Origin of the sequence: Alcanivorax xiamenensis (assembly GCF_009846745.1) — a bacterium.
In the GTDB taxonomy this organism is placed as follows: domain Bacteria; phylum Pseudomonadota; class Gammaproteobacteria; order Pseudomonadales; family Alcanivoracaceae; genus Alloalcanivorax; species Alloalcanivorax xiamenensis.
This window is the reverse complement of record NZ_AQPF01000031.1, coordinates 1-44046: the sequence shown is the minus strand read 5'-3', so window position 1 is coordinate 44046 and position 44046 is coordinate 1. Positions and strand designations below refer to the sequence as shown.

38 protein-coding genes and 1 pseudogene are annotated in these 44046 nt (G+C 62.4%); 19 read left to right on the top strand and 20 right to left on the bottom strand.

Features of this window, described 5'->3' with window-relative positions:
* Both A6D6_RS15690 and A6D6_RS15685 read right to left on the bottom strand, forming a co-directional pair.
* Nucleotides 1–386: helix-turn-helix domain-containing protein (locus tag A6D6_RS15690; RefSeq protein ID WP_236564126.1), on the bottom strand; the 386-nt coding region annotated here is incomplete at its 3' end.
* Between the two features lie 88 nt (nt 387–474).
* Entirely contained in the window at nt 475–828 is a 354-nt protein-coding gene (locus tag A6D6_RS15685) for a helix-turn-helix domain-containing protein (protein ID WP_159661213.1), read from the bottom strand.
* 390 nt (nt 829–1218) lie between these two features.
* On the opposite strand from A6D6_RS15685, the gene A6D6_RS15680 reads away from it, so the two are divergent.
* Complete coding sequence (locus A6D6_RS15680) at nt 1219–2496, top strand: site-specific DNA-methyltransferase (RefSeq protein WP_159661212.1); 1278 nt, start codon at nt 1219–1221, stop codon at nt 2494–2496.
* A gap of 3 nt (nt 2497–2499) precedes the next feature.
* Here the strand turns inward: A6D6_RS15680 and A6D6_RS15675 are convergent, their stop codons facing one another.
* Both A6D6_RS15675 and A6D6_RS15670 read right to left on the bottom strand, forming a co-directional pair.
* Nucleotides 2500–3180 carry a hypothetical protein gene (locus tag A6D6_RS15675; protein ID WP_159661211.1) on the bottom strand — a complete coding sequence of 227 codons (681 nt, stop codon included), beginning with the start codon at nt 3178–3180 and terminating at the stop codon, nt 2500–2502.
* A gap of 399 nt (nt 3181–3579) precedes the next feature.
* A complete protein-coding gene (locus A6D6_RS15670) occupies nt 3580–4098 on the bottom strand; it encodes a DUF6231 family protein (protein ID WP_133492230.1) in 519 nt (172 codons plus the stop codon).
* Nucleotides 4099–4233: 135 nt separating this feature from the next.
* Between A6D6_RS15670 and hemP the strand changes: the two genes are divergently transcribed.
* The gene (gene hemP / locus A6D6_RS15665; RefSeq protein WP_014992841.1) at nt 4234–4416 is read left to right on the top strand and encodes a hemin uptake protein HemP; all 183 of its coding nucleotides are present in this window, start codon (nt 4234–4236) and stop codon (nt 4414–4416) included.
* A gap of 125 nt (nt 4417–4541) precedes the next feature.
* A complete protein-coding gene (locus A6D6_RS15660) occupies nt 4542–5699 on the top strand; it encodes a ChuX/HutX family heme-like substrate-binding protein (protein ID WP_236564125.1) in 1158 nt (385 codons plus the stop codon).
* Here A6D6_RS15660 and A6D6_RS15655 read toward each other — a convergent pair.
* Nucleotides 5696–7609, bottom strand: coding sequence for an ATP-binding cassette domain-containing protein (locus A6D6_RS15655; protein WP_133492229.1), 1914 nt, complete (start codon nt 7607–7609; stop codon nt 5696–5698). The genes A6D6_RS15660 and A6D6_RS15655 overlap by 4 nt on opposite strands.
* 357 nt (nt 7610–7966) lie before the next feature.
* On the opposite strand from A6D6_RS15655, the gene A6D6_RS22095 reads away from it, so the two are divergent.
* Together A6D6_RS22095 and A6D6_RS15645 are read left to right on the top strand one after the other, a co-directional pair.
* Nucleotides 7967–8437 (top strand): TIGR02444 family protein, encoded by a 471-nt coding sequence (locus A6D6_RS22095; protein ID WP_159661210.1) that lies wholly within the window; start codon nt 7967–7969, stop codon nt 8435–8437.
* Entirely contained in the window at nt 8434–8757 is a 324-nt protein-coding gene (locus A6D6_RS15645) for a YnfA family protein (protein ID WP_159661209.1), read from the top strand. The genes A6D6_RS22095 and A6D6_RS15645 overlap by 4 nt, the downstream gene beginning before the upstream one ends.
* Nucleotides 8758–8930: 173 nt before the next feature.
* On the opposite strand, the gene A6D6_RS22220 is transcribed toward A6D6_RS15645, so the two are convergent.
* From A6D6_RS22220 to A6D6_RS15620, 6 genes and pseudogenes are all read right to left on the bottom strand, one after another.
* Nucleotides 8931–9311, bottom strand: a complete 381-nt coding sequence (locus tag A6D6_RS22220; protein ID WP_439647240.1) for an AtuA-related protein — start codon at nt 9309–9311, stop codon at nt 8931–8933.
* A 110-nt stretch (nt 9312–9421) separates the two neighbouring features.
* Nucleotides 9422–10648: pseudogene (locus A6D6_RS15640) on the bottom strand (acyclic terpene utilization AtuA family protein); the annotation flags it as partial.
* 79 nt (nt 10649–10727) lie between these two features.
* A complete protein-coding gene (locus A6D6_RS15635; RefSeq protein ID WP_133492225.1) occupies nt 10728–11876 on the bottom strand; it encodes an acyl-CoA dehydrogenase family protein in 1149 nt (382 codons plus the stop codon).
* A gap of 42 nt (nt 11877–11918) precedes the next feature.
* Nucleotides 11919–13484, bottom strand: coding sequence for an acyl-CoA synthetase (locus tag A6D6_RS15630; protein WP_201303809.1), 1566 nt, complete (start codon nt 13482–13484; stop codon nt 11919–11921).
* Nucleotides 13485–13743: 259 nt separating this feature from the next.
* Nucleotides 13744–14889 carry a C4-dicarboxylate TRAP transporter substrate-binding protein gene (locus tag A6D6_RS15625; protein ID WP_133492224.1) on the bottom strand — a complete coding sequence of 382 codons (1146 nt, stop codon included), beginning with the start codon at nt 14887–14889 and terminating at the stop codon, nt 13744–13746.
* Nucleotides 14890–14943: 54 nt separating this feature from the next.
* Entirely contained in the window at nt 14944–16098 is a 1155-nt protein-coding gene (locus A6D6_RS15620; RefSeq protein WP_133492223.1) for an acyl-CoA dehydrogenase family protein, read from the bottom strand.
* 544 nt (nt 16099–16642) lie between these two features.
* On the opposite strand from A6D6_RS15620, the gene A6D6_RS15615 reads away from it, so the two are divergent.
* The 9 genes from A6D6_RS15615 to bamJ all read left to right on the top strand — a co-directional run bounded on the left by A6D6_RS15615 (nt 16643) and on the right by bamJ (nt 29066).
* The gene (locus tag A6D6_RS15615; RefSeq protein WP_159661207.1) at nt 16643–17428 is read left to right on the top strand and encodes a helix-turn-helix domain-containing protein; all 786 of its coding nucleotides are present in this window, start codon (nt 16643–16645) and stop codon (nt 17426–17428) included.
* Nucleotides 17429–17450: 22 nt separating this feature from the next.
* A complete protein-coding gene (locus A6D6_RS15610; protein WP_159661206.1) occupies nt 17451–18986 on the top strand; it encodes a class I adenylate-forming enzyme family protein in 1536 nt (511 codons plus the stop codon).
* Nucleotides 18987–19110: 124 nt separating this feature from the next.
* The gene (locus tag A6D6_RS15605; RefSeq protein WP_159661205.1) at nt 19111–19998 is read left to right on the top strand and encodes a hypothetical protein; all 888 of its coding nucleotides are present in this window, start codon (nt 19111–19113) and stop codon (nt 19996–19998) included.
* An 87-nt stretch (nt 19999–20085) separates the two neighbouring features.
* Nucleotides 20086–21366: an adenosylmethionine--8-amino-7-oxononanoate transaminase gene (gene bioA / locus A6D6_RS15600; protein WP_133492219.1), complete on the top strand. Its 1281-nt coding sequence runs from the start codon at nt 20086–20088 to the stop codon at nt 21364–21366.
* Between the two features lie 322 nt (nt 21367–21688).
* Nucleotides 21689–23311 (top strand): acyl-CoA carboxylase subunit beta, encoded by a 1623-nt coding sequence (locus tag A6D6_RS15595; RefSeq protein ID WP_133492218.1) that lies wholly within the window; start codon nt 21689–21691, stop codon nt 23309–23311.
* Nucleotides 23312–23327: 16 nt separating this feature from the next.
* A complete protein-coding gene (locus A6D6_RS15590) occupies nt 23328–25313 on the top strand; it encodes an acetyl/propionyl/methylcrotonyl-CoA carboxylase subunit alpha (protein WP_133492217.1) in 1986 nt (661 codons plus the stop codon).
* Nucleotides 25310–26089, top strand: coding sequence for an enoyl-CoA hydratase/isomerase family protein (locus A6D6_RS15585; RefSeq protein WP_133492216.1), 780 nt, complete (start codon nt 25310–25312; stop codon nt 26087–26089). Before A6D6_RS15590 ends, A6D6_RS15585 begins: the two co-directional genes overlap by 4 nt.
* A gap of 47 nt (nt 26090–26136) precedes the next feature.
* The gene (locus A6D6_RS15580) at nt 26137–27738 is read left to right on the top strand and encodes an AMP-binding protein (protein WP_159661204.1); all 1602 of its coding nucleotides are present in this window, start codon (nt 26137–26139) and stop codon (nt 27736–27738) included.
* 560 nt (nt 27739–28298) lie between these two features.
* Nucleotides 28299–29066, top strand: coding sequence for a BamJ family beta-barrel-assembly machinery protein (gene bamJ, locus A6D6_RS15575; RefSeq protein ID WP_133492214.1), 768 nt, complete (start codon nt 28299–28301; stop codon nt 29064–29066).
* A gap of 46 nt (nt 29067–29112) precedes the next feature.
* Here the strand turns inward: bamJ and rsd are convergent, their stop codons facing one another.
* The 7 genes from rsd to A6D6_RS15540 all read right to left on the bottom strand — a co-directional run bounded on the left by rsd (nt 29113) and on the right by A6D6_RS15540 (nt 36497).
* Nucleotides 29113–29604 (bottom strand): sigma D regulator, encoded by a 492-nt coding sequence (rsd, locus tag A6D6_RS15570; protein ID WP_014992861.1) that lies wholly within the window; start codon nt 29602–29604, stop codon nt 29113–29115.
* Nucleotides 29605–29914: 310 nt separating this feature from the next.
* The gene (locus tag A6D6_RS15565; RefSeq protein ID WP_159661203.1) at nt 29915–30676 is read right to left on the bottom strand and encodes an LrgB family protein; all 762 of its coding nucleotides are present in this window, start codon (nt 30674–30676) and stop codon (nt 29915–29917) included.
* A complete protein-coding gene (locus A6D6_RS15560) occupies nt 30669–31040 on the bottom strand; it encodes a CidA/LrgA family protein (RefSeq protein WP_159661202.1) in 372 nt (123 codons plus the stop codon). Before A6D6_RS15560 ends, A6D6_RS15565 begins: the two co-directional genes overlap by 8 nt.
* A 203-nt stretch (nt 31041–31243) precedes the next feature.
* A complete protein-coding gene (locus tag A6D6_RS15555; protein WP_133492211.1) occupies nt 31244–31747 on the bottom strand; it encodes a disulfide bond formation protein B in 504 nt (167 codons plus the stop codon).
* 220 nt (nt 31748–31967) lie between these two features.
* The gene (gene gshA, locus A6D6_RS15550) at nt 31968–33536 is read right to left on the bottom strand and encodes a glutamate--cysteine ligase (RefSeq protein ID WP_133492210.1); all 1569 of its coding nucleotides are present in this window, start codon (nt 33534–33536) and stop codon (nt 31968–31970) included.
* A 117-nt stretch (nt 33537–33653) separates the two neighbouring features.
* Nucleotides 33654–35996, bottom strand: a complete 2343-nt coding sequence (locus tag A6D6_RS15545; protein WP_159661201.1) for a Tex family protein — start codon at nt 35994–35996, stop codon at nt 33654–33656.
* Nucleotides 35997–36134: 138 nt separating this feature from the next.
* Nucleotides 36135–36497, bottom strand: a complete 363-nt coding sequence (locus A6D6_RS15540; protein WP_133492207.1) for a response regulator — start codon at nt 36495–36497, stop codon at nt 36135–36137.
* 234 nt (nt 36498–36731) lie between these two features.
* On the opposite strand from A6D6_RS15540, the gene ompR reads away from it, so the two are divergent.
* On the top strand, nt 36732–37442 hold the full coding sequence (gene ompR / locus A6D6_RS15535) for an osmolarity response regulator transcription factor OmpR (RefSeq protein WP_022996843.1): 711 nt from the start codon (nt 36732–36734) through the stop codon (nt 37440–37442).
* Nucleotides 37443–37736: 294 nt separating this feature from the next.
* Nucleotides 37737–39056 (top strand): ATP-binding protein, encoded by a 1320-nt coding sequence (locus A6D6_RS15530; RefSeq protein WP_133492206.1) that lies wholly within the window; start codon nt 37737–37739, stop codon nt 39054–39056.
* A 227-nt stretch (nt 39057–39283) separates the two neighbouring features.
* On the opposite strand, the gene A6D6_RS15525 is transcribed toward A6D6_RS15530, so the two are convergent.
* A complete protein-coding gene (locus A6D6_RS15525; protein ID WP_133492205.1) occupies nt 39284–40471 on the bottom strand; it encodes an MFS transporter in 1188 nt (395 codons plus the stop codon).
* Nucleotides 40472–40555: 84 nt separating this feature from the next.
* On the opposite strand from A6D6_RS15525, the gene A6D6_RS15520 reads away from it, so the two are divergent.
* Nucleotides 40556–40744 carry a hypothetical protein gene (locus tag A6D6_RS15520; RefSeq protein ID WP_159661200.1) on the top strand — a complete coding sequence of 63 codons (189 nt, stop codon included), beginning with the start codon at nt 40556–40558 and terminating at the stop codon, nt 40742–40744.
* The gene (locus A6D6_RS15515) at nt 40723–41211 is read left to right on the top strand and encodes a YcxB family protein (RefSeq protein ID WP_133492204.1); all 489 of its coding nucleotides are present in this window, start codon (nt 40723–40725) and stop codon (nt 41209–41211) included. Before A6D6_RS15520 ends, A6D6_RS15515 begins: the two co-directional genes overlap by 22 nt.
* A gap of 19 nt (nt 41212–41230) precedes the next feature.
* Here the strand turns inward: A6D6_RS15515 and A6D6_RS15510 are convergent, their stop codons facing one another.
* Nucleotides 41231–42190 carry a hypothetical protein gene (locus A6D6_RS15510; protein ID WP_133492202.1) on the bottom strand — a complete coding sequence of 320 codons (960 nt, stop codon included), beginning with the start codon at nt 42188–42190 and terminating at the stop codon, nt 41231–41233.
* 116 nt (nt 42191–42306) lie between these two features.
* Here A6D6_RS15510 and ilvD point away from each other — a divergent pair, with 116 nt between their 5' ends.
* Nucleotides 42307–43983 carry a dihydroxy-acid dehydratase gene (ilvD, locus tag A6D6_RS15505; RefSeq protein ID WP_159661199.1) on the top strand — a complete coding sequence of 559 codons (1677 nt, stop codon included), beginning with the start codon at nt 42307–42309 and terminating at the stop codon, nt 43981–43983.
* Nucleotides 43984–44046: the final 63 nt, after the last annotated feature.

The following is a 44046-nucleotide window of genomic DNA, read 5'->3' as shown; positions in this document are numbered from 1 at the left end:
CGGCGGGCCGACACTGAATACCGGGCCATTGCCTGAGCCACTTCCACCAATTGAGCGCGGCCGGCGGGATTCATTTCGCTGACTACCGACAGTAGTTCCCGGGTAGGTTTGTCGAAAGCGGCGGCCGGGTCGCTCAAGGCGCGTCCTTCCAGTTCTTGAAAGAAATCCGCCAGCGTCATTTCCAAGGCATCACAAAGCCGCCCCAGCCGTTGTACCGTGAGCTCCTGCTTGTTGCGCTCGATGCGGGACAAATTGCCCGCGTCGGTGTCCGCCCGGAACGCCACGTCCTCGAGAGTTTCGTTGCGGCTTAGCCGCCGCCTTTTCAAGATGCCGCCGATGTCCGTGTCCATGGAATAAGTGTCGGTAAGCGCTCTTTTGCCCGCCATGGTCTATTTGCAAAAACGCAAAAGAGCGCATTTGCAATTACGCAATAATAGGAAAGATGCTCTTGCCATTGCGCAAGGTGCAACATGCTCAGGCCAGCCGGCCGCTTTTGACGATGGTTTCGGTGACTTCCAGAATCAGGCGGCGCCGGGTCGGCGGGACCGTGTTGAGCGTCTTCAGCAACCGGCGGGTTTCCTTGTCGAAAGCCGCGGCGGGATCACTGAGCCGATTACCGCCGGCACGCTTCTCCAGCTCCGCGAAGAACTCGGAAAGGCTGATTTCCAGGGCTTCGCACAATTTGATCAGGCGATTGACGGAAAGGTCCTGACGGTTGCGTTCGATACGGGACAAATTGCCCGGGTCGGTGTCCGCGCGAAACGCCACCTCTTCCAGAGTTTCTTTGCGGCGCTCACGCCGTTCCTTGAGTAAGGCCCCGATATCCATGATGAAAGTTTCATAGGTCGTCGTTCGGGGCGCAATGACATAATTGCAACATCGCAAAGAGCGACATTTGCAGTTGAGCAAAGTGAGGTATGTCACATTTGTTGAATTGCAAGGCGATGACTTACGGGTCGCTCTAATTTATTTCCATATTGCGTTTATGCAAACCAAAATGCTCTGCCTCGTGCTACGGTAACTCCACGGAGGGCCGTGGAAAAAATCGGTATTTAAAGAGCGAAGCGGGCATTTATGGATATGGATGGGGCTGCTGTTCTCGATTTTTGTTATAGACCTTCCGCCAAGAATGATTTTGCAAATTCGCAAACAGGGTTTTCCCTTAACGACCCCCGTGACAATGGCGGTTTCGGCCTGTACTGGCCGGGCAAGGAAGCCATGCTTGCCGAGTTGACCCGGGTGCCCCGTGGCCACCTGGAACGCCTTGGGAGGCCGCCGCTGGCCACCGGGGCGGCCCCTCACCGTATCATCGAGGGCGACAACCTGGCGGTGCTGCATCATCTTCAGCCGGAACTGCGCGGCCAGGTGAAAATGATCTACATCGACCCGCCCTATAATACCGGCCGGGGGTTTCTGTATCCGGACAATTATCGCCATTCCGTGGCCACTTATCTGGCGGTGGCCGGTGACGCCGGCGAAAACGGTGACAGTGGCCGCCTGCATGCCCGCTGGCTGAACATGATGTACCCGCGTTTGCTGCTGGCGCGGGAGCTGTTGCGCGATGACGGGGTATTGTTCGTCAGCATCGACGATCATGAAGTGCATACTCTGCGTCTGATTCTTGACGAGATCTTCGGCCCGGACAATTTCGTCGCCACTTTTCCCTGGCAGTCGCGCACCTCACGGCAAAACGACACCGACCTCAGTGTGCAGCATGAATACGTGTTGGCCTACGCCCGGGTGCGGCGCCGTCAGCAGCGCCGTCTGACCGCTGGCAATCAGGATATCTGGGATCGTTTGCCGGGGTTCGCTGTGCGTCCCGGCCCGTTGATCGATGACCGTTACAGCAATCCGGATGATGACCCGCGCGGCCCCTGGAAGCTGGATCCCTTCGACGCGCCCAACCGTCGCCCGGGGCTGACCTACGCGATCACCAACCCGAACACGGGTGAGACCTTCTGGCCGCCCGAGGGGCGTTGTTGGCGCACTGGCGAGGAACGCTTCAATGAACTGAATGGACAGGGGCGCATCCTGTTCGGACGACGTGGACGCGGGCGGCCGCAATTGAAAGTGTTTCTGCGCGAGAAGGCACCTTTCGGCGAGGTCCCCGTGACCTGGCTGGATGGGCACCGGTACGGTACCGCCCGCTCAGGGACCCAGGAGTTGCAGGCGTTGTTCGGCGGTCAGGCGCCGTTCTCCTATCCCAAGCCCACCCGCTTGATTCGCTTTTTGCTGGAGATCGCCACCGGCCCCAGGGACCTGGTGCTGGATTTCTTTGCCGGCAGCGGCACCACCGGGCAGGCGGTATTGGAATTGAACCGGGATCAGCGCAGCCGGCGCCGCTTTGTCCTGGTGCAGGGCAGCGAACCCACGGGTGACGAGCGTTGGCCCACCATCGCCGAACTGACCCGCGAGCGGGTTCGGCGAGTATTGAAACGGGAGGCCCTGGTGAACCAGGGATTCCGGGCCCTGCGCTGGGTGCCGCGGGGCCGCTGACGGTCAGTTCTGTTCGGTGCCGGGATCGTTCAGGAGCCAGAATCGGAATACCACCACGTTGATCAGGGTGGTGATCAGGGAAGCCAGAACGTTGACCACCAGACCAACCCCGGCGTTCTCACCCAGCAGGCTGGTGAACAGAGTATTGGTCAGGCCGATCAGGCCGAACATGATCAGCCCGGTGAGGGCGATGGCGGCCAGCAGTTGCCACTGGCACGGGCCACTGTACTGAAAAGCACCGCGCAAGGCGGCGATCGGTGACTGCCGGTGGAGTACGACCCGGAAAGGGGCGAAGCACAGGCGGGTATAAACCCAAAGTGCCGGGAAGAACAGCAGCATCCAGCCAAGGGTGACGCCGATACCGATCAGAAAATAGGTCAGCAGCAGCGCCGGGTACAGCATCAGCGCGGGCAGAGTGCAAGCGATCACACCCTGGGCGCGGCCCTGATGTATCGACGCCAGCTGCATGATCAGCGCGCCTTCCGCCAGCGGCCGGATCAGCAGCATGACCAGGCCCACGCTCAGATTGATGCCGGTCAGTTGATCCCCGTCGAACATCAGAAGCGGGCCCATCGCCCACTGCGCGGCTTCACCGAGCAAGGCGAAAGGGGCACTGATCAGAAACAGGGCGGCAAGGTGGCGTCGCCAGAAATAAAGGGCTTCCTTGAGGCGTTCGAAGATCATTGGTCTGCATGTCTGGACGGGTCGCGCGTCACCTTACTTGAGGCGCGCGGTCTTGGCTAGGCCAGGAATCAATCGCGGCTCATGAGCCACTGGTGTCCCATGGTTTTGGGGCGACCCGCTTACACGCAACACGCTTACACGCTTTGAAAGCACCCTTTGGGGCGCCCTCAAGGGCGTCCAAACGGTGCTCTAAGCACCGTTGTGTGACCCGGGCTCCCCTCTGTAGGGCGCATGGCTTCGTAGAGGGAGATGCCGGATCAAGTCCGGCATGACGGGGTTCTTCTGAATTCACGTTCCCAAGGCCGGCAAGCGGGCCTTGGGTTTGGCGTGCCGGCGTGTTGCGTGTCAGCGTGCCAGCGAATTGTGGGACAGCAAGGGTCCGTGGACCGCGATGTTACCTCACCACCAATACTTGCCCCAGTTCTCCGGATTGGCCCAGAAGCGCGGATTATTCCAGGCGCGTTTGAAATTGTACGAATCGAGATCGTAGCTGTAGAGCAGCAGTTCCCTCTGATCCTGCGCGAAGTGACCTTCCTCCCGGCAACCCAGAGCGAGGAAGCCGTTGTTGGGCCAGCGCAGTTTCTCCGGTGCCAGGTGCGGTTGGTAGACCGCCACCAGGGAGTCCGTGTGCAGGTTGCGCAGCAGGCCGATCAAGGATTCGCCGTCGCGTTGGCTCATGTACTCCAGTTGATCGGCGACGATCGCCATGTCCACCCGGTCGATGTGCTCCAGGGCATCGAACGGGTTTTGCTCCTCTATGCGGATCAACTCACAGCCATGGTCATCGCACCAGTGCTCGGCGACGGGAACCGGGTTGAGGCTGACGGTAAGCAGGCGGCGGGGTTGGTGGCTGTCGAGGATGGCAGCCAGTTTTTCTTGCGGCGTACGAATGGCGGAAGCGGCTATCGATGTCATCATGATTTTGAGTGTAACCAGGATCGAACGGCGCGGCGAGATGATCAGGGTCGGATTTCTTGTAAACAAAGGTTGACGGCACCGCCGACCTGTGATGATAATCATTCTCAGTTAAGGATGAGCGAACAGGAGCCCGCCATGTCGCAATGGAAGAAACCGGTGACGATCGCCACTCGCAGTGGCCGACGCATCGCCGTACAGGAAGACAGCGTCGCCAGCCGTGCCTTGCTCAACGCCGATGGCAAACTCTGGATCGAGCACGGCGGCGAGCGTTACCTGTTACGGCGCACCGCCAACGACCGCTTGATTCTGACCAAGTAGCCTGGTTCCGACCAACCAGAATGCCGGCCACGCTCGTGGCCCCGACAGTTCTCCCTGACTGTGGAAAGCCAGCCGCCGCCAGCTGCCCACACCCTAATTTCTTCGCGTACCTTGGAGGTAGGATCGTGACGGTAATGGCCATAGGCGGCACTGCCCAGTCGGCGACCCTGCGACATTGTCGCGCCGCCCTGGGTGATCGCGTACTGAGGCTCCAGGAAGAGCCCATGGCGATTCTCAAAGGACTCTATCGGCTCGGTTCCCTGGTGGTAACCACTTTTGCCAGCGGCGGCCGGGTCTCCCAATCAATACGCTATCCGGCTCTGACCGGCTCCAGCCCCGGGCTGGACTGCCGGGGTGAGCAGTGCCGCATGCGTCAGGAATTGGACGTTCGCCAATGGCGCTCGGTGCTGGCGATATTGGCACCGGTGGCGGATCTGCCGGCACGCAGCCTGCTGTTTTTCGATGACTACGGCGAACCGGTACAGCAAATGGCGGTTGCGCCGGAAAGCGGTGGCCTGGCCTTCGAGGAACTGGTCTGTGCCATGCTGCATCCGGATCAACAGCAACTGGGCTATCCGCTCGCCGTGCGGGCGACGCACCGCCCGGCGGGCTCGCTTATGGATTGGGAGCGACGCTGGTCGCAAAGCGACGAGGACGCGTTCGAGGAATTACTGCGCCAGGTGGGGGATCGCCGGCAGGTGTTGTATCAGGCGGTGCGGGACAAATTTGCCTGTCCGATACGTAGCGAGACGGTGCCGTCAGTGTTGTCTCTTGCCGCCGACCGCGCCATGCCGCTGACGGTGTGCACCGGTAATCGGGGGGTCAAATTGTGTTTGAGCGCGCCTTGGTCGCCGCCACGTTGGCAGCAGGGGCAATGTCATCTGGCCCATAACGGCACCCTGATCAGTCTCGATATGGGGCGAGTGGCGTCGATATGGCGTCTGCGCCGTCCGGGACCTGGCCGTGTGCTGACCGCGCTGGAAGCGCTCGATTCGGAGGGGCGCTGGCTGTGGACCCTGTCCTCCGGAGGGAATGAGGATGCCTGGTTGGCCCTGCTCGGTGAAGCCCTGATACAGGAAGGCCGCGGCCTCCCACGGAGTGTGCTCCGAAGCCGCCGTGGGAAGCTTGCTTGCAAGCGAATCTTTTTAGGGGAGAGCCCATTCGCTTGCAAGCAAGCTTCCCACAGCGGCTTCGTTGTTTCTTTCGTGGGCAGTTGCCTTGGCAGCGAATCGGTATGTAAGCCGGCGGTTCCAGAGCGCTCCCCAGTCACTGTTCCTTGTTAACTATTCACTGCCTTTTCCGCCTCTTCCAAGGCTTCCATCGCCTCCAGCAGCGCCATTTCCTGTTGTTCCTTGTCGTTACGCAGTTGTCCCTGGCGGGTGAGCAGATCGGCCAGCTCCTGCTTGCGCGTGCTGTCGGTGTACAGGCCCTCGTCGCCCAGCAGCATCTCCACCCCGGCTAACTCCCGGCCGGCCAACTCCAGACGCTGCTCGCATTTCTCCACGGTTTTCTTCAATGGCCGTAGCTGCTCGCGGCGGCGGGCCGCGTCCTGGCGACGCTGTTTGGCGTCATCGCGCAGCGGTGCGCGGCTCTCGTCCGCTTTCGCTTCCGCCTGCTGCTCGCGGCGGGTCTGCTGCAGCCAGCGCGCATAGTCGTCCAGGTCGCCATCGAAGGGGCGCACACCGCCGTCCGCCACCAGTAGAAATTCGTCCACGGTGGTTTCCAGCAGATGGCGGTCGTGGGAAACCAGGACCACGGCGCCGGCGAAATCCTGCAGCGCCATGGTCAGCGCTTCGCGCATGTCCAGATCCAGGTGGTTGGCCGGCTCATCGAGCAACAACAGCGAAGGTTGCTGCTGCACGATCAGTGACAGCGCCAGGCGCGCCTTCTCGCCGCCGGAAAAGCGGCCGATCGGGGCGAACACGTCGTCGCCATGAAAGCCGAAGCCACCCAGCTCATTGCGAATCTGCTGCTCGCTCCATTGCGGGTACTCCCGGTTGAGTAACTGGTAGGGGGTGTCCTTGGCGTCGAGACGATCCACCTGCTGCTGGTGGAAGTAGCCGATCACCAGATCCGGGCCGTGCAGGAGATGTCCGCCGATGGCCGGCAGTTCGCCCACCAGGGTGCGGATCAGGGTGGACTTGCCGGCGCCGTTCTGACCGAGCAGACCAAGCCGGGATTCCGGGCGCAGATTCAGGGTGACGTTGGTGAGCACCGGCTGGCCGTGGTAGCCGCAGCCGACCCCTTCCAGGTCGATCATCGGATCCGGCAGCCGCTTGGGCGTGTGGAATGAAAAACGGAACGCGGAATCCACATGGGCCGGAGCGATGCGCTCCAGTTTCTCCAGCGCTTTTACCCGGCTCTGTGCCTGCTTGGCCTTGGACGCCTTGGCCTTGAACCGGTCCACGAACTTCTGCAAATGAGCGATCTGGGTTTGCTGCTTCTCATACAGCTTCTGCTGTTGCGAGAGTTGCTCCGCCCGTTGCCGTTCGAAGTCCGAATAGGTGCCGGTATAGCGTTTGAGCCGCCCCTGGTCGATATGCAGGATCTCGTCGACGGTGGCGTCGAGAAACGCGCGGTCGTGGGAAATCACCATCAAGGCGCCGGGCTGCTGAACCAGCCACTGCTGCAACCAGAGGATGGCGTCCAGATCCAAATGGTTGGTGGGCTCATCCAGCAGTACCAGATCGGCGTTGGCGAGCAGCACCTGGGCCAGATTCAGACGCATGCGCCAGCCACCGGAGAAAGCGCTGACCGGCTGTTGCTGTTGCGCTTCGTTGAAGCCGAGACCGGCCAACAGGGTGGCGGCGCGGGCCGGTTGTTCCCAGGCACGCAGGGTGTCCAGGCGGGCATGGGCGTGGGCCATGGCGTCGCTGTCGTCGTTATCCTGGGCCCGGGCCAGTTCCCGTTCTGCCGCGCGCAGTTCCTGATGACCGTCCAGAACGTAGTCGATGGCCGGCTGCGGCAGAGCCGGGACCTCCTGGGCCATCATCGCCAGGCGCCAGTCGGCGGGGCGGAATAATTGCCCGGCATCGGTATCCAGCTCGCCACTGATCAACTTGAACAGGGAGCTCTTGCCGCTGCCGTTCTTGCCCACCAATCCGACTCTCTGACCCTGATGCAGAGTGAAGTTGGCGTCTTCCAGCAGCAGACTAGCGCCACGGCGCAGGTTGATGTGTTCCAGGGACAACATGGTATAAGAGCCTGTGTATGATCTTTACGCCACCGCGTTGCCGCAGGAAAAGACGCCAGGCAAGGCGTGGGCTGAAGGCCTTGGCGGGCCAAGGGCAAAGACCACAACGCAGCATGGCGTCTTTTCCTGCGCAACCCGAAGGGCCGGGCTCACTTTCTTCAGGTGAAGAGTCCGCCAGGCCGCGATTACGCTTGTTTATGTGGAAGGACCACACCGCACAATCGGAATCACGACCTGACAAAAAAATGAGCTCCGGCGCGGCGGCCTAAAGATCATACACAGGCTCTTGACTCAACGATAATGGGGTGGAAACCGGCGCAGTGTAGGGTATGGCCGCGCGCAACTGAAGGACTGCCGATGAGCGAAGACACGCTTTGGACTTTCGCGCTGCGTTTGTGGCGACGAGCGGATGTGGAACGCCAGTGCCTGCGCCTGCAGGATGAGTATCAGGTACCGGTGGCGGCGGTGCTGGCGGCACTGTGGCTGAGCCGCCGCCCCAGCCCGGCGGACGCGGCTCTGGGCCGGCGCTTGCTGGCGCGGGCGGAGACCATGGAGAAGGATTATCTGCGGCCGCTGCGGGAGGTACGGCGCCGGGCCGCCGCCGAGAGTTGGGCGTGGGAACTGAAACGGCAGATCCAGGAAGCGGAACTGGAGGCGGAGCGTCTGCTATTGAACCAGTTGGCGGATCTGACCCAGGGGGCGCCGCCGACGGACCAACCGGTATCGATGTTGTCCTGGCTGCTGATGGTGGCGCCGGAAGCCGGTGTTTGCCAGGGGCTGCAGGCCACCCTGGAAGCGTTGTGCGAGGCGGTCGAGGCGTCGCCGTGACACCGGTGCTGTATTTACTGGCGGCGTTGGCGGAAATCGCCGGGTGTTTCTCGTTCTGGGCCTGGTGGCGGCTGGACCGTTCGGTGCTCTGGCTGGTGCCGGGGATGCTCAGTCTGGCCGCGTTTGCCTGGTTGCTGAGTTTGGTGGAGGCGGACTACGCCGGACGGGCCTACGCCGCCTATGGCGGTGTCTATATCGTGACGTCGTTGCTATGGCTGTGGGTGGTGGAGCAGCGCGCGCCGGATCGCTGGGATCTGATCGGTGGCGGTGTGTGTCTGGCCGGCGCCGGCATCATTCTGCTGGGCCCGCGGCCGGCCTGAGGCGGTTTCCCACGACGGTGTCGTGGCTCCCTGTGGGAAGCTGGCCCGCCAGCAAATCCGGCGTAAGTTTGATCCCGGGACCTTTTCCCTGCCAAGGCCGTCTCACACAGCGGCTTCGTGGCGCTTTCCGTGGGAGGCGGCGTTGGCGGCGAATGGCGTGCCGGCACGGCCTCTCAGCTGTCGGGCAGCAGCCCTTCGGGCACCGGGATGTCCATATCCAGCAGTACCTGGGCATAGGTCTTGGCCTGGGCATCCAGGTGCAGGGAGGCGACGCCGCCACCGTCCAGCGCGTGACGCAACAGAAAGTTCATGGCGTGGCTGCCGGGCAGATCGAAGCGCTCCACCTTGCCTTTGACGGTATGGGAGAAACATTCGGCGACCCGCTCTTCGGTGAGCGCGGCGCGCAATGCCGGCAGATACTCCGGTCGCCGGGCGATGACGCCGATATTGGCGTGGTCGCCTTTATCACCACTACGCGCCACGGCCAAGCGGTACAGGGGGACCTTGATCCCGCTATCTTCCAGTGCCGGCGCCGGATCGGACCGGCTGGCCATCGGCCGCCCGCCGCCGCCGCCAATGCCAGCGGTACCGGTTCTCCGTCCACCGCCACCCGCACCGGCACCCGCTCCTTGTCGATCAGAAACGAGAACAACCGCACGATAGGCGTGGGGCGTGGCCGGCCGGGGCTTAAGCCGGTGATGCCTGGCGCCATGGACAGGCCGGCGCCGACGAATTCCTTGGAGAACAGCTCCACCCCTTCCCGGCGTGGATGGTGCACGCCCAGGCGCAGTACCACTTCCCGCACCCGCCGGGCACTGTCGCTGGCATGATCGCCGTAGCTGCTTTCCGCGCCAACCAGTTGCAGCGCGGTTTTACTGAAGTCGCCGAGGTTCGACTGTTCCAGCAGGCGCCGGACTTTCTTCAGCACCGCCTCTCCTTGGCGGCGGGCCTTGGTGGCGGCGTCGCGTCCGGCGATCACGAAGGTGCCGACGCAACCAAAGCCGTCGGCGTAGGTGGCGCTGACTTTGTAGGTGTCGGTGGGGGCATGACCCCGGGCGCCTTCGATACGGACCCGGTCCGGGCCGTCCTGTTCCAGGGTTACCTGGCGGAAATCCGCGATCACGTCCGGCAGCATATAGGCGCCGGGGTCGCCGATTTCATAGAGCATTTGCTCGCCGGCGGTGAACGGGGTGACGGCACCGCCGGTGTCGCGGGGTTTGGTCAGCACGAAAGCCCCGTTGGCGGAGACCTCGGCGATGGGGAAGCCGGTGTCGTCCCAGCTGTCCACGGTATCCGGCCAGTCACTATAGTTGCCACCGGTGGCCTGGGCGCCGCACTCGATCACATGACCCACCAGGGCGCCGGCGGCGAGCCGGTCATACTGGTCCGGCTGCCAGCCGAATTCATGGATCAGCGGGCCCACCGCCAGAGCGCTGTCCACGCAGCGCCCGGTGAGCACGATGTCGGCGCCGGCGTCGAGGGCGGCGGCAACCGGGAAGGCGCCCAGGTAAGCGTTCATGCTCATCAGCTTGGCGGGCAGGGAAGCGCCGGTGTCCAGTTCGGTGGGGCCCAGGGCACGCACCGCCTCGGCCTGAGGGAGCAGGTTGTCGCCTTCCACGGTGCCGATGCGCAGAGTGAGGCCGGCATCGGCGGCCACCTTCTCCAGAGCCTGCCGGCAAGCGGTCAGGTTCACGCCGCCGGCGTTGGCGATGACCTTGATGCCCTGGCGATGGATCTCCGGCAGCAGAGGCGCCATGACCCGTTCAATGAAATCGGTGGCGTAGCCCAGGGCGGGATCGCGGGACTGGGCCTTGGCCAGGATCGACATGGTGATTTCCGCCAGATAGTCGAAGATCAGGTAGTCCACTTGTCCCTGGCGAATCAGTTGCATGGGGCCAATGGCGGTGTCGCCCCAGTAGCCGGAAGCGCCGCCGATGCGGATTGTTTTGCTCATAGTCTTTTGCTCATCACTACAGTCCCATTTGCCTTACCGCGAGGTCGCGCATGATTTCCTCGGCGCCGCCGCCGATGGCGTTGACGCGGACCTCCCGGTAGATTCGTTCCGATTTGCAGCCGCGCAGATAACCGGCGCCGCCGAGGGTTTGCACCGCTTCGCGGGCGCAGTGTTCCATCGTCTGGGTGGCCTGATTTTTCAGCAGGCAGACGTCCGCCACCGGGTTCTGACCGTTCTGCACCCGCCAGGTCAGTTGTTCCAGATAGGCCTGGGTGGCGTTGATGCGCATGGCCATGTCCGCCACCTTGTGACGAATCACCTGGTGTTCCATCAAGGCCTTGCCGAAAGTTTTCCTCTGCTGGCCATACTCAATCATTTCCTCCAGACAAACCCTCGCGTAGGCGGTGCAGGCGGCGGCCATGAACAGCCGTTCGCTGTTGAAATTCCGCATGATCAGTTTGGAACCCTGGTTCTCCTCGCCGAGAAGGTTTTCCACCGGTACCCGGCAGTTATCGAAATACAGAGTGGCGGTGTCGGAACACCACCAGCCCATTTTTTTCTCCAGCTGAGTGCGTGTGAATCCGGGGGTGTCGCGCTCGATGGCGAGTAGGGAAATACCCTTGTGGCCGGGTTCGCCAGTGCGCACCGCCACGGTATAAATGTCGGCGCGCATCCCCGAGGTAATGAAGGTCTTGCTGCCGTTGACGACATAGTGATCGCCGTCGCGGCGAGCGGTGGTGGTCAGTGCCGCCACGTCCGAACCGCCGCCGGGTTCGGTAATCGCCAGCGCGCTGATCTTGTCGCCGCGGATCACCGCCGGTACCCATTTGTCCTTTAATGCCGGAAGGCCGGCGCGGATGATCGGCGGCAGGCCTATGTGGTGGCTCATGAGGCTGGCGTGCAGGCCGCCGACGCCGGCCCGGGCCAGTTCCTGCGCGTTGATCAGCATGTAGAACAAGTCCAGATCCAGACCGCCGTACTGCTCCGGATAGCCCGCCGCGAACAGTCCGACCCCGGCGGCTTTGCGGTACAACTCGCGTGGAAAGGTGCCTTCCTCGTCCCATTGCGCCGCGTGGGGTTCCAGTTCCTTGCCGACGAAGGCGCGCAGCGTGTCGCGGTAGGCTTCGTGCTCCTCGGTATAGAACGGACTGCTGACTGTGTTCATCGTTTACTCCAGGCTAGGGACGGCGCGAGGCGGTGTCCAGGATCAGGCGCCGGTGAACCGGTCGCGCAGGGTGCGTTTAAGTATTTTTCCAGTGGCGTTGCGGGGCAGCTCGTCCACCAGAGCCAGGTGTTTGGGAATCTTGAAGCGGCCCAGTTTGCCGTCGCAGAACTCACGCAGGGATTCCAGGGTCGGTGTCTGGTCGCCCCTGGGTACCACCACCGCCATCGGCACTTCGCCCCATTTGTCGTCGGGGACGCCGATCACCGCCACTTCCAGCACCTGCTGATGTTTGTAGAGCACCTGTTCCACTTCGGTGGGATAGACATTCTCGCCGCCGGAAATCAGCATGTCCTTCTTCCGGTCGACGATGTAATAGAAGCCTTCCTCGTCACGGCGGGCCAGATCACCGGAATGGACCCAGCCGTTACGGCAGGCCTCCTCGGTGGCGTCCGGCCGTCCCCAATAGCCCAGGAACATGGTCGGGCCACGCAGTACCAGCTCGCCCACCTCGCCGGTCGCCACGTCCTCGTCGTTTTCATCGACGATGCGCATCTGCACGTACACCAGGGGCTTGCCCACTGACCCGTTCTTGCGCACCGCGTCGGCGCTGCCAAGGATGCAGGCGCCGGCACAGGTTTCGGTCATGCCGAACCCTTCCTGGAACGCCAGACCGCGCTTCTGAAAGAATTCGATCACCGGTATCGGGCAGGGCGCGCCCCCGGAAAGCAGGCTGCGCAAGGAGGAGAGATCGTAATCGTCAATGTGGGGAAACTGACTCAGCGCCTGCCACATGGCGGGCAACAGAAACAGTTCCGTGATGTGTTCCTCTTGCACCGTGGCCAGAGTGTGTCGCGGATCGAACTGGGCGTGCAGCACCACCTGGGCACCAATGTTGAAAGCCGGCAGGGTATGTACGGCAAGCCCGCCGATATGAAACAGCGGAGCGATGGTGAGAATCACGCTGTCACGGCTGATCGCCGCGTCGCTGGCGATCATGTCGGCGGTGAGCCAGGTCGGGTTGCCGTGGCTGAGCAGGGCGCCCTTGGGTTTTCCGGTGGTGCCGGAGGTATACATCATCATCAACGGATCATTCTGACTCAGGGGTACCTCGGGTTCGGTGGCGGGCGCCGCTTCGAGCAGGGTGTCATAGCGGTGATCGCCCGGCTCCGCCTCGCCTTCTGTGGCTATGGCGTGACGCAGAGCGGTGTTCCGGCGAATCGGCCGGAACAGGTCCGCCAGGGCCGGCTGATAGAGCAACACGGTGGCGCTGGCGTCGCCGAGGATGAAACCGATTTCCTCGGCGCTGAGGCGATAGTTCAGGGGGAGAGCGATGGCGCCCAGCTTGGCACAGGCAAAAAAACTCTCGATGAAGTGGTTGCCGTTGAGCATCAGCAAGGCGACTCGATCGCCCTTGCCGACGCCGAGACCGGTGAGGGCATTGGCGAGGCGATTTATGCGCTGGTTCAGCACTGAATAGGTCAGGCGCAGATCACCGAATACCAGTGCCATGCGCTGCGGATCCTGGGTGGCGTGATGGGTTATCCAGTCGCCAATCCCACCCAGATAATGCACATCCTGGTGGGTTGATAAGGAGGAGGGCTGGGTCACCTTGGTGTCTCCTGAGCGAGTGTTGTTATCGGTATGGGACGGCGCCCGGGAAGGCGCCTTTGTAGAGAGGAACGCTAGCAACGGCCGCCGGGCCGGTCTTGTGTTAACTGGCTGGCCCTTGAGGGGGGGGCTTTCCGCACTGCGGGGAATGGGCTCATGGAGCGAAAAGATTCGCGAGCAAGCTCGCTCCCACAGCGGCTTCGTAGTGCTTACTATGGAAGCGAACTTGCCAGCGAATGACGTATAAGTGGGCTCCCCGCTAAAGCCCGTAACGGTCGACATCGACCTTGGAGTTCACCTCCCGCCAGTACAGGTCGGCAAGGGCCTCCGCGCTATCGATATCGGCGGTGAGCTTAAGCCATTTCTCCACCAGTGGCCGCATGACTTCAATCTTGTCCGCCGTGTCACGGACGTTATGTTTTTGTTGATAATACTGAGCGATATTCTTGGCATCCTCGCGAATGAAATCGCGGGAGGCGGCGACCAGTTCCGGGCTGGCATCGTGCTGTCTGGCGCCCTTCTCCATGGCGGTTTTCAGATCCCGCTCACCATAGTCCCGGTAGAGCACGGCGGCGGTGGCGGACATGACCGTGCCGGCATGCAGCAACGCCTTGCGCTGATCGGCATCGAGGCCTTGCCAGACGTCGCGGTTGACGTTGCTGGGGCCGGAGCCGCCGAACACACCACCGGGCACCGCCATGGTGATGTCGCTGACCGCGTCCATCAGTCCCAGGCCGCTCAGTTCCGCCGCGGATTGAATGGTGCAGTCCACCACGCCCTGATTCAGCGCCTCGAAAATCTCATTACCGGGCAGGGACACGGGAGAGGCCTCGAAATGCTTGGCCCAACGTGCCCATTGTGCGCCCCCGGCGCGCAGACGCTTGCCTTTAAGATCGGCGACGGTGGTGACTGGCGTGGTGCAAAGAAGACCGTATTGAGGGCTGGCGCCGCCACCGGTAAAGACCTGGTTTTGCTGCTTCAACTCCGCCACGCAGTCGCCGCAGTGCAGCATTATGTACTCGCTCATGGCGCCGGCGTAGGCCAGGCCTTCGTTTCCGGTGGGGTCATTCAGCGCCAGCAGCATGGACAGTTCCGCCGCCATGTTGATGTTGGGGTATTCGGCCGGAAAGTAGGGGGTCAGCAGGTAGCCTACGTCGGCGATGCCCTGCTTGAGCCCACCGCTCATCTCGGCCAGGTTGAGCAGCGATAGCTCGTAGATTTTTACTTCCAGATCGCCGCCGGAATAGTCCGCCACCGCCTTGGCGTAGGCCTTGGCGGCATCCACGTTGGCGGAAGCGGAAGGGAAGCCCACCGCTAAGCGCAGGGACTCGGCCTGGGCCGTTGTTGGCAGCGCGGTGACGCCGGCCAGCACGGCGCCGGTCAGAAGCGTGGTCAATCGTTTCATCTTATTCTCCTTATCGGTTGGCTGTCCGGTGATCCCGGTGGCCATTGTCGAGCCTTAGCGTTTGCCCGGCAGGGTGCCCATGAATTTGGCGATGATGCCGAGCATCACTTCGTCGGCACCGCCGCCGATGGAGGTCAGGCGGGTATCCCGGTACATGCGTGTAATCGGTGTCTCGTTCATGAAGCCCATGCCGCCGTAATATTGAAGACAGCTGTCGGCGACCTCGCGGCACAGACGGCCGGTTTTCAGCTTCGCCATGGACGCCAGGTAGGTGACGTCCGTGCCGTTGATCATTTCTTCCACCGCGCGATACACCAGTGAACGCAACGCCTCGATTTCCGTCTGCAATTCCGCCAGCCGGAAATGCACCACCTGGTTGTCCAGCAGGGACTTGCCGAAGGCCTGGCGTTCACGGGTATAGTCGATGACGTTTTGCACCGCGATATCCATGTAACGCAGATTGCAGGCCGCTCCCCACAGTCGCTCTTCCTGGAACTGCTGCATCTGGTAAATGAAGCCCATGCCTTCTTCGCCAATACGATGGCGTTGCGGCACACGCACATCCTCGAACCAGATTTCGGCGGTGTCGGAAGCACGCATGCCGAGTTTGTCGAGCTTACGGGCGATGGTGACGCCTTTGCTTTTCAGTGGCAGAACGATCAGGGATTTGTTTTTGTGTGCCGGGCCGTCGCCGGTGTTGGCCAGCAGGCACATAAAGTCCGCCTGGGTGCCGTTGGTAATCCACATCTTGCCGCCGTTGATGACGTAGTCGTCGCCATCCTTGCGGGCATGGGTGCGGATGGACGCGACGTCGGAACCGGCGCCGGGTTCGGATACACCGATACAGGCCACGTACTCGCCGGCGATGGCCGGCGCGAGAAATTCCTCACGCAGAGCGTCGGAACCCTGTTTGGCCAGAGCGGGGGTGGCCATGTCGGTTTGCACGCCCACCGCCATTGGAATGGAACCGCCGTTCACCTCACCCATGGCTTCGCAGAAGGCCAGGTTGTAGCTCCAGTCCAGGCCCATGCCGCCAAACTGCTCCGGTTTGGCGATGCCGAGAAAGCCCTTTTCTCCCATTTTTCTGAACAGCTCATGGGCGGGAAAAATACCGTCCTTTTCCCATTCATCCACGTAGGGGTTGATCTGTGTGGCGACAAATTTCTTGACCGATTCCGACAGCGCCCGGTGCTCGTTGGTGAACAGCATTTTAAAACCTCCTGTTGTTTGGATTCACGGCACGGCTGCCGATGTGACGTTGCCCCGGAGGGGGACGACATGATGGTATGGCTATAAAAAAGGCGGGAATCAAGCGCGAAAAAAGCGAAAAACAAAAAAAGAGAAATAAAAATAGGATTAGCCAGTTGGCACAAGTCCAGGGTTTCGACAGTGACTAAGCTGAAGGTTTGCAACGTATCGGAGAGCCCCAGGGCAAGGGGGTGGAAGCCCCGTGGGGGCAGTGTGTACGAGTGTGATCGTGAGGTAATGCCACCTTTCGAAGCGAAGCTCGGGAGGCCGTTGCATTGGGTCAATTGTTTGGTTTAAGTTCAAACACGCCTTCATGGCTCGGGATTATATTTTTGGCCGACGGGTTTTGATCTTTTTTGCCAATCGGTCGTGTGGGAATAAGGGTGGACCCTTTTTCTTATATTCCTCGCAGGCCTGTGTGGATACGGGCCCTGCGGTGACGTTGTCACCGGAGGAGGCAATGATGACAACAACGACAAGTTCCCGTCGGCGCCGCGGACGGGTCATGCTGCTTGGGCCTGAGCGGGTCTGCTATTTGGGCCTGCTGGGGCGCCCGCGTCTGCGCAGCTTTGGTTCGCTGACCGTCTACTGTGGTCCGGACCAGCCATTCCGCATCAGTTTCGATGGTCGCAATTGGCGGCAAACCGCGGTGGCGGTGGTGCCCCCTTACCAGCCGCATTGGGTGGAAACCGGTGAGCGGCTGCTCGGTTCGGTGATGGTGGAACCGGAAACCGTGAACATGGGCAAACTGCCGCCCCTGCTGCGGAGCGAGGGTGGCGGTGATCGCGATGAGCTGCTGCAGACGCTCAGACGTGGCTTTGCCCGTATCCAGGCCCTGGCGGAAGATGGGACCGATCCCCGCGTGGAGGTGGACCCCCTGTTTCTCGGGCAGACGTTGCCGCGCCGTGAGCTGGATCCGCGGGTAGCGAGAGTGTTGGCCTATCTGAGAGACGACCCCTCCCGTCATTGTCCGGCGGAAGAAGCCGCGCTGCTCAGCGGGCTGTCGTTTTCCCGTTTTCTCCACCTGTTCAAGGAGGATCTGGGGGTTACCTATCGCAAGTTCCGCGCCTGGAAACGTGCCCGCAGCCTGCTCTATCACGTTAATCGCCGCGATACCCTCACCGATATCGCCCTGGACGTGGGCTATCCGGATTCCACCCACTTCAGCCATTCCATCCGGCAGTTCTATGGTCTGACCCCCAAGGACATCCTGGTCGGGTCACGCAAACTGGCAATCCTGCTGCAGAGCCGGGTCGGCGCGCCGGACGCCTTGGTCAACGCCGGCCCATGAACACCACCATGGAGACCTGATCATGAGCGTCAGACGTATTCCCGACCAGCTCGACCTGGCTGCCCAAGAGCACGCCCAACGGACCGGATGGATCGATAACGGCGTTCGCTATTCTTTCGACGACGCACAAACCATCAGCGCTAGTCTGGCTGGCGGCCTGCGGGAATTGGGCCTGCGTCGTGGTGATCGTATTGGGGTGATCGCCCCCAATCGTGTGGATTGGTTGTGGTTGTTTTTCGCCTGTGCCCGTTTGGGGGTGGCGGTGGTGGGATTGTCGGTGCGTTACCGCGATGCGGAGCTGCGCTATATGGTCAAGGACAGCGGCATAAGAGCGGTATTCACCGTGGCGGATCATGACAAGTGCGATTTTCTCGCCCTGTTCGATCGGCTCGCACCGGAGACTCCGACCCTGGAGCAGGTGGTGGATCTGGATGGAGAGCGCTTTCAGCAACTGCTGCGAGCGGAGCCGGCGGCCCTGGATCCGGAATTGAGCGCCGACGACCTCGCTATGGTGATCTATACCTCCGGCACCACGGGCCGCCCCAAAGGTACGGCGCTGACCCATGCCAGCATGCTCGCTTCCGCCGCTGCCCAGGCAGCGCATACCCGCATCTCCCCGGAGGATCACACCCAACTGGCGCTGCCGTTCAATCATGTGGGAGGGATCACCTGCGGCATTCTGACCAGCCTGCTTGGTGGGGCGACCTGTGAGCTGGTGGCGGATTTCAAAGCGGATCAGGTGTTGGCGATGATGGCCGAACATCCCCCTACCTTGCTGCAGGGTGTCCCCACCATGCTGACGTTGCTGTTGATGAACCCGGCGCTGGAGCAGGTGGACCTGTCGCGGGTGCGGATGGTCATCACAGGGGGCAGCAATGTGGACGATACCCTGCTGGCACGCTTGCAGGAGGTGGTGCCGAGGGCCACGCTGATGAATCTGTACGGCTTGTCGGAGACGTCCGGAGCCATCGTCATGACGCCTTGGAAATGCGATGACGATAGCTTGAAACGCTGTATCGGCCAGCCGTTGGCCGATGCCGGCTTGCGAGTGGTGGACGAAACGGGCGCCGACCTGCCCGTCGGCGAGGTCGGTGAGCTGTTGTTTCGTGGCGTGGGCGTGGTGCCGGGATACATTGGCGCCGCCGATAGCGGCGGTGCCTTCGATGAGGAAGGTTGGCTGCACACCGGCGATCTCGGTGAGCGCGATGACAAGGGCATGATTACCTTGCGTGGCCGCAAGAAGGACATGTTTATTCAGGGCGGCTTCAATGTCTATCCCGCCGAGGTGGAGAATCACATTGCCCGTCTGGAGCAGGTGATGATGGTGGCCGGTATCGGTGTGCCTGACGCGGTGCTTGGTGAAATCGGTTGCTACTACATCGTCTCGCGCCCCGGCACCGATCTGGACGAGGCCGCGGTGCTGGCGCATTGCCGGGCGTTGGCGGATTATAAAATTCCCCGTCGCCTGGTTTTTCGTGACAGCCTGCCGTTGACACCGGCGGGGAAGATTCAGAAGGCATTGCTGAGGAAAGAGGCGGAGGGAATCCCGGACGGTTGATCCCGATATCCCGTCATTCACAAAAGTTCACCTTAATGTCCGACAAAGCGTCCCCGCCAGCGTTCCGACCCGTTTAAAATACGTTTCTTTTCTCATCGATCGGATTGCCGGCGGAGCGCGAAAAGTGAATACCCGAGGACGAAGCGTCATCGCCCTGCTGATGTTGTTGCTGACGGCGGTGTCGGTGGCGCAGCCACGGATACAGGTGCGGGAATGGGATACCCGGGAGCGGCTTTACCGTGGGGAGTTGGGCGATATGCCGCTGACCCTGATGCTGCGCGTGCATGAGTTTTCCCCCGGCCACCGCGATATTTATTCCCTCAGCGGAGCTTACCGTCGTGGCGATTCCCGTGCCTGGGTGCCCCTGGTGGGACTGCGTGACACCGATGGCTGGGCGCTTTATCGCTTTGACAACCCGACGCCGGGGCGGGAGCTGCTGGACTTCGCCTACGAAGGCAGCCGCTTCTGGGACAGTATTGCCTACTACCGCGCGCTGACCGGCTGGACCGAACGGTTCGAGATCAATCACGAAGGTACGGGGATCTGGCGCGATGAGGAGGGCACTGCCGCTTTGCGTCTGTACAACCCTGATTTGTCGGTCTACCGGCGCTACTCGTTCCTGCATCTGCAAGACGGTGAGCGGGAGAGAGAACTGGACCTGACCGCGTTCGATATGCCGGCGGCGGGTAACGAGGTCCTGGAATGGCGCGAGGATGGGCAGGGTCTGGTGGTGCTGCTGGGTTACCAGCATCCATCCCGTCCCTATGCGTTGGGCATGTGCGGCGCCGGTGATGAGAGCGGTCTGGTGCGACTGCGGTTGGATACGCAATGGCGGTTGCTGGACTGGCGCACGCTGACGCTGGACAGCTGTCTGAAGAATCAGATCTCCGAGCGCACGGTCACCCGGGACGGGGACTATCACTACCGGGTGCAGGACAGCGACGGCCGCTGGCACGCCTGGCTACTGGATCAGGAAACCCTGGATTGGAAGCCGGTGGACGACGACGCTTGAGCATTGGCGCCGGTCTTGGCATGGTGCTCGGGCTTTCCCCATAAACCGCTGTCCCCGTAACAGCCGTCCTCTTAAACAGGTAGTCCCATGGCCTCCATCGACCTCGATTTCGACCGCGACCATCTCTGGCACCCCTACACCTCCACCTCCCGGCCCCTGCCGGTGTACCCGGTGCGCGCCGCCGAGGGCGTCCACCTGGAGCTGGAAGACGGGCGCCGGCTGGTGGATGGCATGTCGTCCTGGTGGGCGGCCATCCATGGCTATAACCACCCACGCCTGAATCAGGCCCTGCGCGACCAGGCCGAGCGCATGGCTCACGTGATGTTCGGCGGCATCACCCACGAACCGGCGGTGGAGCTGGGCAAGCGGCTGGTGGCCCTGACCCCTGCTGAACTGACCAAGGTATTCCTGGCGGACAGCGGTTCGGTGTCGGTGGAAGTGGCGATCAAGATGGCGCTGCAGTACTGGATGAGCCAGGGCAAGACCGGCAAACACCGATTGCTGGCGCTGCGCAACGGCTATCACGGTGACACCTTTGGCGCCATGGCGGTGTGCGATCCGGTCAACGGCATGCATGATCTGTTCAGCGGTATTCTGCCGCGCCACTACTTCGCCGAGGCGCCCTCGGTGCGGTTCGACGGCGTTTGGGACGATAGCGCTCTGGACTCCGTGCGCGCGCAATTGGAGCAGCACGCGGACGAGATCGCCGCGCTGATACTGGAGCCGGTGGTGCAGGGGGCCGGTGGCATGCGGCTGTACCACCCGGAATTCCTGAAAGGCTGCCGCCGTCTGTGCGACCAGCACGGCGTGCTGTTGATTTTCGACGAGATCGCCACCGGCTTCGGCCGCAGCGGCAAACTGTTCGCCCTGGAACACGCCGATGTGGTGCCGGATATCCTCTGCCTCGGCAAGGCCATCACCGGGGGTTACATGACCCTCGCCGCCACGCTCTGCAATGATCGCGTGGCCGCCGGCATTTGCGACGGCCAGGCCGGCGTCCTGATGCATGGGCCCACTTTCATGGGCAACCCGCTCGCCTGCGCGGTGGCCAACGCCAGTATCGACCTGCTGCTGGAAAGCCCCTGGCAGCAGCGGGTGCAGGCCATCGAAATGCAGCTACGGACTGAACTGACACCCTGCCTGGAATCCGACAAGGTAGCGGATGTGCGCGTGCTCGGCGCCATCGGCGTGGTGGAACTCAAGCAGCCTTGCGACGTGGGCCAGGTGCAGAAACAACTGGTCGAACTGGGCGTCTGGATCAGGCCGTTCGGCAAACTGCTTTACATCATGCCCCCGTTCATCATCGAGCCGGAGCAACTGAGACAACTGACTCACGCCATGAGGGTGGTAAGTCAATTAGAGAGTTGACAATTGACAGTGGATAGTTGATTGCGCAAAGAGCAAACCTCCTGATCTTTGGCCACTGTGGGAAGCTTGCTTGCAAGCGAATATTGCATACCCTTGAACGAATCCTATTCGCTTGCAAGCAAGCTTCCCACAGCAGTTAAGGTTCCCCAGTTTTTTCTTTTCGTTTTTTCTTTTCGCTGTCAACTATCCACGGTCAACTTTCCTTCCCCCCATAGCTATTTTTCGCAAGACCCGCCGCTTTGCCACTGCGTAGGCTACCAGAACTGTTTTAACACCAAGGCGCCGGTGAGCTCCGGTGCCGACAGACTGGGAAGCCCTTTTCATGGCAGTACTCGAAACCCAAGTGTCCTCCGCGGACGCCACTTTCCGGGAAAACCGGGCCGGTATGGAGGCGCTGCTGACGCGTTTGCGCTCGGTGGAGCAAAGGACCCGGGACAAGTCCGCCGCCGCCAAGGGGCGCTTTGAAAAGCGCGGCCAATTGCTGCCGCGTGAGCGTGTGGCGCTGGTGCTGGACCCCGGCGCCCCTTTTCTGGAGCTGGCTACCCTGGCCGGTTACGGCATGGACAACGCGGATCCGGAGAAAACCATCCCCGGCGGCGGCAATATCGCCGGCATTGGTTATGTCCGCGGCGTGCGCTGCATGATCCTCGCCACCGATTCCGGCATCGACGCCGGTGCCGCCCAGCCCATGGGGCTGGACAAGGTACTGCGGGTGCAGGAGTTGGCACTGGAAAACAAGCTGCCCTACGTGCAACTGGTGGAAAGCGCCGGCGCCAACCTGCTCAAGTACCGGGTCGAGGAGTTCATTCTGGGTGGCTCCTCGTTCCGTAACCTGGCGCGTCTGTCCGCCGCCGGTCTGCCGGTGGTCACCGTTACGCACGGTTCCTCCACCGCCGGCGGCGCCTACCAGACCGGGCTGTCGGATTACATCATCATGGTGCGCGGCCGCTCCAAGGCCTTCCTGGCCGGTCCGCCTCTGCTGAAAGCGGCCACCGGTGAAGAAGCCACCGATGAGGAACTGGGCGGCGCCGAGATGCACACCACCTTGTCGGGCCTGGGTGATTATCTCGCCGAGGATGATCGCGATGCCCTGCGTCTGGTACGTGACATCATGGGCAAGCTGGATTGGAACCGGGATATCCCGGCGGCTGCCGCCGAAACGGCACCGCCGCCCCGGTACGATCGCGAGGAGCTGCTCGGCATCATGCCCATGGATCACAAAAGACCGGTGGACATGAAGGAAGTGATCGCGCGCATCGTCGACGACTCCGACTTCCTCGAGTTCGGCGCCAACTATGGCTCCGCCACCGTTTGCGGGCAGGCGCGCATCGAAGGCATGGCGTTGGGCATCATCACCAATAACGGGCCGATCGATCCCGCCGGGGCGACCAAGGCTACCCATTTCATTCAGGCCTGTTGCCAGTCGCGCACGCCGATCCTGTATCTGAACAACACCACCGGCTTCATCGTCGGCAAGGACTATGAACAGGCCGGCATCATTAAACACGGTTCCAAGATGATTCAGGCGGTGACCAACGCCACCGTGCCGCAGATCACTTTGTACTGCGGCGCGTCCTTTGGCGCCGGCAATTACGGCATGTGCGGCCGGGGCTTTCATCCGCGTTTCTGTTTCTCCTGGCCCAACGCCAAGACCGCGGTAATGGGCGGTGAACAGGCCGCCCGCACCATGAGTATCGTCACCGAATCGGCGGCCAAACGCCGTGGCCAGGAAGTGGATCGCGCCGCCCTGGAGGATCTGGAGGGGCGCATTATCGAGACCTTTGAAAAGCAAATGGACGTATTCGCCACCAGCGGCCGCCTGCTGGACGATGGTGTCATCGACCCGCGCGATACCCGCGGCGTGATCGCCTATGTGCTATCCATCTGCCGCGAGGCGGAGCTGCGGCAAACCCAGCCGATGCAGTTCTCCGTGGCCCGTCCCTGATTCGAGCGGTAACGATATGAGTAAAGCGACCCCTTTCAGCAAGATACTGATCGCCAACCGTGGCGAAATTGCCCTGCGCATTCAGCGCAGCGCCCGGGAACTGGGTTACCGCACGGTGGCGGTTTATTCCAGCGCCGACCGCGATGCCCGCCACGCCCTGGAGGCGGATCAGGCGGTTTGTATCGGCGAGGCATTGCCGGCGCAGTCCTATCTGAATATCGACAACATCATCGACGCGGCCAAACGTGCCGGAGCCGACGCGGTGCACCCGGGCTATGGCTTTCTGGCGGAGAATCCGGCGCTGGCGAGAGCGTGCGCCGACGCCGGGCTGGTGTTCATCGGCCCCTCCGCCGAGGCCATCGAGGCCATGGGCCACAAGGCCCGTGCCAAGCTGCTGATGGAGCAGGCCGGCGTGCCTTGCGTGCCCGGCTATCAAGGCCAGGATCAAAGCGAGCAACGGCTGCACCGGGAGGCGGATGAGATCGGTTACCCGGTGATGATCAAAGCTACCGCTGGTGGCGGCGGGCGCGGCATGCGTCTGGTGGAAAGCACTGACACCTTCCTGGAGGCGTTGGCCAGCGCCCGTTCGGAGGCGCAAAGCGCTTTTGGTGATCCGGAAGTGATTCTGGAGAAAGCCATCGTCGAACCGCGTCACGTGGAGATTCAGGTGATGGCGGACCGTTACGGCAAGGCGCTGCATTTCGGTGAGCGGGATTGTTCGGTACAGCGCCGTCACCAGAAGGTGGTGGAAGAAGCGCCCTCTCCGGCCGTGGATCAGGCTCTGCGTGAGCAGATGGGTGAGACCGCCGTGAAAGCGGTGCGGGCCATCGGCTATGAAGGCGCCGGTACCTTGGAGTTCCTGTTGGATAGCGAGGGACGGTTCTACTTCATGGAGATGAACACGCGCCTGCAGGTGGAACACCCGGTCACCGAGGCGATCACCGGCGTGGATCTGGTGGCTCTGCAATTGCGAGTGGCCGCCGGGGAACCTCTGGCCCCGGAACAGGATGACATCCGCTTCCGCGGACATGCCATCGAAGTGCGTCTCTGCGCGGAAAGTCCGCGCCAGGGCTTCATGCCGCAGAGCGGCACCCTGGTGCGCTGGCGCGCGCCGCGAACCCTGCGGGTGGACAGTGCGTTGCAGGATGGCGCCGAGGTGCCGCCGTTCTATGACTCGATGGTGGCCAAGTTGATTGCCTGGGGCGAGAACCGGGACGAGGCCCGCCGCCGTCTGGCCACGGGGCTGGAAGAACTGGTGGCGCTGGGGGTGGAAACCAACCAGGGCTTTCTGGCGCGTTGCCTGCGCGATCCGGTGTTCGCCGCTGGTGAGGCCACCACCGCGTTCGTGGAGCAGCGCCAGGGCGACTTGTTGCGCGAGGACGAGGAGCACGGACAGCAACTGCGGGCGCTGGCCGCCGCTTTGTTGTATCTCACTGATAGCGGGGCCGGCAACACCCGGGCTGTTTTGTCTTCCCGATTGCCGCTTATCGTCCGCTATCAACTGCGTGATGAAGACGGCGCCGCTACCCTGACCCGTTTGCAGTCGGATCGTTTGCAGGTGGTCATCGACGACGTCGTCACGGCATTCGGGCTGCTCGGTTTCACCGCTGAAGGAGTGCGGCTGGAACGCGACGGCGTGGTGGAGACGGTAGCGCTGGAGCGTCGTGGAGACGTGTTGTACTTCCTCCATGACGGCGAAGGCTACGCGGTAACGGACTGTACCTACGCCGCCGCTGCCCGGGGCGCCGTTGATGGTGGCGATGGCCGGGTGCGGGCGTCGATGAACGGTCGCCTGGTGTCGGTGGCGGTACACGAAGGCCAGCGGGTGGAAGCCGGCGAAGCGGTGCTGACGCTGGAAGCGATGAAGATGGAGCACGTGCACCGGGCCGGCGTCGGCGGTGTGGTCTCGGTGATCAGCGCCGCGGAAGGAGATCAGGTGACCGCCGGTCGGGTACTGGTGGAAATCGAAGTGGATGCCAGTGAGGAGAGCAAACCGGAATGAGTACGGAGCAAGCGGTATTACTGGAACAACGTGGCCGGGCGCTGTGGATCACGGTGAACCGGCCGGAGAAACGCAACGCCATCAATCAGGCGGTGATCGACGGTATTCGTCAGGGTTATGAGCAGGCCCAGGCGGATCCGCAAGTGCGTGTGATCGTGCTCACCGGCAGCGGTGACAAAGCCTTTTGCGCGGGCGCCGATCTGCGTCCCGGAGAGGGTTTCGTCTTCGATTACGCCAAGCCCAATGCCGACTACGCCGATCTGATGCGCCTCGCCAGTAACAGCACGGTACCGAGCATTGCCCGGGTGAACGGAGTCTGCATGGCCGGTGGCATGGGGTTGCTGTGCATGACCGACATGGCGGTGGCGGTGGACACGGTGCGCTTCGGATTGCCGGAAGTGAAGGTCGGGGTTTTCCCGATGCAGGTGTTGAGTCTGCTGCAGCGTCTGGTGCCGCAACGGGTGCTGCGAGAGTGGTGCTTCACCGGTGAGCCCTTCACCGCCGACGAAGCGTTGCAGGCGGGGCTGGTCAATCATCTGGCGCCGGCGGCGGAACTGGACGCCAAGGTCGAATGGTTGATTGACCGCCTGGTGGACAAATCCCCCACCGCGATTCGCCGGGGCAAGTATGCGTTGCGGGCTATCGAAGCGATGTCCTTCGATCAGGCCATCGCCTACACCGAAACGCAGATTGCCACTCTTGCGCTGACCGAGGACGCCAAGGAAGGCCTGGCCGCGTTCAATGAGAAGCGTGCGCCGGATTGGCCCGGGCGCTAGCGATCCTATCCATATTCCCATAAGCACAACAACAGGAGAGCCGCACCATGACAGTGAATCTCGACGAGGACGCTTTCGGCCGGCATATGGTGGACCGGGTCTGTGTCGGTGACATGAGCACCCGGGCCGCGGATTTGTTTCCGGACAGAGTGGCGCTGGTTTGTGGCGAGCAAAGTCTTACTTACAGTGAACTGGATCGGCGCGCGAATCGCCTGGGCAGCGCTTTGCTGGGCCTCGGTTTGAAGCATCAGGACGTGGTCGGAGTGATGGCCGGCAACTGCCTGGAAATCCTCATTACTTATCTGGCCTGCGCCAAGGCCGGGTTGATCTGCGCACCGGCCAATCTGGGGCTGCGCCCCTCGGAAATCGCCTATTGTTTCCAGGATTCCGCGGCGAAGGTGCTGATCGTGCAGGATCAGTTGTTGGCGGCGGCGAAGGAACTGGTGCCATCGTTGTCGGAGCTTCAGGGGGTGTATTGGACCGGGGCGCGGGCGCCGGAGGCTCTGCCCAGGGACGCCGGTTCGTTCGATGCCTTGCTGGAACAAGGGGACGATGCCGAACTGCAAGTGCCGGTGTTTGATCGTGACGCGGTGCAACTGCTCTACACCAGCGGCACCACTGCTTTGCCCAAGGGCGTGCTCACCAGTCATCTGGCGGTGACCATGGCCGGGCTGTCCGGGGCGCTTGCCCATCAGGCCGATCACAATACCCGGGCGTTAGTGGTGCTGCCGCTGTTTCATTGCGCCATGCTCAATTCCATGACCGTGCCCATGTTCACCGTGGGCGCTCGGGTGATTCTGGCGCCGGGGTTCGATACACCGGAAAACATGCTGGCTCTGATCGAAAAGCACCAGGCCAATGTGATCATGTTTCTGCCGATGATGTACGGCCAGTTGCTGGACGTCGCGGCGCACGGCAACCACGATCTGACGTCGGTGACCCGGGCGGTCTATGCCATGGCGCCGATGCCGGATGAACGGCTGCGTGCTCTGCACGAACTGTTTCCCAATGCCGATGTGGTGCTCGGTTCCGGCCAGACGGAGTTCACTCCGGCCACCTGCATGCAACGTCCGGAGCATCAGTGGAGCAAGGCCGCCACCTGGGGCACCGCCACCGCCATGACGCGGGTGGCGATCATGGACGATCACGGCCGCCTGTTGCCCCGTGGCGAGCCGGGGGAAATCGTCTATCGCGGCCCGCAGACCATGAACGGCTATCTGAACCAGCCGGACAAGACCCGCGAGAGTTTTCAGCATGGCTGGTTTCACAGCGGCGACATTGCCTGGATGGATGAGGACGGCGCCATCTGGTTCACCGACCGCAAGAAGGATGTGATCAAGACCGGCGGTGAAAACGTGGCATCGATCGAGGTGGAGCGCTGCCTGATGGAGCATGAAACCGTGGCGGAAGCGGCGGTGGTGGGGCTGCCCCATGAACACTGGGGGGAAGCGATCACCGCGGTGGTGATTCTCAAACCTGGTGCGCGGGCGGACGAAGAGCGGGTGCTGGAGCATTGCCGGGAGCGGCTGGCGGGCTTCAAGGTGCCCAAGGCGGTGCTGTTCACGGAAGAATTTCCACGCACTGGAACCGGCAAAGTGCAAAAGCACATGATTCGCTCCGAGCACGAGGCGTATTACCAGCCGGGCTGACGCTGGTTGACCCTATTCCTTACAACCTGACTACGAAGCCACTGTGGGAAGCTTGCTTGCAAGCGAATGGCCAACTGCCCTGGGGGAGTATTCGCGGCCAAGGCCGCTTCCCACAGCGATGGACCGCGAAGCCGCTCCTCTGTGGGCTGTCTTGGCAGCGAATCGGCGTGTAAGCCTCTAATCCCTGGCCGATTTGTGCATACGCGCCGCCAAACCTCGTTATTTCCCTCCAAATGCTTGTTATTGCACGACATTGACACGGTTTTCCGCCCCAGGGTTTTGACAGCCGTTTTGCCACGGGCAGAATGAAGGCTGACTGGAACTCTTGGGGGAAATGCCGGTCAGCTTCAGACGTTACATCTTTGTTTCTCCTGTTGGTCGGGGTGTTTTCGGTTCCGTTGGACCATGGCGATCCCCGACCCTTGTCGGCGTTCACGGTTTAGCGCTGGCGCGAGGGGGCGGGAAACTGGCAGTATGGCCAGATTCCGCCGCCGGGTGCTGGGGCGCGGCCGTTACTTCGGCGGGCGAGCGGGAAATAACCACAGGCCAATGGAGGCAGAATGAAAAAGTTGGGAATCGTGCTGGCCGGTACCGTCCTGGTGGCGGCTTGCGGTCAACAGGACGGCGGTGAGGATGCCGCCAAGGTGGAGATCAAAACGGACGACCAGAAAGCGTCCTACGCACTGGGTTATCGCAGCGCCGAGCAGATGAGTGCCATGGAGGGACTGGATACCGAAGCGATGATTGCCGGTATCCGCGACGGTCACACTGGCACGGATTCCCGCCTTGGGGATGAGGATCTGAACCAGCTGATCCAGGACTTCCAGATGCGTCTGGTGGAAAAACGCCAGGCCAAACTGGAACAGGAAGCCGAGGATAACCTGAAGAAAGGCGAGGAATTCCTGGCCGAAAACGGCAAGCGTGATGGTGTTACCACCACCGACAGCGGCCTGCAGTACGAAGTGCTGAAGTCCGGCGAGGAAGGCGCGCCGTCTCCCACCGTGGAAGATACCGTTACTGTCCATTATGAAGGCAGCACCACCGATGGTGAGGTGTTCGACAGCTCCATCGAGCGGGACCAGCCGGCTACTTTCGGTCTGGCCCACATTATCCCGGGTTGGCAGGAAGCGCTGCCAATGATGAAAGTCGGTGATAAGTGGAAGCTCTATCTGCCGGCGGAACTGGGCTACGGCAAGCAGGGCGCCGGTGGTGACATCGGTCCTAACGAAGTGCTGATCTTCGAAGTGGAACTGCTGGGTATCCAGGGTCAGGGCGATGATGCCGATGACCAGGCCGCGGAAGAGCCCGCGGCGGACCAAGGCGAATAACACCGCCATTCCGGCCGGCCCTGATGGGTCGGCCGGAAACCGCCAGCTACCCTTGCCCGGCTCGCGCCACTGGCTGCTGGTAAAGGCTCACTATCAGTTGATCTTCCAGGGCGAACCGCTCCTCCAGCGCCACCATCAAGCGCGCCACCCGTTCCGGTAACTCGGTCAGCCGCGTCATGCAGTGGGTCGGATTGTCGTAATCCTCATTGAACGCCAGTGCTTCCTCGGTGGAGGCATCCAGCCTCTGAATCAATTGTTCCGCCCACTGTGGTGGCCCGCTGCCGTAATGGCGCGCCGCTCGCACCAGGGCGTTATAGACCTCGAAATAACCCGCGCTGAGATAGTCCATCAGAACCTGACAGAGGTCCTGGATGCGTTGATGGATGGGGGGATCCGGTTCTTCCCGTGACGGCGTGTGGTCGACGCCCTGTACCTGGCAAAGGAGCACGATCAATTGCCGCCGCTCCTCCAGCCAGGCCTGTACCAGTGCCTCAATTTGCTGCCATTGGGCCAATGCTGTGGAACTGGAACTTGCCATTGTTCGCTCTCCTTTATTCGGGCATGGCTGACAGATTTTTTTCCCGTGGGGGAAGTCGAGACTAGAACCGGCGAATAGCGGCTGGCAATGGGTGAGAATGGGACAGGATCCGGGTGAAGGGGAAAAAGCGCGGGGTATCAGTGGGTTGCCGTAAAAGATGATTTCTTCATAACCTTCTCGCGTTCTTATAAGTGTCGCGGCATAACGTTTTTCCGAGCCCGGATTTGGCGTGCCGGCGTGTTGCGTGTGAGTCTGCCTGCGATTGGTGGGACAGCAGTGGCCCTCTTCATACAGAAGAGGGCCGCGATACTCAGCCCATCAATGAAGACACCCACGGCCAGATCCAGGGCAGGGCCAGGGCGGTCAGCAGGCCGGTCAGGCCCAGCGCCAGGCCGCCGAAGGCCCCGGCCTTTTCACTGAACTCGAAGGCGCGGGCGGTGCCGATGGCGTGGGCCACCAGCCCGAGGGCGAAGCCGCGGATGCGGTCGTCCTCCACCCGCAGCAGCCGGAACACCGGGCCGGCGGCCAGGGCGCCGACGATGCCGGTGATCGCCACCGCGCCGGCGGCCAGGGAAACATCGCCATTGGTGACTCTCGCTACCTCGATGGCGATGGGCGTGGTGATGGATTTGGGGGCCAGGGAGCCGACCACGGTTTCCGGCGCGCCCAGCCACCAGGCCAGGCCCACCGCCAGTCCGGAAGCCAGCGCCGCGCCAATCACCACCGTGATCAGCAATGGCCGCCAGACGCTGCGCACGGTGTGCAGCTGGCGATACAGTGGCCAGGCCAGGGCCACGGTGGCGGGACCGAGCAGGAAGGAAATCAGCGCGGTCTGGTCACGGTATTCCTCGTAAGGCACGCCGACCAGCGGCAGCACGATGATCACCGGAATGGCGGCAACGATGAACGGGTGAAACAGCGCCATGCTGTTGGATTTGGCGTAGGCCCACTGGGCGAAACGGTAGCTGGCCAGTGTCAGCAACAATCCGAACAGGGGGGTGTGCAGGAGCTCACCTAGCAGAGGAGTGTGTAATAGCTCACCGGACAGGGAAGAGGGAGGAAGTTCAGTCATGGCGCGAGTCTCCTCCACCGCCGTGAGAAGAACGGCGCAGCAGAACCTTCAACAGCAACGTCACCAGCAGCAGGGCGATCAGGGTGCCGAACACCACCGACACCGCCAGGGCCAGGGCATTGTCCTGGTAGCGGTGCCATTGCAGCACGATGCCGACACCGAGAGGGAAGATCAGCAAGGTGATATGGCGGATCAACGCACCGGCGGCCTCGGAGACCTTACCCATCCCCGGCACGCCCAGCATCAGCGCGAACAACAGCAAGACCATACCCACCACGGGTGCCGGCAGTGGCAGGCCGGTGAGGTGGATCAGCACCTCGCCAAGAAATTGAAACAACAACAGAATCAGCAGGCCATCAATCATCAGGATCTCCCGGAAGTCCCTACCTCTGGACAAAGCCCGGAATCACGGCGCTGCGAACCTGGGGTGTGAAACGGAGGGATCGGCGGGAATGACCTGAATCAGGCCTGAAAGGCCCGCGTCGAGTGCCTCCCTGCAGCGTCGTGGCGCCTGGCCCGGAGGCATGAAGCCGGCGGCCAGCGAAAAGGGCCGCCGGCGGGAACCGGTCAGGCGCGTAACGGACGGAACAATTGTACCAGGGCGAACAGCAACAGTCCGGTAAACACCACCAGCGACCAGCCGGGGATGCTCAGGCCAAGAAAGGTCCAGCTGATCTCGGCGCATTCGCCGGAGCCGGAGAGCACCTGCGCCAGAACATCATGGAGCGGAAACACGTCGAGCATATAGTCCAGACCGGGACCGCAACCGGGCACTTGATCCGGCGGCAGGCTTTGCAGCCACAGATGGCGGATGGCGATGCCGCCCCCCACCAGGGCGGCGAGAGCCGTGAGCACGGCATAGATACGCACACCGATACTTCGCGGGCCGTGCAGGAACGCCACCAGCAGAATGGCCATTGCCGCGAACACGGCGACGCGCTGGAAGATACACAGCGGGCAGGGTTCCAGGCCATCCACGTGCTGCAAATACAGGGCGCTGGCCATGGCGATAACACAGGCCAGCAGGGCGAGCCCGTTGAGGGCCCGGGGCGAAGGCAGTTTGGACCACATCGATTTGATTCCTTTCTGGCTCAGGCTGGGCCTGGTTTATTTTTTCGAATCGCTGGCATGCCGATTCGCGAGCAAGCTCGCTCCCACAGCGGCTCTGTAGCCCCTCTCTGTGGGAAGCTGCCTAGGTAGCGAATACTGTCCACGGATCGCGATCCCCCCTCAACTTCAGGGACATGATGGTATGGAGTGCGGGGCGGACACAATGGTTCCCGCGCCGCCGTCAGTCCTTGAAATAGGTGGCCAGATAGCTTTCGAAATCCATGTCGTCGGCGGTCTCCCAGGCGGCTTGTTCGGTCAGGCTGTGCCGGGCCAGCGTGGCCAGTTGCGCCTCGCGGTCGGCGTCCAGCGGCCGGGAGCGGAAGTGGTCCCTGTGGGCCAGGGCCTGGTTCATAGCGAACTGGAAGAAGGTCTGGTCGCGGCTTTCCAGCTTGTCCATGATCTGCCCGGATGGCGTGGCGTCTGGTTCTTCCACCTTCAAACGCTGACGCTGCAAGGCGTCGCAATAGTTGTTGCCACCGTGACAGCGGTCGAACAACTCGGCGATCGGCACCATCTGGTCCAGCTTCTCCAGCGCCCACTGTTTCAGGGTCACGCTCTCACCCCAGTTATTCAGAGCCACGGAGGTATCCCGGCCGTTGTAGACCACCTGACGCAGATTGTCCTTGCTGGCGTTGAGATCGCAGCTTTCCAATTGCGGCGAGGTGCGCAACAGGCAATAGGTGGCGAACAGGTCGAGGAAGCGGATTTCCTGCTGGTTGATGCCCACCGGTTCGAACGGGTTGAGATCCAGAGCGCGGATCTCGATGTACTCGACGCCGCGCCGCTTGAGCGCCAGGGTGGGGCGCTCGCCTTTGTTGATGGTCCGTTTGGGCCGGATCGAGGAGTAGTACTCGTTTTCGATTTGCAGGATGTTGGCGTTGAGTTGTTGATAGTCGCCTTTGGCATTCAGTACGCCGATGGCGTCGTAGGCCGGTTCCGGTGTTTTGATGGCGTGGGTCAGCGTCTCCACGTATTCATCGAGATTGTTGTAGCTGATCGCCAGGGAGGACTGAGCGTTGTTCTGGTAGCCCAGATCACTCATCCGCAGGCTGGTGGCATGGGGGCGGTAGAGGCTGTGGTCGAAGCGCTCCAGCAGATGGTGCTCGCGGCCGGCCAGGAACGACGCGCACAATGCCGGCGAAGCGCCGAACAGGTACACCAGCAACCAGGAGTAACGCTGGAAATTACGGGTCAGGTCAAAGTAACGCCGGGAAATGAAATCCTGCAGCGGCTCGTCACTGCCTTCCTGGGCCTGGTGCAACTGCCAGAACGATTCCGGGAAGGAGAAGTTGTAGTGAATGCCGGCGATGGTTTGCATCTTGCGGCCGTAGCGATGGCCCAGGCCGATCCGGTAAATATGCTTCATGCGGCCCACGTTGGAACTGCCGTAGTGGGCCACCGGCACCTCGCTGTCCTCCGTCACCCGGCAGGGCATGGAATTGACCCACAACAGCTCATCGCCGATGTGGCGGTAAGTGTAGCGGTGCAATTGATCGAGGAATTCCAGCGGGCTGTGCAGGTCGCTGCTGGCGGGCGTGATGAACTCCAGCAACGCTTCGGAATAGTCCGTGGTGATGTAAGGGTGAGTCAGGGCCGAGCCGAGCGCTTCGGGATGGTTGGTTTGCGCCAGGTTGCCATCGGTGCTGATGCGCAGGCTCTCTTTCTCGATGCCCCTTCGAATGCCCGCCAGGGTGCTGGCGGCGTCGGAGTCCAGAAGGGCCTGAATGCGTTGACTGAGCAGGTCGGTCATGGGGCTGTCCCATTCTTGGGGCGATGATCTGGGCGGCGATCAGGCGGTATCGGGCCGCCGCCCGTGTTGATGTTTTGGTCTGGCCGGCACACCGCCCGCGGGCTGACTCACTGAAGACTAGCCGCGCTTCTTCTGTTGCTCCAGTGCTTTGGCGAAAGCCGCGCCCAGCGCGCCTTGCGGTGCCGCCGCCGGTTTGTTGCCGCCGCCACGCTGACGTTGGCCCCCGCCGCCACGCCGGCCTTTGCCCGCCGGTGCGCCCGGACTTTGACCAGCCTGACGCTCCTGATGGCGATCGTCCATACGCATGGTCAGGCTGATGCGCTTGCGCGCCTGATCCACTTCCAGCACCTTCACCTTGACGATATCGCCGGGGTTGACCACATCGTGAGGATCCTCGACGAATTTATCGGCCAGCGCCGACACGTGCACCAGACCATCCTGATGCACGCCGATGTCGACGAAGGCACCAAAGTTGGTGACGTTGGTCACCGCGCCTTCCAGAATCATGCCCGGCTTCAGATCGGCCAGGGTTTCCACCCCTTCCTTGAACTCCGCCGCCTTGAATTCCGGACGCGGGTCGCGGCCCGGCTTTTCCAACTCGCCGAGGATGTCGGTGACGGTGGGCAGACCGAAATGCTCGTCGGTGAACTCGACCGGTTTGACGCTCTTCAGGAACGGGATGTCGCCGATCAGGTCCTTGATCGGGCGGTCGTGCTGTTTGGCGATCCGCTCCACCACCGGATAAGCCTCCGGGTGCACGGCGGAACCGTCCAGCGGGTTCTCGCCGTTCATCACCCGCAGGAAGCCGGCGGCCTGCTCGAAGGTCTTTTCCCCCAGACGTGGCACCTGCTTAAGAGCATCACGATTGTTGAAGGCACCGTTCTTCTCGCGGAAGCTGACGATGTTGCCGGCTATGGTGCTGTTGAGGCCGGCGATGCGCGCCAGCAACGGCGCGCTGGCGGTGTTCACGTCCACGCCGACGGCGTTCACGCAGTCTTCCACCACCGCGTCCAGGGAGCGTGACAGTTTCACCTGGCTGACATCATGCTGGTACTGGCCGACGCCGATGGATTTCGGGTCGATCTTGACCAGCTCCGCCAGCGGGTCCTGCAGACGGCGGGCGATGGACACGGCGCCACGGAAGGACACATCCAGTTCCGGGAATTCCCGCGCCGCCAGTTCGGAAGCGGAGTACACCGAAGCGCCGGCCTCGGACACCATGATCTTCTGGATCGGTTGCTTGTCCTTGAGTGCCTTGACCAGCTCGCCGGCCAGCTTGTCGGTTTCACGGCTGGCGGTGCCATTGCCGATCGCCACCAGATCCACCTGATGCTTGACGCTCAGTTTGGTCAACGCCGCCAGGGACTGCGCCCATTGGTTTTTGGGCTGGTGCGGGAAAACCGTGGTGTGTTCCAGCAGTTTGCCGGTGGCGTCCACCACCACCACCTTGACTCCGGTACGCAATCCCGGGTCCAGGCCCATGGTGGCTTTCGGACCCGCCGGCGAGGCCATCAGCAGGCTCTTGAGGTTGCGGGCGAACACCTGGATGGCCTCTTCCTCGGCCAGTTCGCGCACGCGGCCGAGCAGTTCGGTTTCCAGATGGGTGTTGAGTTTGATTTTCCAGGTCCAGCGCATTACCTCGCCGAGCCAGTTATCGGCGGCACGGCCCTGATCACGCCAGCCGGCCACTTCACGAACCATGGCCACGCAGGGATGGGGTTCGGCGCTTTCCAATTCTTCCGGCAGCACCATGGCGACATGCAGCACGCCTTCGTTACGGCCGCGAAACAGCGCCAGAGCACGGTGGCTGGGAATGCTCTTGAGGGCTTCCTGGTGTTCGAAGTAGTCGCGGAACTTGGCGCCTTCCTCTTCCTTGTCCTCCGCCACCCGGGACTGGATCTGGGCCCGTTCCCAAAGGAAGGTGCGCATGCGGGTGAGCAGTTCGGCGTTTTCGGCGAAGCGTTCCATCAGGATCTGCTTGGCGCCATCCAGGGCATCCTTGGCGGAAGCGATCTTGTGCTCTTCGTTGAGATAACCGGCGGCTTCGCCCTCCGGGTCCAGGCCAGGATCGTTCAGCAGAGCATCCGCCAACGGCTCCAGGCCGGCCTCGCGGGCCATCTGCGCGCGGGTGCGGCGCTTGGGCTTGTACGGCAGATACAGATCCTCGAGCCGGGTCTTGGTGTCCGCCTCGCGGATCGCCTTCTCCAATTCCGGAGTCAGCTTCTCCTGCTCGTCGATGCTCTTGAGGATTGCCTCGCGGCGCTCCTCCAGCTCGCGCAGGTAGCGCAGCCGCTCTTCCAGGTTCCGCAGCTGGGTATCATCCAGTCCGCCGGTGGCTTCTTTCCGGTAGCGGGCGATAAACGGCACGGTGGCCCCTTCGTCCAGCAGGGCCACGGCGGCGGTCACCTGTTGCGGCTGGGCGTTGAGTTCCTGGGCGATGATCTGTTCGATGCTCTGCATGGGTATTCCTGGATTGCACGCTGATCCGCATCACGCCGGCGTTTCCGGCACGTATATAAGAAACGACCGGAATCATAGGGAATGACTCCGGTCGTTCATAGATTGACTTGCCCGGATGGCTGTGGTTATCGCCGAAGATCAGCGCAATACCCGGTCGATTTCCGCCAGTAGCTCCGCTTCCCTGGGAGGCTTGACGATGTAGCCGGAGGCGCCCTGGCGTTCCCCCCAGACCTTGTCGGTCTCCTGGTCCTTGGTGGTCACCAGGATCACGGGAATGCCTCCCAGATCCGCATCCCGGGTGATCTTGCGGGTGGCCTGGAAACCATTCAGTTCCGGCATCACCACATCCATCAGAATCAGGTCCGGCCGTTCGCTGCGCGCCCGTTCTATGCCTTCCACGCCGTTCACGGCGGTGATCACCTGATGCCCCTGTCCCTCGACGATCCTCGCCAGGTTGGTGAGCTGGGTGGGTGAATCGTCCACCACCAGTATCTTGGCCATGCGTGTTATCCCCCCTAAAAACAGCACGTCGTGAAAATGATAGCAGTCCGTCCGACAAAGGTAAGCTGATGAAAAACGTCAGCCGGGTGCCGTTTCCGGGCAGGCCGCGGATCGGCACATCGGGTGTCGACAGTAATCTTTATATACAATCTTAATCATCGTAAAACTTGCCCGCCGTCACAGTGACGGGTATGAGACGGGTCATTCGGCAGTCAAAACGATTCGGGAAGCCTCATGAGCGAACAAGTGGACAAGATTCTGGTGGTGGACGACGACGCCCGCCTGCGCGGCCTGCTGCAACGGTTCCTCGAGGAGCAGGGCTACGCGGTGAAAGCGGTGGCGGACGCCGAGCAGATGGACCGGGCCCTGTCCCGGGAGATCTACTCGCTGATGGTTCTGGACCTGATGCTGCCTGGCGAGGACGGCCTGTCGATCTGCCGGCGCCTGCGCGAGAGTGAGAACGACCTGCCGATCATCATGCTCACGGCCAAGGGGGATGACGCCGAGCGCATCGAAGGGCTGGATGCCGGCGCCGACGATTACCTGCCCAAGCCGTTCAATCCGAAGGAGCTGAGCGCGCGTATCCGCGCGGTACTGCGCCGTCACGTACGCGAAGTACCGGGGGCGCCAAGCAAAGCGGAAGGCAGTGTGGACTTCGGGCCCTGGACGCTGGACCTGTCCAGCCGCACGCTGAGCCGTGATGGTGAGCCGCAGGCGTTGACCACCGGTGAGTTCGCCGTGCTCAAAGCGCTGATCCAGCATCAGCGGGAGCCGCTGACCCGGGATAAGCTGATGAGCCTGGCCCGGGGGCGGGAATGGTCCGCCATGGAGCGTTCCATTGATGTGCAGGTGTCGCGGCTGCGCCGCCTGCTGGAGGAGGATCCCTCCAAGCCCCGCTACATCCAGACCGTATGGGGCGTGGGTTATGTGTTCGTGCCGGACTGACATCATTCGCTTACACGCATCACGTCGGCGCGCTAAACTCAAATCCGGTTTACGAGCCCTTGGAGATATGAATTCAGGCCGGTATGGGCGGCTCGTGAATCACGGCTGGCGGATCAATTTTCGCGGCTTGGGCGCCCGGTTCGCTTCCCAAGGAGAGAGCTACCAGGTCGCTGTGGGACGCTGCTTTAGCAGCCAATGGAGTCTTACGTGTTAGCGGTCTGTTCCCGTTCCCACAATGGGCACTACGAAGCGGCCGTGGGAGCGGCTCGCGAGCTGTGATTGGAATGAGACCCTATGCCCAAACTTTACCCCCGCACCGCCTTTTTCCGCGCTGCCCTGATCGTCGGGCTGGTAATCGGCCTGAGCCAGGCCATCACCCTGTGGTTTTTTGCCCGTAACGCCTATCTTCCGGGTATTCGTGAGTACGCCCGTCTTACCGCCCTGCAAGCGGAACTGATCTTCGAGGAGGGCGCCGACAGCGACTTTCTGGAAGAGCGCCTGGGAGCCACCACCGGTATTGGCGTGGGAACGCCGCCGAGTTTGCGAGAGCCGGACAGCCTGTTGCTCACGCGGCCGGTGGTGAATCAGTTCGGTGACGAACTGGCGGGGTTGCTGGACGAGCCGGTGACGGTTCGGCTGGAAGACGCCCGCCAACCAGTGTTGTGGGTCAACGCACCGTCGTTCGAAGGCGCCTGGCTGCGCGTGCCGATGGTGTTCTTCCGCGACTATGACCGCTATCTGTTGCTGGGTTGGGGGGTCACCGTGCCGCTGCTGGCGGTGATCGGTGGCTTGCTGATTGCCCGTAGCCTGAACCGGCCGCTGCGCCGGCTGGCCCGGGTCGCCCTCAAAGTCGGCCGGGGGGAAGCGGTGCCGGTGCTGGACGATACCATCGGTCCCACCGAGATCCAGGCGGTGAACCGCGCCTTCAACCGCATGACCCGGGATCTGCAACAGGCGCAGCGGGACCGGGCTTTGCTGCTGGCGGGGGTGTCCCATGATTTGCGCACGCCGCTGACCCGGCTGCGTCTGTCCGCCGAGTTCCTCGACGACGAAGAGCTGTCCCAGGGCATCATCGCCGACATTGAGGACATGGACGCGATTCTCGAGCAGTTCATCGCTTTCATTCGCGACGGCGCCGACGAGCAGCCTTCCTATGAAAGCCTCAACGCGTTGATCGAGGAAGTGTGCGGCAAATACCCGGCGGAGCAGCTCCGTATCACTCTGGCCGAGGTGCCGCGCCTGATGCTCAAGCGGCTCACCGCCAAGCGCATGCTCACCAATCTGATCACCAACGCGCTCAAATACGGCGCCGCGCCGGTGGAGATCCACACCATAATGGATGACAACGCAGTGTTGCTGATCGTCCGCGATCATGGTCGAGGGGTGCGCGAGGAAGACATCCCCATGCTGTTGCAGCCGTTCTCTCGTGGCGAGAAGGCACGCACGCTCAGCGGCAGCGGCCTGGGCCTGGCCATCGTCAAGCGCATCGTCGACATGCACCATGGCCAGATGGCGCTGGACAATCACCCGGAAGGCGGCTTGCAGGTGCGTATTCGCTTCCCGGTCACCGGCCAACTGGTGCAGCCGGAGACGCTCTCCGCCGGGGTGCGGTGAACCGGAGCTGGTGACGTCAAGCGCCATCCATGGGCCACCGCCGTTGAAGAGCCGGCTTGCACGCAACACGGCTACTGCCAAGGCAACAGGCTTCCCACGGATTGGGCTACGAAGCCGCTGTGGGAAGCGGCCTTGGCCGCGAATGCCTCCGGGCCGTTGACCATTCGCTTGCAAGCAAGCTTCCCACAGCGGCTTCGTGGTTCGGTCTGTGTGAAGCGGTCGGGCGGTTAATGGTCGGTGGCCCGCTCCACCGCCTGGCCGGCGCAGAACACCAGCAGGCCGCCCAGAGCCAGAGCGGTGCCCACCAGTCCGGTGGTGGACCAGGGCAGGTCGCCACGGGTGGCGACGCCGGCCAGCCAGGCGCCGAGGGCGTTGGCCAGGTTGAAGGCGGCGTGGTTGAGGGACGCGGCCATGGTCTGGCCGTCTCCGGCCACATCCATCAGCCGCGTCTGCAATGCCGGCCCGAGCGCCATGCTGGTACCCACCAGACCCACGAACAGCAGCCCCCACCACATTGAATTGGCGGCCACGAAGAACAACCCCTGGATCACCGCGCACCAGATCAGAATGCCGGGGATGGACTTCATCAGGTTGCCATCGGCGGCCCGGGCGCCGGCCAGGGTGCCGAGAATGGTGCCGATACCGAAGATCGCCAACACCAGCGGACCCAGAGATTCGTCCATGCCGGCTTGCTCGGTGAGGGTCGGCATCACATAACTGAACACCGCGAACATGCCGCCGAAACCGATGCTGGCGATGCCCAGGGTGAACAACACCCGATGTTTGAGCAGCGCGGACAGCTCACGTAGCGGACTGGCGTGCGGGTCCACCGGTTGCGCCGGCACGAACAGCCTCACCATCAGAGCGGTGAGCAGGGCAATGGCGCCGACCCCGGCGAACGCCACTGGCCAACCGAACTGATTCCCGGCCCAGGTGCCCAGGGGCGCGCCCAACAGGATCGCCACGGTCAGGCCGGTCATCACCCGGGCCACCGCCCGTGCCCGTTGATGGAACGGCACCGCCGATGCCGCCACCAGGGCGGCGACGCCGAAATAGGCGCCATGGGGCAGGCCGGCGATGAAACGGAGCGCGATGAAGGACCAGAATCCCGGCGCCAGGGCACTGGCGAGATTCCCCAGCGCGAACACCAGCATCAGAATGATCAGTAGGGCCCGCCGTGGCACCCGGGCCGCCAGAGTGGAAATGATCGGCGCACCCACCACCACGCCCAGGGCATAGCTGCTGATGGCATAGCCCACGTCCTGCGGGTCCACCTGCAGATCCAGGGCGATCCGGCTGAGCAGGCCCATGATGACGAATTCCCCGGTGCCGATGCCAAAGCCGCCCAGCGCCAGGGCCAGCTCGGCGATGCGGGGGTGCCTGGCCATGGCGGCCTTGCCGGTTTGGGTGGACATGGACGCTCCTTGCCGCCGTGCGGAAAAAACAAAAAGCCGCCGGAGAAGCCGGCGGCCGGGAATGAGGTAAGGAAGGACGCTATTGTGACGGAATTATTCCTAAACAAAAGAAAAGATTTTGTTTATGGCATTGATGAGAAAAGCCAATGCCCTGATGGTGACGATCGCGTCGCGATTTCACCGCGCCGGGTGCGGATTCGCATCGTGAATCCGGTACACTCTGTGTTCATCAATGTGAGGGAGGCGCCGCCATGGAAGCGCGGTACACCATAAGCGAAGACGATTATGTCCGTGCCGCCGGATTGTTTGCCCGGCCGACGCCCAGGGCGAAGGTGGTCTACGCATTGGTACTGGCGGTTCTGGTGGTGCTGGCGCTGTTTGGGCCGCCGGTGGTGCGGGCCGGGGCGATGGGCGGCCTGATCGGTGGCGGTGTGACTTTCCTGCTGCTGCGGTTATTGGTCGCGCCCTGGCTTTCACGGCGCCATTATCGGAGCTACAAAGCGATTCAGGAACCCACCACGATGGCCCTGATGGACGCCGGGATCCGCTTCGAGGCGGAGAGCGGCACCGCCATGGTCAGCTGGGACAAGATACGGAAATGGCGCCATAACGACCGCTATATTCTGATCTATCCGATGCCGCGCTTGTACTACATCGTGCCCAAGGCGGCGACCGGGCCCGGGTTCGACCCGGCGCTTCTGATCAAGGCGTTGAGCGCCCGGGTTGGCGAGGCGCGCTGAATCCCGTTGTCGGCGAGCCCTAGCCACCGAGCATCCGGAACAGCGGCGGCAAACCGAACGCCAACAGCAGACTCACCGCCAGACCCAGCATCGCTTTCATCGCATCCGACATCACCACGCGCGCGGTTTCCCGCGTCGAGGGGGTGAACATGTGCATGGAGATGGCGAATTCCCGTCCGGCCAGCAGCCCCAGGAACACCCAGGTGGTGGACATGGGAATGCTGCTCATCTCCTTGAATACGAACAGAATGATGGCGTAGATGAAATCGATGATGGTGGCGGCCCGGATATCCACGGTGCCGGTCTTGGTGGTGACGATGCGCTGGATGGCGCCGCCGGCGGTTTTGAAGATCCAGGCGTGCAGAACCAGCAGCACCAGGAGTGATAAAAAGAACTGCTGACCATCCAGCTCCCGCGGCAGGTAGGCGTAGATGTTGGCCAGATCCTGGATCAGCCACTGGCTCCACAGGAAACCGGTGGAGGCCCATTGCAACGCGATCCAGTAGGCGGGCACGGGGTTGCCGTAGGTGCGGTCGAAATACTCGGTCAGATGCCGGATCACGAACCGGTAGGTGAACAAGGCGACGACGAACGCCACGGCGTACCCGAGCCCGGACTTGCTCAGCATCGACTGCACGTTGCCGGCGGCGAATACCGACAGCACCAGAAAGGTAGTGCTCACCGGTATGCCGTAGCGGGTCAGAATCAGGATGGCCAGCGGTGGAATCACATAAAGCCAGGTGATGCCCTGTTCGGGCATGGGGAATTTTTCCAGACGGCCATAGGCCGGATCCCCGCCGTGACTGAACCATCCGTACAGCAGCACGATTACCAGAATGGCGCTGGCGAAGGCCCACAGCAGCCACCAGGGGCGGTGATGGTTCGAGGAGATAAAGGTACCCAGGGTTTGGATGGCGTCGTTGGCGACAATCGAATACGCCGCCAACAGGAAACCCGCTACCATCAGAATGTCGCCCATATTCCCGTTCCTTGTGAATGAAGTCCGTCAACCAGCCTGTGCCTGATTGTTTACGACTCTATGACGTGGCGGGAAAAGCGTTATGCTGGCATCAGCTCGTGATCAGGAGAACAACGATGACTGAAGACAAACGCCGCCGCTATTCCGCGCCGGTGGTGGACGGTATTGCCAAGGCGCCGAGTCGGGCCATGTTGCGTGCCACCGGGTTTACCGACGAGGACTTCCAGAAACCGCAGGTCGGCATCGCCTCCACCTGGAGTCGGGTGACACCCTGTAACATGCATATCGACGGTCTCGCCCGCGAGGCCGGTGAAGGCGCTGACGCTGCCGGTGGCAAAAGCGTGATCTTCAATACCATTACCATCTCCGATGGCATCGCCAATGGCACCGAAGGGATGAAGTACTCCCTGGTTTCCCGCGAGGTGATCGCCGATTCGATCGAAACCGTGGCCGGTTGCGAAGGCTTCGACGGGTTGGTGGCCATCGGCGGCTGCGACAAGAATATGCCCGGCTGCCTGATGGGACTGGCGCGACTTAACCGGCCGTCGGTGTTCGTTTACGGCGGTACCATCAAGCCCGGTCCCGGGCACACCGATCTGATTTCCGTGTTCGAGGCGGTGGGGGCCTACACCAAGGGCGACAAGCGTCTGATCGAGGTGGAGCAGGTGGAAAAGGTGGCGGTGCCTGGCCCTGGCTCCTGTGGCGGGATGTACACCGCCAACACCATGGCCAGCGCCATTGAGGCCCTGGGCATGAGCCTGCCGGGCAGTTCCGCGCAGAACGCCGAATCCGCTGACAAGCTGGCCGACTGCCGGGCCGCCGGCGCCGCCGTGCTGGATCTGTTGGAACGGGACATCAAGCCCAGCGACATTTTGACCCGGGAAGCGTTCGAGAACGCCATCACCGTGGTCATCGCCCTGGCCGGTTCCACCAATGCGGTGCTCCATTTGATGGCCATGGCCCACACCATCGGCGTGCCGCTGAGCCTGGAAGACTTTACCCGCATCGGTGAAAGAGTACCGGTGCTGGCGGACGTGCGCCCCAGCGGGCATTACCTGATGAGTGAACTGGTGGCCATCGGCGGCATTCAGCCACTGATGAAAACGTTACTGGAGGAGGGGCTGCTGCACGGTGACTGCCTCACCGTCACCGGCCGTACCCTGGCGGAAAATCTGGCCGGGGTAGCGCCCTATCCCGACGAACAGAACATCATCCGCGCGCTGGATAACCCGATCAAGAAAGACAGCCATCTGCGTATTCTCCACGGCAACCTGGCGCCGACCGGCGCGGTGGCCAAGATCACCGGCCATGAAGGCACCCACTTCAGTGGCAAGGCACGGGTATTTTCCTCCGAGGAAGAGGCCACCGTTGGCATCATGGAGGGCGCCGTGGTGGCCGGCGACGTGGTGGTGATCCGCTACGAAGGCCCGCGCGGTGGCCCGGGCATGCGAGAAATGCTGACGCCCACTTCGGCGATCATGGGACGTGGTCTGGGCCAGGACGTGGCGCTGATCACCGATGGCCGTTTTTCCGGTGGCAGCCACGGTTTCGTAGTGGGCCACATTACTCCCGAGGCGCAGGAAGGCGGTCCCATTGCCCTGGTGGAGGACGGTGACGAAATCGTCATCGACGCGGAGAGCAACACCATCACCCTGAAAGTTTCCGAGCAGGCGATGATCGAACGTCATGCCCGCTGGCAGGCACCGGCACCGCGCTATACCCGCGGAGTGCTGGCCAAGTACGCCCGCACCGTGGGTTCGGCTTCCCGGGGCGCGGTGACCGACGGCGACTGAGCGGTGGAAGAAGAGCCGGACGCCAAACGCTTGACGCCGGACGCCGGACGCCGGACGCTAAAG

Excerpts from the sequence above, each read along its gene's own strand:
- A6D6_RS15555 (WP_133492211.1), bottom strand. The coding sequence starts at position 31,747 with ATGTGGTCCAAACTGCCTTCGCCCCGGGCCCTCAACGGGCTCGCCCTG.
- A6D6_RS15655 (WP_133492229.1), bottom strand. The coding sequence starts at position 7,609 with ATGTTGTCCCTGGAACACATCAACCTGCGCCGTGGCGCTAGTCTGCTG.
- ompR (WP_022996843.1), top strand. The coding sequence starts at position 36,732 with ATGAGCGAACAAGTGGACAAGATTCTGGTGGTGGACGACGACGCCCGC.
- A6D6_RS15580 (WP_159661204.1), top strand. The coding sequence starts at position 26,137 with ATGACAGTGAATCTCGACGAGGACGCTTTCGGCCGGCATATGGTGGAC.
- bamJ (WP_133492214.1), top strand. The coding sequence starts at position 28,299 with ATGAAAAAGTTGGGAATCGTGCTGGCCGGTACCGTCCTGGTGGCGGCT.
- rsd (WP_014992861.1), bottom strand. The coding sequence starts at position 29,604 with ATGGCAAGTTCCAGTTCCACAGCATTGGCCCAATGGCAGCAAATTGAG.
- A6D6_RS15510 (WP_133492202.1), bottom strand. The coding sequence starts at position 42,190 with ATGGGCGACATTCTGATGGTAGCGGGTTTCCTGTTGGCGGCGTATTCG.
- bioA (WP_133492219.1), top strand. The coding sequence starts at position 20,086 with ATGGCCTCCATCGACCTCGATTTCGACCGCGACCATCTCTGGCACCCC.
- gshA (WP_133492210.1), bottom strand. The coding sequence starts at position 33,536 with ATGACCGACCTGCTCAGTCAACGCATTCAGGCCCTTCTGGACTCCGAC.
- A6D6_RS15545 (WP_159661201.1), bottom strand. The coding sequence starts at position 35,996 with ATGCAGAGCATCGAACAGATCATCGCCCAGGAACTCAACGCCCAGCCG.
- A6D6_RS15615 (WP_159661207.1), top strand. The coding sequence starts at position 16,643 with ATGCTGCTTGGGCCTGAGCGGGTCTGCTATTTGGGCCTGCTGGGGCGC.
- ilvD (WP_159661199.1), top strand. The coding sequence starts at position 42,307 with ATGACTGAAGACAAACGCCGCCGCTATTCCGCGCCGGTGGTGGACGGT.
- A6D6_RS15595 (WP_133492218.1), top strand. The coding sequence starts at position 21,689 with ATGGCAGTACTCGAAACCCAAGTGTCCTCCGCGGACGCCACTTTCCGG.
- A6D6_RS22220 (WP_439647240.1), bottom strand. The coding sequence starts at position 9,311 with ATGGCCAGCCGGTCCGATCCGGCGCCGGCACTGGAAGATAGCGGGATC.
- A6D6_RS15560 (WP_159661202.1), bottom strand. The coding sequence starts at position 31,040 with ATGATTGATGGCCTGCTGATTCTGTTGTTGTTTCAATTTCTTGGCGAG.
- A6D6_RS15540 (WP_133492207.1), bottom strand. The coding sequence starts at position 36,497 with ATGGCCAAGATACTGGTGGTGGACGATTCACCCACCCAGCTCACCAAC.
- A6D6_RS15625 (WP_133492224.1), bottom strand. The coding sequence starts at position 14,889 with ATGAAACGATTGACCACGCTTCTGACCGGCGCCGTGCTGGCCGGCGTC.
- A6D6_RS15620 (WP_133492223.1), bottom strand. The coding sequence starts at position 16,098 with ATGCTGTTCACCAACGAGCACCGGGCGCTGTCGGAATCGGTCAAGAAA.
- A6D6_RS15670 (WP_133492230.1), bottom strand. The coding sequence starts at position 4,098 with ATGATGACATCGATAGCCGCTTCCGCCATTCGTACGCCGCAAGAAAAA.
- A6D6_RS15585 (WP_133492216.1), top strand. The coding sequence starts at position 25,310 with ATGAGTACGGAGCAAGCGGTATTACTGGAACAACGTGGCCGGGCGCTG.
- A6D6_RS15590 (WP_133492217.1), top strand. The coding sequence starts at position 23,328 with ATGAGTAAAGCGACCCCTTTCAGCAAGATACTGATCGCCAACCGTGGC.
- A6D6_RS15515 (WP_133492204.1), top strand. The coding sequence starts at position 40,723 with ATGGAAGCGCGGTACACCATAAGCGAAGACGATTATGTCCGTGCCGCC.
- A6D6_RS22095 (WP_159661210.1), top strand. The coding sequence starts at position 7,967 with ATGAGCGAAGACACGCTTTGGACTTTCGCGCTGCGTTTGTGGCGACGA.
- A6D6_RS15685 (WP_159661213.1), bottom strand. The coding sequence starts at position 828 with ATGGATATCGGGGCCTTACTCAAGGAACGGCGTGAGCGCCGCAAAGAA.
- A6D6_RS15635 (WP_133492225.1), bottom strand. The coding sequence starts at position 11,876 with ATGAACACAGTCAGCAGTCCGTTCTATACCGAGGAGCACGAAGCCTAC.
- A6D6_RS15680 (WP_159661212.1), top strand. The coding sequence starts at position 1,219 with ATGCTTGCCGAGTTGACCCGGGTGCCCCGTGGCCACCTGGAACGCCTT.
- A6D6_RS15675 (WP_159661211.1), bottom strand. The coding sequence starts at position 3,180 with ATGATCTTCGAACGCCTCAAGGAAGCCCTTTATTTCTGGCGACGCCAC.
- A6D6_RS15610 (WP_159661206.1), top strand. The coding sequence starts at position 17,451 with ATGAGCGTCAGACGTATTCCCGACCAGCTCGACCTGGCTGCCCAAGAG.
- A6D6_RS15525 (WP_133492205.1), bottom strand. The coding sequence starts at position 40,471 with ATGTCCACCCAAACCGGCAAGGCCGCCATGGCCAGGCACCCCCGCATC.
- A6D6_RS15565 (WP_159661203.1), bottom strand. The coding sequence starts at position 30,676 with ATGACTGAACTTCCTCCCTCTTCCCTGTCCGGTGAGCTATTACACACT.
- hemP (WP_014992841.1), top strand. The coding sequence starts at position 4,234 with ATGTCGCAATGGAAGAAACCGGTGACGATCGCCACTCGCAGTGGCCGA.
- A6D6_RS15530 (WP_133492206.1), top strand. The coding sequence starts at position 37,737 with ATGCCCAAACTTTACCCCCGCACCGCCTTTTTCCGCGCTGCCCTGATC.